The following is a 52,500-nucleotide window of genomic DNA, read 5'->3' on the forward strand; positions in this document are numbered from 1 at the left end:
AAAAGAGAGTTTGCCAATGGCGGTCGAAGATCAACACCGGATGCGTGCCCACTTGATGCGGACGCTTCTTCAAACCATGAAGCGACTCTAGTCGTCGGACATTGGAGGAATGCACGATGCGTTGTCAACGATGTGGCGAACGAGAAGCAATCGTCCGTGTCAAACTTCCACAAGAATCGGAAACCGATGAAAAATTCTTATGCTCGGTTTGTGTGCGGGAGTTAGCACGTGAATATCAAGGGACGGCGTGTCCGTCTTGCGGTATGACCCGTCAACAATTGCTTCATCTTCGTAAAGTCGGTTGCCCGACTTGTTATTCATTTTTTAAAGACGAAGTCGACGGTATGGTTCGTCAGTTCCAACACGGTCATACGCAACATTATGGCTCACGACCTGATGAGGAATCCGTTGAAAAACGATTGAACCAGCAGCTCAGTCGACTCAAAGAACAGCTCAACCGCAAAATCTTAGCAGAAGATTATGAAGAAGCAGAAGTCATAAAACAACAGATTGAGAGTGTCGAGGAGGATTTGCGTCATGTTTGAAGAGTTGCTCCAACACCCTTTAAGCGAATCGATGAATCAATCTTCTCCTTTTGACGACATCGTCGTTTCGACACGGATCCGATTGGCGCGTAATACGACACGTTACCCGTTCTCAACGATGTTGTCAGAAGCACAAGCCAATGCACTCATTGAAGAGACAGAACGCCAACTAAACGGGATGAAAGGGTTCCGGTTTGGTCGCGTCGATCAAGCAGATGTCCTGACGCGAACCGCTTTAGTAGAAAAGCATCTAATCAGTCCAGCGTTAGCGAGTCATCCGCGGACAGGACTCTTCATTAGTGAGGATGAGCAGATCAGTGTCATGGTAAACGAAGAGGATCATTTCCGAATCCAGACGTTATTACCGGGACTTCAACTTGAAGAAGCGTTTCGGATCGCAAAACAAGTCGATCGCTTGATCAGTGAACGATTTAAAATTGCTTTTGATGACACGCTCGGTTATTTAACGACGTGTCCGAGTAACGTCGGAACAGGTCTTCGTGCTTCCGTGATGTTGCACTTACCGGGACTGGTCCTGACGAATCAGATTCAAGGCTATATCAAACACTTACGACAGCTCGGATTCGCGATTCGTGGGCGTTACGGCGAGGGAAGCGATGCCTCTGGTCGCATGTTCCAACTTTCGAACCAACGGACGCTTGGGGCAAGTGAGGATATGCTGATCACGGACTATCAATTTGCCGTCGAAGCATTAATTGAAGCAGAACAGGCAGCACGAAAAGGATTATTGGAGATGTATCAAGAAGAATTAGAGGACAGACTATATCGTTCCTACGGTATCCTGACATCAGCTCGACTGATTACAGCGCGGGAAGCAACGGAACGACTATCGGATGTTCGCTTAGCAGACAGTCTGGGACTAGAGGTCAATCTTCCTCCAAATCTTTTTCATCAACTGCTCGTTTCATTACAAACAGGTTTTCTACAAAAGCATTTCGGGAAACAATTAACATCTAGAGAACGGGACATCGAACGGGCGAAACGAATCCGGACGATGTTAACCGAACAGACAAACAGGGATCACACACAAGGAGGTTTTGCATAATGATGTTTGGACGATTCACAGAACGTGCACAACGTGTATTGGCACTTGCTCAAGAAGAGGCAGTACGGTTGGGGCACCACAATATCGGAACAGAACACATTTTACTCGGACTTGTACGTGAAGGAGACGGAATCGCTGCGAAAGCCTTAACAGCACTCGGTCTCAGTTCAGATAAAATTCAGATGGAAGTCGAAGCATTAATCGGTCGCGGACAAGATGGTGCAACGACGATTCACTATACACCACGTGCGAAAAAAGTCATCGAGTTATCAATGGATGAGGCACGTAAACTAGGTCACTCTTACGTTGGAACAGAACACCTCTTGCTCGGATTGATTCGAGAAGGAGAGGGCGTTGCTGCTCGTGTCTTGAATAACTTAGGCATCAGTCTTTCAAAAGCCCGTCAGCAAGTACTCCAGTTGCTCGGGAACAGCGAAACGACAGCAAACGCGTCGCAAGCAGGTTCAGGTGTCGCAACACCAACACTTGATGGTCTTGCTCGTGATTTGACACAACAAGCGCGCGAAACACGTCTTGATCCAGTTATCGGTCGTGCGAAAGAAATTCAACGTGTCATCGAAGTCTTGAGCCGCCGGACGAAAAATAACCCGGTCTTGATCGGGGAACCAGGGGTCGGTAAAACGGCTGTCGTCGAAGGTCTCGCTCAACAAATCATCAACAATGAAGTACCGGAGACGTTACGCAATAAACGTGTTATGGTACTCGACATGGGGACACTTGTCGCTGGTACGAAATACCGTGGTGAATTCGAAGATCGTTTGAAAAAGGTCATGGATGAGATTCGTCAAGCGGGGAACATCATTCTCTTCATTGATGAGTTGCATACATTGATCGGAGCGGGTGGAGCAGAAGGTGCGATCGATGCATCGAACATCCTTAAACCATCGCTCGCACGAGGCGAACTCCAGTGTATCGGAGCAACGACTCTTGATGAGTACCGGAAATACATCGAGAAAGACGCGGCACTCGAACGTCGTTTCCAACCGATCCAAGTCGCAGAGCCAACAACGGATGAAGCAACACAAATCCTATTTGGTCTTCGCGATCGTTATGAAGCACACCACCGTGTGACGATCACAGACGAAGCGATTCAAGAAGCCGTCACATTGTCAGATCGATACATTTCGGATCGTTTCCTTCCGGATAAAGCGATCGATTTGATCGACGAAGCGGCATCGAAAGTTCGGTTGCGTTCATACACAGCACCACCGAACTTAAAAGAAGTCGAAGCGAAACTTGAAGGCATCCGCAAGGACAAGGACGAAGCGGTCCAAAGCCAAGAGTTCGAAAAAGCAGCAAGCCTCCGTGATACGGAACAAAAATTACGCGATGAGCTTGAGCGTTTGAAAGAGGAATGGCAGAATAAACAAGGCAACGAAAAACTTGAAGTCACAAAAGATGACATCGCACAAGTCGTTGCCAACTGGACAGGTGTACCGGTCACGAAGATCGCGGAAGAAGAGACGGATCGTCTCCTTCGCCTCGAAGAAATCCTTCACGATCGTGTCATCGGACAAAATGAAGCCGTTAAATCGATTTCAAAAGCCATCCGTCGCGCACGTGCTGGACTGAAAGATCCAAAACGTCCGATCGGTTCGTTTATCTTCCTCGGTCCTACTGGGGTTGGTAAAACAGAACTCGCCCGTGCGGTTGCCGAAGCGATGTTCGGAGATGAGGATGCAATCATCCGGATCGACATGTCAGAGTACATGGAGAAACATGCAACGAGCCGTCTCGTCGGTTCACCTCCAGGATATGTCGGTTACGAAGAAGGCGGTCAATTGACTGAAAAAGTTCGCCGGAAACCATACTCGGTCATCTTACTTGATGAAATCGAGAAGGCGCACCCGGAAGTCTTCAACATTCTCTTGCAAGTACTTGATGATGGACGCTTAACAGACTCGAAAGGTCGGACGGTTGATTTCCGTAACACGATCATCGTCATGACATCGAACGTCGGTGCAAGTGCCCTTAAACGTAATAAATATGTCGGATTTGCTGTTTCTGAAGATACGGATCGCGAATACAAAGACATGAAAGATAAAGTCATGGAAGAACTCAAACGGGCGTTCCGTCCAGAGTTCTTGAACCGGATTGATGAAACGATCGTCTTCCACTCACTCGAGAAACAACACATCGAAGAGATCGTGAAGTTGATGGCGAAAACCCTTGAAAAACGTTTGGCTGAACAGGAAATTCATTTCGAATTGACACCAGCTGCCCTCTCGAAGATTGCCGATATCGGATACGATCCAGAGTACGGCGCACGTCCAATCCGTCGTGCCCTTCAACGGGAAGCGGAAGACCGGTTGTCAGAAGCATTGCTCGCAGGCGATATCCAAAAAGGAGAACGTGTTGCGCTTGATGTCGAAGAGAACGAATTCATCGTTCGCCGGAATCACGTGAGTTCTGCCGCAACGGAATAAGCACTGAGCACAGGGCCAGCTTTCGCACTTTCTGAGCGAAGCTGGTTCTTTTTTTGAAATAGAAAGGATGAATCGATTGGCTAAGTTAAAAACAAAATTCGTTTGTCAAAGCTGTGGGACCGAATCCCCGAAATGGATGGGACGTTGTTCAGGATGCGGGGAATGGAACACGATGGTCGAAGAAGTCGTCGAAGAAAAAAAAGGACGGCGCGGTGCCGCTTTCGTTCATACGACGACAAAACAATTGAAGCCAGAGCGCCTCGCGAACATCGTCTCGCAAGAAGAGAGTCGCGTCTTTACCGGAAGTGGTGAATTCGACCGTGTCCTCGGAGGCGGTATCGTTCCAGGTTCGATGGTGCTTGTTGGAGGAGATCCGGGGATCGGGAAGTCGACGATCTTACTGCAGACGAGCGCACGTCTTGCACAACGTGGCGAAAAAGTGCTCTACATCTCAGGAGAAGAATCGCTCAAACAAACGAAATTACGCGCGGAACGGCTTGGCTTACCGACACAGGATTTGTTCGTCCTGAGTGAGACGGATATGAACATGATTGAACGTGTCGTCGATGAAGAACAGCCACGTTTTTTAATCATCGACTCGATTCAAACCGTCTACATCGATGAAATCCAGTCCGCACCCGGGAGCGTGACACAGGTACGTGAATGTACGGCGATGCTGATGAAAATTGCGAAGAGTCGCGGTATTGCGATCTTCATCGTCGGTCACGTCACGAAACAAGGTTCGATTGCTGGACCACGTTTACTGGAGCACATGGTGGATGCTGTCTTGTATTTCGAAGGCGAACGTCACCATACGTTCCGGATTCTGCGTGCCGTCAAAAACCGATTTGGTTCAACGAATGAGATCGGAATTTTTGAGATGCGGGAGTCTGGTCTTGAAGAGGTCTTGAATCCGTCAGAAATTTTCCTCGAGGAGCGGACGTCCGGTGTATCCGGTTCAACGATTGTTGCTTCGATGGAAGGGACACGGACGGTCCTCGTCGAACTGCAAGCACTGATTTCACCGACGTCATTCGGGAATCCTAGACGGATGGCGACCGGAATCGATCAGAACAAGGTTGCCTTATTGATGGCGGTCCTTGAGAAACGATCGGGTCTTCTCCTTCAGACACAAGATGCGTACCTTAAGGCAGCCGGGGGTGTGAAGCTGGATGAACCCGCGATTGACTTGGCGGTTTGCGTTGCGATTGCTTCCAGTTTCCGTGACAAGCCGACGCGTCCGACGGATGTCGTGATTGGTGAAGTCGGATTGACAGGTGAGGTTCGTCGTGTATCGCGGATTGAACAACGTGTAGCAGAAGCAGCCAAACTCGGTTTCACACGGGCAATCATTCCGAAAAACAACTTAGGGGGTTGGACGTATCCGGACGGGATTACGGTCGTCGGTGTCGAGAGTGTGGACGAAGCATTACGTGAAACCATTCCGTTTTAAGCTGGAATGACGCAAAAAATGGGGGAACTGTAATGGATATGTAAACAGTTTCCCCTCCTTCCGGCGTAGGTAGTTCAAATCAGTACATGTTACAATGAACTTAAAATAAGCAAAGGAGGTGAGAAGATTGAAAATCGTCATTCGGGTATTTTTTGCATTACTCGGACTTGCCCTCGGGATCTTGTTGCTTCCTCAGTTCTTCCAATTAATTGAGACGGCAACGAATACGACATTCCCTGCATGGTTGATGAGCGAATACGTAACTGGAACGATTGGTGCACTCATATTCTTATTAATTGGATTATTCATTACGGATTCGGTAATTCGACTTCTCCGATTTTTAGAAGAACGACTCGTCAAAGCCCCAGTAGCAGATCTCTTTTTTGGAACATTTGGTTTGTTGATTGGGTTGGTACTTGCCTTCCTCGTCAGTACATTGATTGATTTGGTAGGTATTCCTGTCCTCAGTAACGTCTTAACGATCTTCGTGACCGCGTTATTCGGATATCTTGGCTTTACGGTCGGGTATCGTAAACGTCATGAATTGACGAAAATCTTCTTACGTAGTAACCAAAGTGAGAAAAAGGCGACGCCAGAAGTCGTCGTCCCAGTTAAATCAAACAGCAAGGTACTCGATACGAGCGTCATCATCGACGGACGAATTACGGATATCACGAAGACCGGTTTCGTCGAAGGAAAACTGATCGTCCCGCAATTCGTCATCGGTGAGTTGCAGTACATCGCCGATTCTTCCGATACGTTGAAACGAAACCGTGGACGTCGTGGACTCGATGTCTTAAAAGAGTTACAAGAGATTCCTGGAGTCGAAGTCGAAATTTATGATGGCGATTTCGAGGATGTACCGGAAGTCGATATTAAGCTGATCAAACTCGCGGAACTCGTCAAAGGGATCGTCGTCACGAACGACTATAACTTGAATAAAGTCTGTGAAGTCCGACATGTTCCTGTCCTCAACATCAATGACCTGGCGAATGCCGTCAAACAAGTCGTCATTCCAGGAGAAGAGATGACCGTCCTTGTCATCAAGGAAGGAAAAGAACAAAAACAGGGCATTGCCTATCTCGAAGATGGGACGATGGTCGTCGTCGAAGGAGGCAAACATCTGATTTCGAAAACGATTGGCGTTGTCGTCACAAGTGTCTTGCAGACATCAGCTGGACGAATGATTTTTGCGAAACCACAAGAAAAATGAGACACTATGCCTAGAGAGACATCGAGAGGCATTCGGATAGACCCCGTAACGGATTCGATTTCATGATCGAGTCCGTTTTCGGTGTGATGGAATGGATCACGATGATCAGTGAGAGAGAAAAGAGGGAATGGGATGTCTACAGCCACATATCGCGTCGTCATCCCCGCTGCCGGTGCCGGTAAGCGGATGGGCGCAGATCGTAATAAATTGATGCTTGAACTAAGAGACCGTCCAATCATCGCTTGGACACTGGATGTCTTCGAGGCAGATTCAGCATGTACGGAAATTGTCCTTGCGATCAATCCACTAGAACAAGAATGGTTTACAAGTATTATCGCGTCTTATAAGACATCGATTAGACTTGTCGCGGGTGGTGCCGAACGTCAGGAAAGTGTTCTCCGTGGTCTTGAGGCGTTAGAAGGCGAAGGGATCGTTCTGATCCATGATGGTGCCCGACCGTTCATTTCACAAGCAGCGATTCATGCGGTCGTCCAAGCGGCAGTCCTAGACAAAGCGGCGATTCTTGCCGTGCCGATTAAAGACACGGTCAAACGGATTGAAGCGAACCACATCAGCGAGACCGTCCCGCGGGAACACCTGATGGCAGCCCAGACACCACAAGCGTTTGATCTTGCGACGATTCGTACGGTTCACGAAAAAGCGGCAACGAAATACCTAGGAACCGATGATGCAAGTTTGATAGAATGGGACGGAGGAAAAGTAACGATCGTCCACGGTCACTACGAAAATATCAAGATGACGACACCGGACGATTTGTGGTTCGGTGAAGCGATTCTAATGAAACGAGGGAAATGACGATGATTCGAATTGGACAAGGTTTTGATGTACATGCCTTTGCAGAGGATCGGAAATTGATTTTAGGCGGTATCGAGATTCCGCACACGAAAGGATTGCTCGGTCACTCGGATGCAGACGTCTTGTTACATACGATTGCCGACGCGGCACTTGGTGCAATCGCAGCAGGAGATATCGGAAAACATTTTCCGGATACGGATCCGGAATTCAAGGATGCCGATTCAGCAAAATTGCTGCAGCATGTCTACGCGCTCGTTAAACAACAAGGGTATGAGCTTGGCAACCTAGATGCGACAGTCATCGCACAGGCACCAAAGCTCCGTCCGTACATCGACACGATGCGTGCGCGGATCGCGGAATTGCTCGAAGCGGACATTGAACAAATCAATGTCAAGGCAACGACGACGGAATGGTTAGGTTTTACGGGACGAGAAGAGGGAATCGCTTGTCAAGCAGTGATTCTACTGAAACGAATCGAAGAATAAGGTATACTAGATAAGCGAATTTTAGTCGAAGGAGTGATTGGAAATGGCAGAAGTACGAGTACGTTATGCCCCAAGTCCAACAGGACACTTGCATATCGGGAATGCCCGGACTGCATTATTTAACTATCTGTTTGCGCGCCACTTAGGCGGTAAGATGGTATTACGAATCGAGGATACGGACCAAAAGCGGAACATCGCAGGCGGTGTCGAGAGTCAAATGAAGAACCTCGAGTGGCTCGGTGTCGATTGGGACGAAGGTCCAGGTCGCGGTGGTGAGTACGGTCCTTATTCACAAATGGAGCGTCTCGATATCTACCAAAAGTACACGGACGAGTTACTTGAAAAAGGACTTGCTTACCGTTGCTACATGACATCGGAAGAGCTCGAAGCAGAACGCGAAGCACAAATCGCACGCGGAGAAGCACCACGTTATTCAGGAGCGCACCGTAACCTGACAGCAGAACAAGAAGAAGCGTTCCGCGCAGAAGGTCGCACGCCGTCGATTCGGATTCGTGTACCGGAAGATGTCACGTATACATGGAATGATATCGTTAAAGACGACGTCTCATTCGAATCAAAAGACTTCGGTGACTGGGTCATCGTCAAAAAAGATGGCATTCCGACGTACAACTTTGCCGTCGTCATCGACGATCATTTAATGGCGATCAGCCATGTTCTTCGTGGGGATGATCATATTTCGAACACACCGAAACAGATGATGATCTATGATGCGTTCGGTTGGGAATACCCGACGTTCGGTCACATGACATTGATCGTCAACGAATCACACAAGAAACTTTCGAAGCGTGATCACTCGATCATTCAGTATATCGAGCAGTATAAAGAGCTCGGTTATCTCCCGGAAGCATTGCTCAACTTCATCACGCTTCTCGGTTGGTCACCAGTCGGTGAACAAGAAATCTTCACGAAAGAAGAGTTCATCGAAATCTTTGACGCGGATCGTCTGTCGAAGAGTCCAGCTGTCTTCGACCAAAACAAATTGGCTTGGATCAACAGCCAGTATATGAAACATCAATCGTTCGAAGAAGTATTCGAAGCCAGTCTTCCGTTCTTACAAGAAGCAGGTCGCGTCGAAGCGTCACCTTCAGAAGAAGAGCTCGCTTGGGCACGTGATCTCGTTGCGTTATACCGCGAACAGATGACGCATGGCGCGGAAATCGTCAAGCTTTCAGAGATGTTCTTTGAGGACGAAGTGGTGTATGATGAAGAGGCAAACACTGTCTTGAGTGGCGAGACGGTTCCGACTGTACTTGCAGAATTCGCGAACCAGTTACGCGCTCTCGAAGAGTGGACACCAGAAGCAATTAAAGCATCGATCAAAGCGACGCAAAAAGCGACTGGTCAAAAAGGAAAGAATTTATTCATGCCAATTCGTGTCGCGACGACAGGACAGACGCATGGTCCAGAACTCCCGAACACGATTCAATTACTAGGAAAAGACCGTGTGCTTGCACGGCTTGAAGCAGAATAACGAAAGCGTAGACGAGGAAAGTAACGATGCGTCTTCTTCTCCAGAGACAAGCTCGAATGGTGCGAGGGCTTGAAGAAGCGAATCATGAAATGCCCCTCTGAGTGCTGCCCGAAATCCGTGAGAGTAGGCGCAGACGTATCTCCGGCGTTAACGGACGTCGAGAGGGACGAGTCAATCGTCCAAACAGAGTGGGACCGCGCTTCGTTAGCGTCTCTGTGCAGCAATGCATAGAGGCGCTTTTTCTTATGGAGAGGAGAACGTATATGACACGGATACGAGAAGATATCCGCAATGTGTTTGAGCAAGATCCAGCTGCCCGCAGCACGTTAGAAGTCATTTTGACATACCCGGGCTTACATGCGATTTGGATGCATCGCCTGGCCCATCGACTCTGGAACGCAAAGTTTCGCTTACTCGGTCGATTAATTTCGCAGTTCAGTCGCTTTTTGACAGGCATCGAGATTCATCCAGGAGCGACGATTGGACGCCGATTCTTTATTGACCACGGGATGGGTGTCGTCATTGGTGAGACGACGATCATTGGGGATGATGTCACGTTGTTTCAAGGCGTGACACTCGGCGGAACGGGGAAAGAAACAGGAAAGCGTCATCCGACGATTGAAGACGGCGTACTTGTCTCTGCCGGTGCCCGTGTCCTTGGTGATATCACGATTGGGGCATACTCAAAAATCGGTGCTAGTTCCGTCGTCTTAAAACACGTTCCTCCCAATGCGACTGTCGTAGGCATTCCGGGACGTGTCGTCATTCAAGACGGCATGAAGGTCGAAGCACCACTTGATCATCGTTTCCCGGATCCGGTCAGCGAATGCCAAGAGCGGATTGAAATGGAACTAGAAGTATTAAAACAAGAAATTGAACGGATTAAAGGAGGGCGACGTCATGATTCAACTGTACAACAGCATGACCGGAAAAAAGGAACCATTTAAACCATTAGAAGAAGGAAAGGTCAAGATGTATGTCTGTGGCCCGACGGTTTACAACTACATTCATATCGGGAACGCGCGTCCAGCCATCGTTTTCGATACGGTCCGTCGCTACTTCACATACCGCGGATACGAAGTTAAATATGTCTCGAACTTCACGGACGTCGATGATAAGATCATCCGGACAGCGAACGAACTCGGAGAAGACTATCATGCGTTGACGAAACGTTTCATCGAGGCGTATCACGCGGATACGGGCGCCTTGAATGTCCAAAAAGCGGATATCCATCCACTCGTCACGGAAACGATGGACGATATCATCGCCTTCATCGAAGTCCTCGTCGAAAAAGGCAATGCCTACGCATCAAGCGGGGATGTCTACTTCCGGACGCGTAGTTTCAAGGATTATGGTCAATTGAGCCAACAGTCGATCGATGAATTGCGCGCAGGCGCACGAATCGAAGTCGGAGAGAAAAAAGAAGATCCGCTTGATTTCGTGCTCTGGAAAGCAGCAAAACCAGGTGAGCCGGCATGGACAAGTCCATGGGGCGAAGGACGACCAGGCTGGCACATCGAGTGCTCGGCGATGGCGAAGAAATACCTCGGGGAGACGATTGATATCCATGCTGGTGGACAAGACTTGAAATTCCCGCACCATGAGAATGAGATCGCCCAGTCTGAAGCATGCAACTCACAGAAATTCGCGAACTACTGGATGCATAACGGGTTCTTGAACATCGAAAACGAGAAGATGTCGAAGTCGCTCGGTAACTTCTTGACGGTCCATGAAGCGATCCAAGCGGTTGATCCGATGGTGTTACGTTTCTTCATGTTATCGGTTCAGTATCGTCACCCGATCAACTATAGTCGGGAACTAATCGATCAAGCAGCGAACGGTCTCGCACGGATTCGGGAATCGGTCGCAAACATCGAACACCGCCTTGACATGACGGCCGATCTCGGAACAGGTGACGAGAAGTGGTTGAATCGTCTAGCGGCGATCAAGGAACATTTCATCACATCGATGGATGATGATTTTAATACAGCGAACGCTGTGACGGATTTATTCGATCTCTCGAAAGAAGCCAACTTGTACCTCGGAGAAGCACATGTGTCGAAACAGGTGCTCGAACAGTTCCTCGCACTCTTCTCGGAATTATCAGGCGTCCTCGGTGTCACGTTGACAGTCGACAAAGGCTTACTCGATGAAGAAGTCGAACAGTTGATCGAAGAGCGGAACACAGCCCGTCAAAATCGTGACTTCGCACGAGCGGACGCAATCCGCGATCAGCTGCGTGATCAAGGCATCTTGCTGGAAGACACAGCGCAAGGGATGCGGTGGAAGCGCGGATGAAGAACTACAAACAACTGAATGCACTCGCGTTAGCGTACATGGGCGATGTCGTCTATGAGATTCGTGTGCGGGAGCGATTGCTCGAACAAGGTTATGTGAAGCCGGGCGAGTTGCATAAAGCAGCTGTCCGGTACGTTCGGGCTCAAGCACAAGCGACGGTCGTGACGCACTGGTTGAACACGGATGCGCTGACGGAAGAAGAAGCAGCGGTCGTTCGGCGCGGAAAGAACGCGAAATCCGGTTCTGTCCCGAAGAGCACGGACGTCCACACGTATCGCTACGCGACAGCATTTGAAGCATTGCTCGGTTATATTTATCTTTCAGAAGGAGGGGATCGCCTTGAAGAACTCATCGGACAAGCGTTCGAACTACTCGAAGCCGAAAAAACAGACGAATCCTAAGGCTACCGGTGCGAAGCCGAAAACGAAGGCACAGCGCCCAGCACAAGAGAAACGAAAAGCCACTCCAGTCAAGGAACAGCCCGTCGTGATCGAACCGCTTGAAGAAGGACAAGATTTCTTGTCAGGTCGTAATCCGGTCCTAGAGGCATTGCGGAGTGGACGAGAGATGAACAAGCTGTTCTTGCAGGAAGGACAACAAAAAGGACCGCTTGCCGTCATCCATGCGATGGCGCAGGAAGCGGGCATCCAAATCCAGCTCGTACCACGTTCACGGTTAACTGGTTTAGCTGGAACGGAAAATCACCAAGGTGTCGTCGCAGCGGTTGCTGCGTATGAGTATGCCGAGATGGAAGATATCTTCGAGCTTGCACGTCAAAAGGATGAAACACCGCTCTTGATCATGCTTGATGAGCTCGAAGATCCACACAATCTCGGATCAATCTTGCGGACGGCAGATGCTGTCGGGGCACACGGGATCATTATTCCGAAGCGTCGCTCAGTCGGGTTGACACAAGTCGTTGCGAAAGCATCAACAGGCGCGATTGAACATATCCCGGTCGTTCGCGTGACGAACCTCGCGCGGACGATGGAGGATCTAAAGAAACAAGGCATCTGGTTCGTGGGAACGGATGCACGTGAAAGTGACGACTACCGGACACTCGATGGGACGATGCCGCTCGGAATCGTCATTGGAAGTGAAGGAAAAGGAATGAGCCGGCTCGTCCGTGAGAAATGTGACTTCCTCGTCCACCTCCCGATGGCAGGACATGTCACGTCGCTCAACGCATCGGTGGCGGCTTCGCTATTATTATATGAAGTCTACCGGACTAGAAAGCCGTATGCGCGATGAAATATGATCGTCTCATCGTAGATGGCTACAATATCATTGGCGCATGGCCAGAATTTAGGACGTTGCGGGAGCAAGACTTTGAATTAGCACGGGAACGGTTGATTCATGCGATGGCGGAGTACCAAGCCGTCACAGGGATCAGCGTTACGATCGTCTTTGATGCCTATCTGCAACCGGGTCGTGAGTCTCGGATGCAAAAAAGTGGAATCGAGATCGTCTATACACGGGAGAACGAAACGGCAGATGAATGGATTGAAAAGACAGCTGCTGATTGGTTACAGGATATTCGGGTCAAGCTAACAGTAGCGACGAATGATTACACGGAGCAGTGGGTCATCTTCACGCTTGGCGCACTCCGTATATCAGCGCAGGAACTCCGGCGTGAATGGAAAGCGGCAGTTGCCGTCATCAAACAACAGACGACGTCCGCGAAGACAGCGGCTCAACCGCGCTCGAAGATTGATTTACCGGAAGACGTCCTCGCACGTCTCGAAGCGATTCGTCGCCGAAAGAATTCAGATACATGATATGAACCATTCGCATGAGCGATCCACCGTTCTCCTTTATTCGGAAGAACGGTGGTTTTTTATAGAAAAGATACATTTTGGATACAACAAAAGAGGTCATGCCAATTTTCATTGTCGTGCGACAGGTAATTATTGTATAATTAAAAACAATTGAACTATTCGTCAATGATGCTTGGAGGGATACAGGATGAGTTTGGTTTCGTTCGACCAGTTTGAGTGCATGACCGATGAAGCGCTTGTAGAACAAGCGAAAGAGTTCGATAACAGCGATGCGCTCGAATTTTTGATCGAGCGGTATCGAAATTTCGTACGCGCCAAAGCCCGTTCTTATTTTTTGATTGGGGCAGACCGAGAAGATATCATTCAAGAAGGAATGATTGGTCTCTATAAAGCGGTACGAGATTACCGAACGGATAAGCTCGCCTCGTTTAAAGGATTTGCCGAATTATGCATCACGCGACAGATGATCACTGCGATTAAGACAGCAACACGTCAGAAACATATCCCATTAAACTCGTACATCTCGCTCGATAAACCGATCTATGACGATGAATCAGAGCGGACGTTACTGGATATCATCACGTCGACAGCACCTTCTGATCCACAAATCTTGATCGTCAACCGGGAAGAATACGCAGACATCGAATCAAAGATGGAGGAGATTCTGAGTGATCTCGAACGAAAAGTCCTCGCGCTCTATCTTGACGGACGGACGTATCAGGAAATCTCCGACGACCTTGATCGTCATGTCAAATCGATCGATAATGCCTTGCAACGCGTCAAGCGGAAGCTTGAACGTTACCTCGAAGCACGAAAGATGACGGTCTAACAGAGAGGTAGATTGACCGTAATCCCTTCCTATGCTACTGTATAACTAGCGCCTTACTAGCGAGACGCCGCTCATAGGCGTTTTTTTTTACGCTCTTTTTTGGGAAGGAAAGTAACACAACAGAAGAGAAGAGTGGCAAAGAAGGAGGGCTTTGAGATGGCGAAGAAAGTAGGCCTTGCTTGTGATAATTGCGGTGCCCGCGACTATACGACGATGAAAAAAGAGGACGTCACTGTCCGCTTGGAATTGAAGAAATTCTGCCGTCGTTGTAACGCGCATACGATTCATAAAGAAGCGAAATAAGGCTTCATCTGTCCCGATTTATTACATCCTGGAGGGAAAGTACGATGAAATTTTTGCGTGACGTATGGAATGAATTGAAAAAGACGAGCTGGCCAAAACGGAAAGAGCTGACGAAATACACATTGACGGTCATCGGTATGGTGATCTTCATGGGTGTCTTCATCTTCGGCGTCGATTCAGGGCTTAGCGCATTGATGAGCTGGTTGATTAAGTAAAAAGAAGAGGTGGCCTACCATGGAGAAACAATGGTTTGTCGTCCAAACGTATTCCGGATTCGAAAACAACGTCAAGGCGAACCTTGAACGTCGGATTGAATCCATGAACATGGACGAAAAAATCTTCCGTGTACTCGTTCCGATTGAAACAGTACAAGAAGAAGTAACGAACAAAAAGGGAGAAACGAAAATCAAGGAACGTGAAGTCAAGATCTTCCCGGGGTATGTCCTCGTCGAGATGGTCATGACGGATGATTCTTGGTATGTCGTCCGGAATACTCCGAACGTCACGGGCTTCCTCGGATCAGTCGGCGGCGGTTCAAAACCGACACCACTCCTTCCGGAAGAAGCAGAAAACATCCTTGGATCAATGGGTCTCGTCGATCTGAAGAGCCGTTACGACTTCTCACTCGGACAAATCGTCCGAATCAAAGAAGGAGCTTTCGAAAATCTCGAAGGTACGATCGAGGAGCTTGATACAGATGCTGAGAAAATGAAAGTCTCTGTTGATATGTTCGGTCGCGAAACGAAGGTCGAGCTTGATTTCGCACAGGTCGATAAAATCGATTAAGTTTCCTATTGCGAATGTTTTGTTTTAATGATACAATTTTTCGTGTTTGATGTTGTGCTTATTTCGATAAATAACTCGTCGAATAGAATGAGTGGGAGGACGCGCAACGTCCAATTAAACCACATTAAAGAATTAAGGAGGTGTGTCTCGTGGCGAAGAAGGTTATGAAACTCGTAAAACTTCAAATTCCTGCGGGCAAAGCAAACCCAGCTCCACCAGTTGGACCGGCACTCGGTCAAGCAGGTGTGAACATCATGGGCTTCTGTAAAGAGTTCAACGCTCGTACACAAGACCAAGCCGGCTTGATTATCCCTGTAGTCATCACGGTTTTTGAAGATCGTTCATTCACATTCATCACTAAAACTCCTCCAGCAGCAGTTCTCTTGAAGAAAGCAGCTGGAATCGAGAGTGGTTCAGGTGAACCGAACCGTAAGAAAGTAGCGACTGTCAAACGTGACAAAGTTCGTGAAATCGCTGAAACAAAAATGCCAGACCTTAACGCATCATCTGTTGAAACAGCAATGTTGATGGTTGAAGGTACTGCACGTTCTATGGGTATCGTAATCGAAGACTAATGTCTTTTTGATTACCATGAACAACGATGAGGGTCGCAGGCGGATAGTTTCTTGAAGCCTGCTACCCTTTCATTATGTGGGAGGATTTTCCGCACAACCACAAAGGAGGAACCTAAAATGGGTAAGAAGTACAAAGAAGCTGCTAAGCTTATCGATCGTACGGTTTCATACGAACTCGCAGAAGCTGTAGATTTGACTAAAAAATCTGCAACTGCGAAATTCGATGAGACTATCGAATTGGCTGTTCGTCTCGGAGTAGATCCGAAGAAAGCAGACCAACAAATCCGTGGAGCAGTCGTATTGCCGCACGGTACTGGTAAAACACAAAAAGTTCTCGTCTTCGCGAAAGGTGAGAAATTAAAAGAAGCGGAAGCTGCTGGAGCAGATTACGCTGGTGATGCTGAGTACATCAACAAAATCCAACAAGGATGGTTCGACTTCGACGTTATCGTCGCGACACCAGACATGATGGGTGAAGTTGGTAAACTTGGTCGCGTTCTCGGACCAAAAGGCCTCATGCCAAACCCGAAAACAGGTACAGTTACATTTGACGTCACAAAAGCAATCAACGATATCAAAGCTGGTAAAGTTGAGTACCGTGTCGACAAATCAGGTAACATCCACGTTCCTGTCGGTAAAAAATCATTCGATAACGAGAAACTCGTTGAGAACATCAACACAGTTATCGAAACTCTCGTAAAAGTTAAGCCTGCTACTGCTAAAGGTGTATACCTTAAGAACATCGCGATCGCTTCTACAATGGGTCCTGGTGTAAAAGTATCTTCAGCTGACTTCGCGAAATAATTTCGTCTAAAACGAACTTGACAACGTTCTAAGAACGCTGTTACAGTATAAAACGTTGATATATTTCGACATACCGTAGACAGAAGGTGCTCACATGGGCATAAATCCTTCCGAGGTGTTCTTGCTCAGAGAGCCTGTTTGTTCAGGTATCCTTTTTGACGATTACGCCTCCTCTGCTCTGCAGACGGAGGCTTTTTATTTGAAATCGAGCAGCCCCTCGCACCGGTACATTTCATCTACCAGGAGGTGCAACAGAAATGGCAAACGAAAAAGTTATCGCTGTCAAAGCGGATCTCGTATCTGAGATCGCTGAGAAACTCCAAGCGAGCGCAGGAACAGTTGTCGTCGACTACCGTGGTCTCACAGTAGAAGAAGTCACTGAACTTCGTAAACAACTCCGCGAAGCGGGCGTTGAATTCAAAGTTTACAAAAACGGTCTCCTCCGCCGCGCGGCAGTTCAAAGCAACCTCGAAGGTCTTGATGAAGTCTTCACAGGTCCTAGTGCGATCGCCTTCAGCAATGAAGACGTTATCGCGCCAGCTAAGATCTTGAACGACTTCGCTAAAACGCACAAGGCTCTCGAACTTAAAGGTGGTATCATCGAAGGCAAAGTCACTTCAGTAGAAGATGTCAAAGCCCTTGCGGAACTTCCATCACGCGAAGGTCTCCTTTCGATGCTCCTCAGCGTGCTTCAAGCGCCAATCCGTGGACTCGCGGTGGCAACGAACGCAATCGCAGAGCAAAAAGAAGAACAATCTGCTTAATTTCTGCTTAGCGGGATAGGCAACCAACACAATTTTCACACCCCAACGTGGGCTAAATCAAAGGAGGAAAACCATAATGGCTTTCAACAAAGAGCAATTTATCGAAGACCTCAAGGGCATGACTGTTCTTGAACTTAACGAACTCGTAAAAACAATCGAAGAAGAATTCGGCGTATCAGCAGCAGCTCCAGTAGCAGTTGCAGGTGCTGGCGCAGGCGCAGCAGCTGAAGAGCAAACTGAATTCGACGTTATCCTTACTAACGCTGGATCTGGTAAAATCAACGTCATCAAAGCAGTTCGCGAATTGACTGGTCTCGGTCTTAAAGAAGCGAAAGCTCTCGTAGACGGAACTCCAGCACCAGTTAAAGAAGGCGTTTCGAAAGAAGACGCTGAAGCAATGAAAGCTAAGCTTGAAGAAGCTGGCGCTACTGTAGAAGTTAAGTAATTTTCTTCTTCCGTAGAAACAAGAGAAGCTCGCATTGCGAGCTTCTTTTGTTTTCATCTTTTACATGAGAGGGGAAGGAAACATGGCGGATCATTATTATACGAATGACCCTTCATCGAAACGAGATCCGAAGACGTGGGAATATGTTCTGCGTGGTCAGACGCTCCGCTTTACATCGGACCATGGTGTCTTTTCGAAGAACGGAATCGATTTTGGTTCCCGTCTGTTGATCGAGGCATTCACGGAACCGGCTGTAGCGGGAGACATCTTGGATGTCGGTTGCGGATACGGACCGATGGGCATCGCGCTTTCGAAGTCGACGGGTCGTCCGGCACACTTGATCGATGTCAATGAACGGGCGCTCGAACTAGCGGCAGACAATGCGCGCGCGAACGGTGTTTCCGTGACGACCGGTGTGAGTGACGGGTATGATGGGGTAGGCGAATCGACATTCGCAGCGATCGTGACGAATCCACCGATTCGGGCGGGAAAAACGGTCGTTCATCGTATTCTCCGGGAAGCATATGATCACCTTGTCGTCGGCGGCGAGCTTTGGATCGTCATTCAAAAGAAACAAGGTGGACCATCAGCGAAGAAATTGATGGAAGACGTATTCGGTATGTGTGAGACAGTTACCCGCGATAAAGGGTACTCAATATTTAAATCAATTCGGTCTTGACAAATCGAAGGATTTGTCGTTGACCGCATGTTGTGTCTATGATAGTATTATAAAATGCCATTGGAGTGATTTTTGGATAAGATGTTTGAAAGCAGCTGGCGTTCTCGACTACAGATGATTGAGTAGACAAGACGTCGCTTTTTTGCGCTTATCAATCAAAAAATGGCTTCAATGTTCGATATTACACCCGTCCTTCTCTATAAGAAGAAGTGGGTCTGAGAGGTGAATCAGTTGACTGGTCAACTTGTTCAGTACGGTCGTCACCGTCAGAGAAGAAGCTATGCACGTATCAGCGAAGTATTGGAACTTCCAAACTTAATCGAGATTCAAACGAATTCGTATGAGTGGTTCCTGCGGGAAGGTCTTCGTGAGATGTTTCATGACATTTCGCCGATTTCCGATTTCACAGGGAATCTCGTATTAGAATTCATCGACTACTCGCTCGGAGAGCCGAAGTATTCGATCGATGAATCGAAAGAGCGCGACGTGACCTATTCGGCACCACTACGCGTTAAAGTCCGTCTTCAAAATAAAGAGACGGGTGAATTGAAAGAACAAGAAGTCTTCATGGGTGACTTCCCGCTTATGACGGAGTCGGGAACATTCATCATCAATGGAGCGGAGCGCGTAATCGTTTCGCAGCTTGTTCGTTCGCCAAGTGTTTATTACAACAATAAGTTAGATAAGAACGGTAAGCGTGGATTCTCCGCGACAGTCATCCCAAACCGTGGTGCATGGCTCGAGCTTGAGACAGACGCGAAAGACATCGTTTATGTTCGCATTGATCGCACGCGTAAGATTCCAGTAACGGTTCTTTTACGTGCTCTTGGTTTCGGTACGGATCAGGAAATCATCGATCTTCTCGGTGATGATGAGTACCTCCGGAATTCACTTGAAAAAGATAATACGGAATCAACGGAAAAAGCCCTCATCGAGATTTATGAGCGTCTACGTCCGGGAGAGCCGCCGACAGTCGAAAACGCAAAAGCGTTGCTCGTGTCGCGCTTCTTTGACCCGAAACGTTATGATTTGGCAAACGTTGGTCGTTATAAAATCAATAAAAAGCTTCATCTTAAGAACCGTCTCTTCGGTCAAAAACTTGCGGAAACGCTTGTTGATCCTGAGACAGGTGAAGTCATCGCGGAAGCAGGAACGGTCCTTGATCGTCGTATGCTCGATAAAGTCCTTCCATTCCTTGAAGGATCCGTTGGTTACATCGAAGCGACGCCTACAGGCGGCGTGACGCAGGGTGAGGCTTTCAACTTACAGTCAATCAAGGTGTTCGCACCGGACGATGCTGAAGGTGAACGCATCATCAATATCATCGGTAACGGTAACATCGATCGTGACATCAAGCACATCACGCCTGCTGACATGATTGCTGCCATCAACTACTTCTTCAACTTGTTGCATGAAGTCGGTACGACAGACGATATCGACCACCTTGGTAACCGTCGTCTTCGTTCAGTCGGTGAGCTGCTCCAGAACCAATTCCGGATCGGTCTCTCACGGATGGAACGTGTCGTTAAGGAACGGATGTCGATTCAGGATCAGAATGCGATCACGCCACAGGCATTGATCAACATTCGTCCAGTTATCGCATCGATTAAAGAGTTCTTCGGTAGCTCGCAGTTGTCTCAGTTCATGGATCAAACGAACCCGCTTGCGGAATTGACGCACAAACGTCGTCTTTCAGCACTCGGACCTGGTGGTTTGACACGTGAGCGCGCTGGTTTCGAAGTTCGTGACGTACACTACTCGCACTATTCCCGTATGTGTCCGATCGAAACGCCAGAGGGACCAAACATCGGTTTGATCAACTCGTTGTCTTCGTACGCGAAGGTCAATGAGTACGGCTTCATCGAAGCGCCATATCGTCGTGTCGATCCAGAAACGGGCGTCGTCACGGATGAAATCCACTACATGACTGCTGACGAAGAGGATCTCTACGTCGTCGCACAGGCAAACATGTTGTTGACGGAAGAGAAGACGTTCCAAGATTCACACGTCCTTTCACGTTTCCGTGGACAAAACTTGTCTGTCGAACCAGCACGTGTCGATTACATGGACGTTTCGCCGAAGCAGGTTGTATCTGCCGCAACGGCTTGTATCCCGTTCCTTGAGAACGATGACTCGAACCGTGCCCTCATGGGAGCGAACATGCAACGTCAGGCCGTCCCACTTCTGAACCCGGAATCTCCGATTGTCGGTACAGGAATGGAGTACGTGTCTGCGAAAGACTCAGGAGCCGCTGTCGTTGCGAAGCACGCAGGGATCGCTGAGCGTGTCACGGCGCGTGAAATCCTTGTCCGTCGTACGACGGAAGTCGATGGCAACATCGTTGAAGGTGAACTCGACCGTTACAAGATTCAAAAATTCATCCGTTCTAACCAAGGAACGTGTTATAACCAAAAACCAATCATCAAAGCAGGCGACCCAGTCGATAAAGGCGAGATCCTTGCAGATGGTCCATCGATGGACGGTGGGGAACTTGCGCTTGGTCGCAACGTACTCGTCGGTTTCATGACATGGGATGGTTACAACTATGAGGATGCTGTCATCATGAGTGAGCGTCTTGTCAAAGATGACGTCTACACATCGATCCACATCGAAGAATACGAATGTGAGTCGCGTGATACGAAACTCGGACCGGAAGAAATCACACGTGATATTCCGAACGTCGGTGATGATGCCTTGAAAAACCTCGACGATCGCGGAATCATCCGCGTCGGTGCGGAAGTCAAGGACGGCGATATCCTCGTCGGTAAAGTTACGCCGAAGGGTGTAACGGAATTGACAGCGGAAGAACGTCTTCTTCATGCAATCTTCGGTGAAAAAGCACGTGAAGTCCGTGATACATCTCTCCGTGTACCACACGGTGGTGATGGAATCATCCTCGACGTCAAAATCTTCGACCGCGATAATGGGGACGAGCTCTCACCTGGTGTCAACCAGTTGATCCGTGCTTACATCGTTCAGAAGCGTAAGATTCACGAGGGTGACAAAATGGCGGGTCGTCACGGTAACAAAGGTGTTATCTCGCGTATCCTTCCAGAAGAAGACATGCCGTACATGCCAGACGGTACGCCAATTGACATCATGTTGAACCCACTTGGGGTTCCATCACGGATGAACATCGGGCAGTTGCTCGAGCTTCACCTCGGGATGGCAGCACGTCAACTCGGCATCAAAGTCGCATCACCGGTATTCGATGGTGCGCGTGAGGAAGATGTTTGGGCAACGATTGAAGAAGCAGGTATGGATCGCGACGCGAAGACTGTCCTTTATGATGGTCGTTCGGGTGAAGCGTTCGATAACCGCATCTCTGTCGGTGTCATGTATATGATTAAACTTGCTCACATGGTCGATGATAAACTTCACGCACGTTCGACAGGACCATACTCACTCGTTACACAACAACCGCTCGGTGGTAAAGCCCAGTTCGGTGGTCAGCGTTTCGGTGAGATGGAAGTATGGGCACTTGAAGCATACGGCGCAGCCTACACGCTCCAAGAGATCCTTACAATCAAGTCGGATGACACGATCGGTCGTGTTAAAGCGTACGAAGCAATCGTTAAAGGTGAGAATGTACCACAACCGGGCGTACCGGAATCGTTCCGAGTCCTCATTAAAGAGCTTCAATCCCTCGGTATGGACGTCAAGATGATGTCTGCTGATGATGAAGAGATCGAAATGCGCGACGAAGACGAGGACAATATCCCGAACGCGACTCCAGCACTCGAAGAAGTTCAAGCGCCTGTCGCACCAGTTGTTACTGAAGAGGAATAAGCGAAAGGGAGGTCCACCCCTTGGTAGATGTTAATAGATTTGAATATATGCAAATCGGCCTCGCTTCCCCCGAAAAGATCCGTTCATGGTCTTTCGGGGAAGTGAAAAAGCCGGAGACGATCAACTATCGTACACTCAAACCGGAGAAAGACGGTTTGTTCTGTGAACGTATCTTTGGTCCAACAAAAGACTGGGAATGTTACTGTGGTAAATACAAACGGATCCGCTATAAAGGAATCATTTGTGACCGCTGTGGCGTTGAAGTCACGAAGTCGAAAGTCCGTCGTGAGCGCATGGGTCACATCGAGCTCGCAGCACCGGTTTCGCACATCTGGTACTTCAAAGGAATTCCTAGCCGTATGGGACTCGTCCTCGACATGTCACCGCGTGCGTTAGAAGAGATCATCTACTTCGCGTCGTACGTCGTCACAGATCCAGGCGAATCGACACTTGAGAAGAAACAACTCCTTTCAGAGAAAGAATACCGTGCATATCGTGAGAAGTTCGGTCGTTCGTTCACTGCTGAAATGGGTGCGGAAGCAGTTCGTAAATTGCTCCGTGACGTAGAACTCGATAAAGAAGTCGCTGCATTACGTGAAGAGCTTCGTATGATTCAAGGACAACGTCGTACGCGTGCGATCAAACGTCTTGAAGTCCTCGATGCGTTCCGTAACTCAGGCAACAATCCAGAATGGATGGTGCTTGAAGTACTTCCAGTCATCCCACCGGAACTTCGTCCGATGGTTCAACTCGATGGCGGACGTTTCGCGACGTCTGACTTGAACGACTTGTACCGCCGCGTCATCAACCGTAACAACCGTCTCAAGCGTCTTCTTGACCTTGGCGCTCCGAACATCATCGTTCAGAATGAAAAACGGATGCTTCAAGAAGCAGTTGATGCTTTGATCGATAACGGTCGTCGTGGTCGTCCAGTCACTGGACCAGGTAACCGTCCACTTAAATCACTTTCACACATGTTGAAAGGGAAACAAGGACGTTTCCGTCAAAACTTGCTCGGTAAACGTGTCGACTACTCTGGTCGTTCGGTTATCGTCGTTGGTCCAAACCTGAAGATGTATCAATGTGGTCTTCCAAAAGAAATGGCCCTTGAACTCTTCAAACCGTTCGTCATGAAAGAACTCGTCTCTCGTGGCATCGCACCGAACATCAAGAGTGCGAAACGGAAAATCGAGCGCGTTCAACCTGAAATCTGGGATGTCCTCGAAGAAGTCATCCGTGAGCATCCGGTTCTCTTGAACCGTGCACCGACACTTCACCGTCTCGGTATCCAGGCGTTCGAACCAACGCTCGTCGAAGGACGCGCGATTCGCCTTCACCCACTCGTATGTACGGCATACAACGCCGATTTCGATGGTGACCAAATGGCGGTTCACGTACCACTTTCGGCAGAAGCACAAGCAGAAGCACGTCTTCTCATGCTCGCTGCACAAAACATCTTGAACCCGAAAGACGGTAAACCTGTTGTTACACCATCGCAGGATATGGTCCTCGGTAACTACTACCTCACGCTCGAACGCGAAAACGCGATCGGCGAAGGTAAAATCTTCTCGACAGTGAACGAAGCGCTCATCGCTTACCAAAACGGTTATGCGCACTTCCATACACGTGTTGCGATTCCAGCCGGCGTTCTCAAGAACCCGACATTCACGGAAGAGCAAAACGAGAAATTATTGATTACAACAGTCGGTAAGTTGATCTTCAACGAGATCCTCCCAACGACGTTCCCTTACTTGAACGAACCAACGATGACGAACCTTCAAGAAGCGACGCCAGACAAGTACTTCCTTGAAAAAGGAACAGATGTCGCGGCAGAACTGAAGAACCGTCCGATCATCGACCCGTTCAAAAAAGGATTCCTTGGAAATGTCATCGCGGAAGTCTTCAAACGGTTTGAGACGACAGAAACAAGCCGCATGCTCGACCGCATGAAAAACCTTGGATTCAAACACTCGACTCGTGCCGGTATCACGGTAGGGATCGCGGACATCATCGTTCTTCCGGACAAACAAGAGATTCTTGTTGAAGCGCAGGACAATGTCGACCGCGTCATGAAATCGTACCGTCGTGGTCTCATCACAGAAGACGAGCGCTATGAGCGCGTCGTTAAATCGTGGAATGATGCGAAGGATGAAATTCAGTCTCGTCTGATGAAATCCCTCAACCGTCTCAACCCGATCTTCATGATGAGTGACTCCGGTGCCCGTGGTAACGCGTCGAACTTCACGCAGCTCGCTGGTATGCGTGGACTCATGGCCGCTCCAAGTGGACGGATCATCGAGCTCCCGATCAAATCATCGTTCCGTGAGGGTCTAACGGTACAGGAATACTTCATCTCGACACACGGTGCACGTAAAGGTCTTGCCGATACAGCCTTGAAAACGGCTGACTCAGGTTACCTGACTCGTCGTCTCGTTGACGTTGCTCAAGACGTCATCATCCGTGAAGATGATTGTGGAACGGATCGTGGTATCCGCGTCACAGCACTCCGTGAAGGAACGGAAGAGATTGAAAGCCTCTACGACCGCCTCGTCGGCCGTACTGCATTCGAAAACGTCGTTCACCCTGAAACAGGAGAAGTCCTCGTTTCAACGAACGAACTCATCGATGAAGACCTCGCGCGTGCCATCACGGACGCTGGTGTCGACAACGTTGAGATCCGTACTGCCTTCACATGTAACACAAGCCATGGTGTCTGTAAGAAATGTTACGGACGCAACTTGGCAACAGGCAACGACGTCGAAGTCGGCGAAGCTGTCGGTATCATCGCGGCACAATCAATCGGTGAGCCAGGAACGCAGCTTACGATGCGTACCTTCCACACAGGTGGGGTTGCCGGGGACGATATCACACAAGGTCTTCCGCGTATCCAAGAGTTGTTCGAAGCGCGTAACCCGAAAGGTCAAGCGGTCATCTCGGAAATCGATGGTCAAGTCATCGACTTCACGGAATCGCGTGACAAACGTGAATTGACGGTCCAAGGACTCAGCGAAACACGCACATACACGATCCCATTCGGTTCGCGTCTACGTGTTCAGCTCGGGGACGAGGTCAAAGCCGGTCAAGTCTTCACGGAAGGTTCGATCGATCCGAAAGAACTCTTGAACGTTAAAGGTGTATCCGGCGTTCAGAACTACTTGCTCCAAGAAGTTCAAAAAGTATACCGGATGCAAGGGGTTGAGATCGGTGACAAACACGTCGAGGTCATGGTTCGCCAAATGATCCGTCGCGTACGTGTCATCGAGTCTGGTGAGACTTCACTCTTACCAGGTTCGCTCGTCGATATCAGCACGTTCAAGGAAGCTTGTAAAGAAGCGCTCCGTAACGGGAAAGCTCTCGCTTCGGCGAAACCAGTTCTTCTCGGTATCACGAAAGCGTCACTTGAAACAGATTCATTCCTATCGGCTGCGTCGTTCCAAGAAACGACTCGTGTCCTTACGGATGCAGCGATTAAAGGGAAGAGCGACTACCTTCGCGGCTTGAAAGAGAACGTCATCATCGGTAAGTTGGTTCCAGCTGGTACTGGGATGTCACGTTACCGTCAGATCGATCTCGAAGTAGCTGGCGAAGCACCTGTAGAAGCCGATTCTCCGGTAGAATAAAACGCCTTGACACGCCGGTATGGCGGTGCTACTATGATATAGTGTTGCCAACCGGCTGTGTTATTTTGGAGGATATCTTCATGTCTTACAAAAAAGTAGTCGGCGCAGATTTGAAGTTTGTCGGTCAAAAGCAAACGCTCAAAGCATTGCGATCTGGCAAGGCGTCGGAAGTGATCATTGCGGATGACGCAGATGAACACGTAAAACAAGCATTGCTCGATGCGGCGAAACAAGCTAACGTTCCAGTCGTGAATGTTCCTTCTAAGCAAGAGCTTGGAAAAGCTTGTGGAATCGATGTCGCAGCAACCGCTGTTGCCATTAAGAAAGTTTGATAATGCGTTTTGTGTGGCGATGGAATGCCTGAGCCACGCAAAACGTTTCATTATGACTTTCGATGAACCACCCGGCTCGGTGGTTTTGAAATTTGTCATGAATTCAGGAAGGGAGGATCTCAAAGATGCCTACTATCAACCAATTAGTCCGTAAAGGACGTCAATCAAAAGTTGTGAAATCAGATTCGCCAGCGCTGAACAAAGGGTACAACAGCTTCATTAAAGCTCGTACTGACATCAGCTCACCACAAAAACGTGGTGTTTGTACTCGTGTAGGTACAATGACTCCGAAGAAACCGAACTCGGCTCTTCGTAAATACGCACGTGTACGTTTGACGAACACAATGGAAGTAACAGCTTACATCCCAGGTATCGGCCACAACCTTCAAGAGCACAGTGTTGTTCTTATCCGCGGCGGCCGTGTAAAAGACTTACCAGGGGTACGTTACCACATCGTTCGTGGTGCGCTTGATACAGCTGGTGTTGACGGCCGTATGCAAGGTCGTTCGAAATACGGTACTAAACGTCCTAAAGTTAAAAAATAATCTAGATATCTTAAGATATCACCTCACTATATGAAAGGAGGGACTCGGAATGCCACGTAAAGGTCAAGCAGAACGTCGTGATGTAATGGCTGATCCGATCTACAACTCTAAACTCGTTACCCGCCTTATCAACCGTCTTATGTTAGATGGTAAAAAAGGTACTGCTCAACAAATCTTATACAAAGCTTTCGAAACTATCGCTGAACGTTCAGGTCGCGATGCAATGGAAGTCTTTGAAGAAGCGATGAACAACATCATGCCAGTTCTTGAAGTTAAAGCACGCCGTGTAGGTGGAGCTAACTATCAAGTTCCTGTCGAAGTTCGCCCAGAGCGTCGTACGACACTCGCACTTCGTTACCTCGTGAACTACTCACGTCTCCGTAACGAAAAAACTATGGATGCGCGCCTTGCTAACGAAATCATGGACGCTGCAAACAACACTGGTGCTTCTGTTAAGAAGCGCGAAGATATGCACAAAATGGCGGAAGCGAACAAAGCGTTTGCTCACTACCGCTGGTAATTCCGAAAATCACCACCTCATGCATGCCATTTTTTATGGAATTATGAGGTGGCTTTCGGGTATAGTCATGACGTGTGGCAACACACGACCACTAAACTAAAATGCGAAAGGAGAATGTTTAAAGATGGCAAGAGAATTCTCCCTTAAGAACACTCGTAACATCGGGATCATGGCTCACATCGATGCTGGTAAAACAACAACGACTGAGCGTATCCTGTATTACACGGGTCGTATCCACAAGATTGGTGAAACGCACGAAGGTGCTTCACAAATGGACTGGATGGAGCAAGAGCAAGAGCGTGGAATCACGATTACATCGGCAGCAACAACTGCTCAATGGAAAGGTAACCGCGTAAACATCATCGATACACCTGGACACGTAGACTTCACAGTTGAGGTTGAACGTTCACTTCGCGTACTTGATGGTGCGGTAGCAGTACTTGACGCTCAGTCTGGTGTTGAGCCACAAACTGAGACAGTATGGCGCCAAGCTACAACTTACGGCGTACCACGTATCGTTTTCGTTAACAAAATGGATAAAATCGGTGCAGACTTCTTGTACTCGGTTGGAACGCTTCGCGAACGCCTCCAAGCGAACGCACACGCGATCCAACTTCCAATCGGTGCGGAAGATGAATTCAAAGGAATCATCGACCTCGTCGAACAGAAAACATACATGTACGGCAACGATCTCGGAACTGACATCGAAGTGACTGACGGTTTCCCAGCTGATCTCGCTGATCAAGCTGAAGAACTCCGTGGATCATTGATCGAAGCAGTTGCGGATTACGAAGAAGAATTGATGATGAAATACCTCGAGGGTGAAGAAATCACAATCGACGAGTTGAAAGCGGCTATCCGTAAAGCAACTCTGACAGTTGACTTCTATCCTGTACTCGTAGGTTCGGCATTCAAGAACAAAGGTGTTCAGCTTATGCTTGACGCAGTTCTCGATTACCTCCCATCACCAATCGACGTTAAAGCGATCTCAGGTATCGACATGGATACGGATGAAGAAATCGTGCGTGAGTCTTCGGACGAAGCACCATTCTCTGCACTCGCGTTCAAAGTCATGACTGACCCTTACGTCGGTAAATTGACATTCTTCCGTGTGTACTCTGGTACAGCTTCGGCAGGATCGTACGTTAAAAACTCAACAAAAGGCAAACGTGAGCGTCTTGGACGTATCCTTCAAATGCACGCAAACAGCCGTGAAGAGATCCCGATGGTATACGCGGGTGACATCGCTGCAGCTGTAGGTTTGAAAGATACGACTACTGGAGATACGCTTTGTGCAGAGAAAGACAACGTCGTTCTCGAATCAATGACATTCCCAGAACCAGTTATCTCGGTCGCTATCGAACCAAAAACGAAAGCTGACCAAGATAAAATGGGTCAAGCCCTCGCTAAGCTTGCTGAAGAGGATCCAACGTTCCGCACTGAAACAAACCCAGAGACTGGTCAAACGATCATTTCAGGTATGGGTGAGCTTCACCTCGACATCATCGTTGACCGTATGCGTCGCGAGTTCAAAGTCGAAGCAAACGTTGGTGCTCCACAAGTAGCTTACCGTGAAACGATCCGCCAAGCGGCGAAGATCGATTCGAAGTTCGCTCGTCAATCTGGTGGTCGTGGTCAGTATGGTCACGTCGTCGTAGAATTCGAGCCGAACGAAGAAGGCGCTGGCTTCGAGTTCAACAACAAAATCGTCGGTGGTGTTGTTCCACGTGAATACATCCCAGCGGTTGAGAACGGAATCGAAGAAGCACTTCAAAACGGTATCCTTGCTGGTTACCCGGTCGTTGACGTAAAAGCTTCACTCGTCTTCGGATCGTACCACGATGTCGACTCAAACGAGATGGCATTTAAAGTTGCGGCTTCAATGGCAGTCAAACAACTCAAAGATAAGAGCGGCGCTGTTATCCTTGAGCCAATGATGAAAGTTGAAATCGTCATCCCAGACGAATACATGGGAGACATCATGGGTGATGTTACATCACGCCGTGGTCGCGTAGAAGGTATGGAAGCACGCGGTAACGCTCAAGTTGTCCGTTCAATGATTCCACTTTCTGAAATGTTCGGATACGCTACTGGTCTTCGTTCACGCACACAAGGTCGCGGAACGTACTCGATGCACTTCGATCACTACGAAGAAGTACCGAAATCAGTTGCGGAAGAAATCATCAAAAAAGCGAACGGCTAATCCTTCACAGGTTGTCACGCTTTTATGATTAGTGTAAGCTAAGGAAGGTGTACGTTATCTTACGACTCACCTTCCTAGTTATAAAAAATTATTAGACACATAGAGGAGGAATTCAGAATGGGTAAGGAAAAATTCGACCGTTCTAAACCGCACGTTAACGTTGGTACAATCGGCCACGTCGACCACGGTAAAACAACTTTAACAGCAGCTATCTCAGCTGTACTTGCAAAAGCACAAGGTAAAGCTGCAACTAAGTTTGACCAAATCGATGGTGCTCCAGAAGAGCGCGAGCGCGGTATCACAATCGCAACAGCTCACATCGAGTACGAAACAGAAAAACGCCACTATGCACACGTTGACTGCCCAGGTCACGCTGACTATGTTAAAAACATGATCACTGGTGCTGCACAAATGGACGGCGCGATCCTCGTTGTTTCTGCAACAGATGGTCCAATGCCACAAACACGTGAGCACATCTTGCTTTCACGTCAAGTAGGTGTTCCTTTCATCGTAGTATTCATGAACAAAGTTGACATGGTTGACGACGAAGAGCTTCTTGAGCTCGTCGAAATGGAAATCCGTGAGCTTCTTTCTGAGTACGACTTCCCAGGTGATGACCTCCCAGTTATCCAAGGTTCTGCTCTTGGCGCGCTTAACGGCGAAGCTAAATGGGAAGAAAAAATCATGGAACTCATGGCAGCTGTCGATGAGTACATCCCAGAACCAACTCGTGACACTGAAAAAGACTTCATGATGCCAGTTGAGGATGTCTTCTCAATCACTGGTCGTGGTACAGTTGCTACTGGCCGCGTTGAGCGTGGAGTTCTTAAAGTCAACGACGAGATCGAAATCGTTGGTCTTCACGAAGAAACTAAAAAATCAGTATGTACTGGTGTAGAGATGTTCCGTAAGCTTCTTGACTATGCTGAAGCTGGCGACAACATCGGTGCTCTTCTCCGTGGTGTATCACGTGACGACATCGAGCGTGGACAAGTTCTCGCGAAACCAAACACAATCACACCACACAAAAAGTTCAAAGCGCAAGTTTACGTTCTTTCTAAAGAAGAGGGTGGCCGTCACACGCCATTCTTCGCGAACTACCGCCCGCAGTTCTACTTCCGTACAACTGACGTAACTGGTATGGTTCAACTTCCAGAAGGTACTGAAATGGTTATGCCTGGGGACAACATCGAAATGACTGTTGAACTCATCGCACCAATCGCTCTTGAAAAAGAAACTCGTTTCTCAATCCGTGAAGGTGGCCGTACAGTAGGCGCTGGATCAGTTACAGAAATCGTTGAGTAATTTTTAAGACAAAGGTCTTCCGTCTCCCGTGGCGGAAGACCTTTTTTCATTTCTTTGAAAACAGTCTTGCAACATGGTCTGACATCTTATATACTGAGGAAAGTGTTTGTGCGAGTGGTGAGAGACTTGAATACATATTCTATTTTATTAGTGCTTGCATTCTTGCTGGTGATTCAGTATGATAGAATATGTTGGTCACAAACACAACGCGATGAAGCGGGAGGTTATGACACACCAGGCGGCATTGCCATGGCTAGTGTGGAAATTTCCGCGGAGAATGTCTATTTACGAAATAGGCGAAAAGGAGGGAAATAACATGGCAAATGAAAAAATTCGGATCCGTTTGAAAGCATACGATCACCGCGTGCTTGATCAATCGGCTGAGAAGATTGTCGACACAGCAAAACGTTCAGGTGCTACTGTATCTGGTCCGATCCCACTCCCAACGGAGAAAGCGGTCTACACAGTACTTCGTGCCGTTCACAAGTACAAAGATGCTCGTGAGCAGTTCGAAATGCGTACACACAAACGTTTGATCGACATCGTTAACCCAACACCGAAAACTGTTGATGCGCTTATGCGTCTCGAACTTCCATCGGGCGTTGACATCGAAATCAAACTTTAATTTTTCTTCTATAGATAGTTGATACTAGCCAGAAGATCAAAATCATTCAATATTAGGAGGTGTATCTCATGGCTAAAGGAATCTTAGGAACTAAACTCGGTATGACACAAATCTTCAACGAGTCAGGCGAAGTCGTCCCTGTTACTGTCGTTTCAGTCGAAGGTAACGTTGTTCTTCAATTGAAAACAACGGAAGTTGACGGTTACGAAGCAGTTCAACTCGGCTTTGGTGATATCAAAGAAGGTCGTCAAAACAAACCGCAAAAAGGTCACGCTGCGAAAGCAAACGCGACACCTAAGCGCTTCATTAAAGAAATCCGTACATCAGTAGCAGATTTCGAAATCGGTCAAGAGATTAAAGCAGATACTTTCGCTGCAGGCGAAATGGTTGATGTAACAGGTACGTCGAAAGGTAAAGGTTTCGCTGGTGCAATCAAGCGTCACAACCAATCACGTGGTCCAATGGCTCACGGTTCGCGTTACCACCGTCGCCCAGGTTCAATGGGTCCTGTTGCTCCTAACCGTGTATTCAAAGGGAAATTGCTCCCTGGACGCATGGGTGGAGAGCAAATCACTGTTCAAAACCTTGAAATCGTAAAAGTTGATGCAGAACGCGGCTTACTCCTCGTCAAGGGTGCTATCCCAGGCGCACGTAAGAGCCAAGTTGTCATCAAAACTGCGGTTAAAGGCAACTAATCCGTTTGCAAGGAAAGGAGGAATAACGAATGCCTAAAGTAGCTTTGCTTAACCAAACAGGTACACAAGTTGGAGACATCGAGCTCGCAGATGCCGTTTTCGGAATCGAGCCAAATGAAGCAGTCGTATACGATGCAATCGTCATGCAACAAGCTTCACGTCGCCAAGGTACACATGATACAAAAGGTCGCTCGGAAGTTCGCGGTGGCGGCCGTAAACCATGGAAACAAAAAGGTACTGGTCGTGCACGCCAAGGTTCGATCCGTTCGCCACAATGGGTTGGCGGTGGAACAGTCTTCGGTCCAACACCACGTTCGTACGCTTACAAACTTCCTAAAAAGGTTCGTCGTCTCGCACTTCGTTCAGCACTTTCTTCGAAAGTCGCTAACAACGAGTTCATCGTTCTTGAAGGATTGACAATCGATGCTCCTAAAACTAAGGACATGATCGCAGTATTCGCTGCTCTTTCAATCGAACGTAAAGTTCTCGTCGTTACTGCTGATTACAACGAGTCAGTCGTTCTTTCAACACGCAACATCCCAGGTGTCACAGTCGTTGACGCTGCAGGTGTAAACGTCCTTGATCTTGTCGCTCATGACAAAGTCATCATTACGAAGGACGCTGTTGCGAGAGTAGAGGAGGTGCTTGCATAATGGCACACACACACGACATTATCAAACGTCCTGTCATTACTGAACGTTCAGTAAACCAAATGGCTGAGAAAAAGTACACATTCGAAGTAGACGTGAAGGCATCTAAGACTCAAATCAAAGATGCAGTTGAAGCGATCTTCGGAGTGAAAGTTGACAAAGTCAACACATTGATCTCAAAACCAAAAGCAAAACGCGTAGGTCGTCACGCTGGTTACACAGCACGCCGCAAAAAAGCGGTCGTCACGCTTACTGCAGATAGCAAAGAACTCGATTACCTCGGTTAATCGGAACTCTGTAGAAAAGGAGGGAACTCTCGATGGGAATTAAAAAGTTTAAACCGACCACTAACGGTCGTCGTAATATGACTGCACTTGACTTTGCTGAGATTACGGCTTCACGTCCTGAAAAATCGTTAACTGAAAAGCTTTCGAAAAAGGGCGGACGTAACAACCAAGGTCGCTTGACAGTACGTCACCAAGGTGGCGGACACAAACGTAAATATCGTATCATCGACTTCAAACGGAACAAGGATGGCATCGCTGGTCGTGTCGCTACAATTGAGTACGATCCAAACCGCTCTGCTAACATCGCATTGATCCACTACATCGATGGTGAAAAACGCTACATCCTCGCACCGAAAGGCTTGAAAGTAGACATGCAAGTCATGGCTGGACCAGAAGCTGACATTAAAGTCGGTAATGCTCTTCCACTTTCAAACATCCCAGTCGGTACGTTGATCCACAACATCGAACTTAAGCCAGGTAAAGGTGGTCAGCTCGTTCGCGCAGCTGGTACTTCTGCTCAGCTTCTCGGTAAAGATGGTAAATACGCGATCGTTCGTCTTCAATCAGGCGAAACTCGTATGATCCTTGCTACTTGCCGTGCAACAGTCGGCGCTGTCGGTAATGAAGAGCACGAGCTCGTCAATATCGGTAAAGCTGGTCGTTCACGCTGGCTCGGAAAACGTCCTACAGTTCGTGGTTCTGTCATGAACCCAGTCGATCACCCACACGGTGGTGGTGAAGGACGTGCTCCAATCGGTCGTTCGGGCCCACTTACTCCTTGGGGTAAACCGGCACTCGGATACAAAACTCGTAAGAAAAACAAAGCGAGCGATAAATATATCGTCCGTCGTTCTAAAAAATAATTACATGATTTCTGGACGGTTCGTAGGAACCGTTCCTAAATCATGCCAAAGGGAGGTACAACTATGGGTCGCAGCTTGAAAAAAGGTCCATTCGCAGATCACCATCTGCTCGCTAAGGTTGATAAAGCCAACGAAGCTGGTGACAAACATGTCATCAAAACTTGGTCACGCCGCTCGACAATCTTCCCAGAGTTCATCGGTCACACGATCGCTGTCTACGATGGTCGTAAACACGTACCGGTTTACGTGACAGAAGATATGGTCGGTCACAAACTTGGTGAATTCGCTCCAACACGTTCTTACAAAGGACATGCTGGAAACGATAAGAAAACGAAACGTTAATCTGAGGGGAGGTACTCATTATGCAATCAAAAGCATCGGCTAATATGGTTCGCATTGCTCCTCGTAAGGCACGTCTCGTAGTAGACTTAATCCGCGGGAAGCAAATCGGCGAAGCACTTTCGATTCTTGCTTACACGAACAAGGCAGCAACGCCAATCGTTGAGAAAGTATTGAAATCGGCAATCGCGAACGCTGAGCACAACTTCGACATGAACATCGAAAACCTCGTAGTCACTGAGGCTTACGTAAACGAAGGTCCAACGCTCAAACGTTTCCGCCCACGTGCAATGGGTCGCGCAAGCCGCATCAACAAACGTACGAGCCACGTTCACATCGTGGTATCTGAAAAATAAGGAGGGATTACCGTGGGTCAGAAGATTAACCCAACTGGTCTTCGCGTAGGTATCATCAAAGACTGGGAATCACGTTGGTTCGCAGATAAAGACTATGCTGATCTCCTTCATGAAGACTACGTAGTTCGTGAATATATCGAAAAACGTCTTAAAGACGCTAGTGTCTCTAAAGTAGAAATCGAGCGCGCAGCTAACCGCTTGAACATCTCACTTCACACTGCTAAGCCTGGTATGGTTATCGGTAAAGGCGGTTCTGAAATCGAAACACTTCGTAAAGACATCACTAACCTTGCAAAAGGCAAACGCGTTCACGTTAACGTCGTTGAAGTGAAAAACCCGGATGCAGTTGCTAAGCTCGTCGCTGAGAACATCGCTCGCCAACTTGAAGGTCGCGTATCGTTCCGTCGTGCTATGAAGCAATCAATCCAACGCTCAATGCGTTCTGGTATCAAAGGAATCAAGACTGAAGTTTCTGGTCGTCTTGGTGGCGCTGATATCGCTCGTTCTGAGAAGTATTCGGAAGGAACAGTTCCACTTCATACACTCCGTGCAGACATCGATTACGGTACTGCAGAAGCTGATACAACTTACGGCAAAATTGGCGTAAAAGTATGGCTCCACCACGGTGAAGTGCTTCCTACGAAAAAAGCAGCAGCAAACGAAGAATAATCCACATCCGTCTAGGGAAGGAGGCAACACAACATGTTGTTACCAAAACGTGTAAAATATCGTCGTGTTCACCGCGGCAACATGCGTGGTAAAGCGAAACGTGGTACTACAGTACACTTCGGCGAGTTCGGTATCCAAGCTCAAGAAGCTAGCTGGATCACTAGCCGTCAAATCGAATCAGCGCGTATCGCGATGACTCGTTATATGAAACGTGGTGGTAAAGTGTGGATCAAGATCTTCCCACACAAGCCATACACTAAAAAACCTCTTGAAGTCCGAATGGGTTCAGGTAAAGGTGCTCCGGAGGGCTGGGTAGCAGTCGTCAAACCGGGTAAAGTAATGTTCGAAATCGCAGGAGTATCGGAAGAGATCGCACGCGAAGCTCTCCGTCTTGCATCACACAAACTTCCAGTAAAATGTAAGTTCGTAAAACGTGAAGAAAATGGTGGTGATACGAATGAAAGCAACTGATCTCCGTCAGCAAACAACTGAAGAGCTTAACGGTAAAGTCGGTTCGTGGAAAGAAGAGTTGTTCAACCTTCGTTTCCAACTCGCGACTGGTCAGCTTGAGAACCCTGCTCGTATCCGTGAAGTGCGCAAGTCGATTGCACGCGCGAAAACCGTTCTTCGTGAACGCGAACTCGGCATCAACAACGCATAATTCACTCGGATTCTGAGAGGAGGAACACTCAATGGAACGCACTAACAACCGCAAAGTGTTAACTGGACGCGTCGTTTCTGACAAAATGGACAAAACGATCGTAGTTACAGTTGAAACAAAAGTAAAGCACAAGCTTTACGGCAAACGCGTAAACTACTCTAAAAAGTACAAAGCGCATGATGAAAACAACACAGCTAAAATCGGTGATGTTGTACGCATTCAAGAAACACGTCCATTATCTAAGGACAAACGTTTCCGTCTCGTAGAAGTCATTGAAGAAGCAGTAATCATCTAAACTCTAATTAGTTCGGGTGAATAAACATCCGGAGGGAGGTACAATCGTATGATTCAACAAGAATCTCGCTTAAAAGTAGCAGACAACTCAGGAGCTCGTGAAGTCTTGACGATCAAAGTCCTCGGTGGTTCTGGTCGTAAAACTGCTAACATCGGTGACGTTATTGTTTGTACAGTAAAACAAGCAACACCAGGTGGCGTTGTCAAAAAAGGTGAAGTTGTACGCGCAGTAGTCGTTCGTACTAAACGTGGCGTTCGTCGTAAAGACGGTTCGTACATCCGTTTTGACGAAAACGCAGCAGTCATCATCAAAGATGACAAAAGCCCACGTGGCACACGTATCTTCGGACCAGTCGCACGCGAACTTCGTGAAAAAGACTTCATGAAGATCGTCTCGTTGGCACCGGAAGTACTTTAATTCCAAAGAATTCCTACAAGGAGGTGCTCTAACGATGCATGTCAAAAAAGGTGATAAAGTTCAGGTTATGACTGGTAAAGACAAAGGCAAACAAGGCGTTGTCCTTACAGCTATGCCTAAAAAAGATCGCGTAATCGTCGAAGGCGTTAACATGATCAAAAAACACTCAAAGCCTTCTCAACTCAACCCGCAAGGCGGAATTGTCGAGAAAGAAGCACCGATTCACGTATCGAACGTTATGCTCATCGACCCTAAGACAGGTAACCCAACACGCGTTGGTTTCACTGTGGTTGACGGCAAGAAAGTACGTATCGCTAAAAAATCGGGCGAAGCTTTAGATAAATAAGAAGATTTAAAGAAAGGAGGTCCACTTTCTGATGAACCGTTTAAAAGCGAAATACCAAGACGAAATCGTCAAAGTAATGATGGAGAAATTCAACTACAGTTCTGTAATGCAAGCGCCGAAAGTCGATAAAATCGTAATCAACATGGGTGTTGGTGACGCTGTTACGAACTCTAAGGCACTTGACATGGCAGTCGAAGAGCTTCAGCTCCTCACTGGTCAGAAGCCACTCATCACGAAAGCTAAGAAATCAATCGCTGGTTTCAAACTTCGTGAAGGTATGCCAATCGGTGCGAAGGTTACACTTCGTGGCGAGCGCATGTACGAATTCCTCGACAAGTTGATCAACGTGTCACTTCCACGTGTACGTGACTTCCGTGGCGTATCGAAAAAATCTTTCGATGGCCGTGGTAACTACACGCTAGGCGTGAAGGAACAATTGATCTTCCCAGAGATCGACTACGATCGCGTATCGAAAGTCCGTGGTATGGACATCGTTATCGTAACTACTGCTAACACGGATGAAGAGTCACGTGAGCTTCTCACAGCACTCGGCATGCCATTCCAAAAATAAGGGAGGTCGACAACATGGCTAAGAAATCAATGATCGCACGTGAAGTAAAACGTCAAGCACTCGTTGAGCGCTACGCTGAAAAACGCGCAGAATTGAAAGCACAAGGCGACTACATCGGCTTGAGCAAACTCCCACGTAACTCTTCAGCGGTTCGTTTACACAACCGTTGTAGTATCACTGGCCGTCCACACGGTTACATTGGTAAATTCGGTATCAGCCGTATTAAGTTCCGTGATCTTGCTCATAAAGGTCAAATCCCTGGTGTTAAAAAAGCAAGCTGGTAATTCATTAAAGTTGTGAAAGGAGGTACATCGCATGGTTATGACAGATCCGATTGCAGATATGCTTACACGCATTCGTAATGCAAACATGGTTCGCCATGAGAAGTTGGAAATGCCAGCTTCTACAATCAAACGTGAAGTCGCTGAAATCCTCAAACGTGAAGGTTTCATCCGCGATGTTGAATATCTCGAGGACAGCAAACAAGGTACGCTCCGCGTATTCCTTAAATACGGCGCAAGCAACGAGCGCGTTATCACTGGACTCAAACGTATCTCGAAACCAGGTCTTCGCGTTTACGCGAAAGCTGATGAAATCCCGAAAGTACTCGGTGGTCTCGGAATCGCTATCGTTTCAACATCTAAAGGTGTAATGACTGACAAAGAAGCTCGCCAACAAAAAGTCGGCGGCGAAGTGATCGCATACATCTGGTAATACACGCATAAAAAGAACGGAGGTGTCTTAAATGTCACGTATTGGTAAAAAGCCAGTCGTCATCCCAGCAGGCGTTACAGTAACAGTTGAAAACAACACGGTTACGGTAAAAGGTCCTAAAGGGGAACTCTCACGCGAGTTCAGCCCAGCTATGGCGATCAACGTAGAAGGTAATGAATTGACTGTCACTCGTCCGAACGACGAGAAAGCAAGCCGTACGATCCACGGAACGACTCGTGCGCTTATCGCGAACATGGTCGAAGGTGTTAGCAACGGTTTCGCTAAGACACTTGATATCCAAGGTGTTGGTTACCGTGCACAAAAGCAAGGTAACAAAATCGTACTCAACCTCGGTTACTCACACCCAATCGAGTACACTCCGGAACAAGGCATCGAAGTCGAAGTTCCTACGAATACGCAACTCATCGTTCGCGGAATCAGCAAAGAACGTGTTGGTCACGTCGCTGCATTGATCCGTTCGTACCGTCAACCTGAGCCGTACAAAGGTAAAGGTATTCGTTACAGTGATGAAGTCGTTCGTCGTAAAGAAGGTAAAACAGGTAAGTAATTCGCGAATGCGAATTGACCGGAAAGGAGTGGCATAAATGATCTCAAAGGCAGATAAAAACGCTACGCGTAAAAAACGTCATGGTCGTGTCCGTCGTACAATCATCGGGACTGCAACACGTCCACGTATGAACGTATTCCGTTCGAACAAGAACATTTACGTACAAGTCATTGACGATGCAACACATGCAACACTCGCATCTGCATCATCACTCGACCTTGAAAAAGGCAACACGACTGACGCTGCGGCAGCAGTTGGTAAGCTCGCAGCTGAGCGCGCTCTTGAAAAAGGTATCGAAACAGTCGTTTTCGACCGTGGAGGATATCTCTATCATGGACGTATCAAAGCTGTAGCTGAAGCAGCTCGTGAAGCTGGTCTCAAATTCTAATAGAAAAGGAGGGAACCTCTACATGCGCCAGTTAGAAATTAACATGGATCAACTCGAAGAACGCGTTGTTACCGTAAACCGCGTCGCGAAAGTAGTAAAAGGTGGCCGTCGCTTCCGTTTTGCTGCCCTCGTCGTCGTTGGTGACAAGAATGGTCACGTAGGTTTCGGTACGGGTAAAGCTCAGGAAGTGCCTGAAGCGATCCGTAAAGCAATCGAAGATGCTAAGAAAAACATGGTTAACGTTCCAATCGTTAACACAACAATTCCACACGAAGTCAACGGTGTATTCGGTGCAGGTCACGTCTTCTTGAAGCCTGCTTCTGAAGGTACTGGAGTCATCGCTGGTGGTCCAGTTCGTGCGGTTCTCGAATTAGCGGGAATCAACGACATTCTTTCAAAATCACTTGGATCAAGCACTCCAATCAACATGGTTCGTGCGACTGTCGAAGGTCTCACATCACTCAAACGTGCTGAAGAAGTTGCGAAACTCCGCGGTAAAACCGTCGAAGAACTTCGCGGTTAAGAAAGGGAGGGAAAACAGATGGCGAAACTCGCAGTTACCCTCACACGCAGCATGATCGGTCGTCCGGAGAACCAACGCGTTACTACTCGTACGCTTGGTCTCCGTAAGATGCACCAGACTGTTGTCGTACCTGACAACGCTGCTATGCGTGGGATGATTAACCACGTGTCACACTTAGTGACAGTAAAAGAAATTCAAGAGTAATAGTTCGATATAATTTTATGAGGAGGTGCCCCACTATGAAACTCCATGAATTGAAACCAGCTGCTGGTTCACGTTCAGAACGCAACCGTGTAGGTCGCGGTATGTCTTCTGGTAACGGTAAGACTTCTGGCCGTGGTCACAAAGGTCAAAAAGCTCGTTCAGGCGGTGGTGTTCGTCCAGGTTTCGAAGGTGGACAAAACCCACTTTACCGTCGTTTACCAAAACGCGGCTTCAACAACCCAACTCGTAAAGAGTTCGCGGTCATTAACCTTGACACACTCAACCGTTTTGAAGAAGGAACTGAAGTCACTCCAGAACTTCTTGTCGAGACTCGTGCAGTCAAAGGCATGAAAGACGGCGTGAAAATTCTTTCTAACGGTAAGATCGAAAAGAAACTAACAGTCAAAGCTCATAAGTTCTCCGACGCTGCGAAGCAAGCAATCGAAGCTGCCGGCGGTACGGTTGAGGTGATCTAATGTTTCAAGCGATCTCCAATATGTGGCGCGTAGCTGACATTCGTCGGCGCATTCTCTTTACCTTGGCATTGGTTATCGTGTTCCGGATTGGAGCACATATCCCGGTGCCGATGGTAAACACGGAAGTGTTCAAGATTGACCAGAATGGTATTCTTGGTTTCTTGAACTCGTTCGGCGGGAATGCTTTGCAGAATTTCTCACTCTTTGCGATGGGAATCATGCCGTATATCACGGCCTCGATCGTTGTCCAACTCTTACAGATGGACGTTGTTCCAAAGTTTGCCGAATGGGCAAAACAAGGAGAGGCGGGCCGTAAGAAGTTAGCAACGGTAACGCGCTATGGAACGATCGTACTCGGCTTAGTCCAAGCGTTTGGAATCGCGCTTGGATTTAACCGTATCTACCCAGGTCTTGTCGACGAACAGTTCGGCACCTGGACATACGTTATGATTGCACTCGTATTGACAGCGGGAACAGCATTCTTGATGTTCATCGGTGAACTCATCACGGAGAAGGGCATTGGTAACGGGATATCAATGATCATCTTCGCTGGGATCGTCGCGGGCTTCCCGAATGCATTCCGCCAGATTTACGAAACGAAGCTCCAAAATGCAGGGGATGCTTTGTTTGTAAACGTGCTTTATATCGTACTCTTGCTTTTAATCATCATCGCGGTCATCGTCGGAGTCATCTATGTACAGCAAGCTGCACGTAAGATTCCGATTCAGTACGCTAAGCGTACGGTGAACCGGACACCAGTTGGCGGTCAATCGGCACACTTACCGATCAAATTGAACGCTGCCGGTGTTATTCCAGTCATCTTCGCGGTGTCGTTCATGGTGACGCCACCAACGATTGCGAGTTTCTTTGCAAGTCCGGAAACGGCAACGAAGATCCGTGACATTTTCGACTACACGAGTCCAATCGGTATGTCGATCTATGTGGCACTGATCATCGCGTTCTCGTACTTCTACACATTCGTTCAGGTTAACCCGGAACAAATGGCAGAGAACCTTCAAAAACAAGGCGGATACATTCCTGGTATTCGTCCTGGTAAGCAAACGGAGCAGTATATCACGAAGATTCTATATCGTCTGACATTCTTCGGTTCACTCTTCCTAGCTGTCATCGCGGTGACGCCGACATTCTTTATTAAGTTTGCTGGCTTACCGAACTCGGTGCAGATTGGTGGAACGAGCTTGTTGATCGTCATCGGTGTAGGACTAGAGACGATGAAACAGATTGAAAGTCAATTGGTTAAACGACACTACAAAGGCTTTATCCGATAAGGCGGGAGGAAGGGGACCATCCCTTTCCTTTCTGTTGTGTCTATAGAGCTATAGAAGTGGAGGCTACCGACATGAATCTAGTATTGATGGGTTTGCCGGGTGCTGGTAAAGGAACGCAGGCTGCGAAAATCATCGAAGACTATGCGATCCCCCACATCTCGACAGGCGACATGTTCCGCGCGGCGATCAAAGATTCAACGCCACTCGGACAAGAAGCGAAATCATACATGGATAAAGGGGAACTCGTTCCGGACAAAGTCACAATCGGCATCGTACGTGAGCGTCTCGCCAAAGAAGACTGTGCAAATGGTTTTCTCCTTGACGGTTTCCCACGCACAGTGAAACAAGCAGATGCTCTTGAAGCATTACTTGAAGATCTGGGCAAACAAATTGATCACGTCATCCACATCGGTGTAGACCCGGAGAAACTTGTCCCTCGTTTGACAGGTCGCCGGATTTGCCCAACTTGCGGAGCAACGTATCATGTTCTCTACAACCCACCAAAAGTGGAGGGGATCTGTGATATCGACGGATCAGCACTTGTACAACGTGAAGATGACCAAGAGGAGACAGTACGTCGTCGCTTGGAAGTCAACGTCGCTCAAGCGCAACCTTTGATTGACTTTTACGCAGAAAAAGGGTATCTTCGTAATTTGGACGGTGATCGTCCAATCAACGATGTATATTCCGATGTTCAGGCACTCCTTGGTGATCAGTAATGATCATCACGAAAGCGCCGCGTGAAATCGACATCATGCGTAAAGCAGGACAAATCGTCGCCCGGACGCATAAGGAGCTTCAAGCTCACATTCGCCCAGGTATCACGACGGGGCAACTCGACGCGATCGCTGAACGCTATATTCGAAGTCAAGGGGCAACACCATCGTTTAAAGGGTATAATGGTTTCACGGGTAGCATCTGTGCTTCCGTGAACGAAGAGCTTGTCCATGGTATTCCGGGAGATCGTGTACTTCAGGACGGTGACATCATCTCGATTGACATCGGAGCAGAGTACAATGGGTATCACGGAGATTCAGCCTGGACATATCCGGTAGGTACAATCTCTGAAGAGACGAAGCGGTTACTTGACGTAACTGAAGAATCTCTGTATAAAGGATTGGAGCGCGCCAAAGCTGGCGTGCACCTGACAGATATTTCGCATGCGATTCAGTCACATGTTGAAGCTGCGAATTTTTCTGTAGTCCGCGAATATGTGGGCCACGGCGTGGGACAAAATTTGCATGAAGATCCGCAAATTCCACATTATGGACCACCGGGGAAAGGGCCGCGCCTGAAAACCGGCATGACACTGGCAATTGAGCCAATGGTCAATGTCGGGAAACGCTATGTTCGCACACTATCCGACAATTGGACGGTAGTGACGGTGGACGGTAGCATGTGCGCCCACTTTGAGCACACCATCGCCATCACAGACGACGGCTACGAGATCTTAACGGTCGATGCAGAGTGAGCTGTGCGCGTTATTGGTGTCACCTTTCTATAAGCCAGTATCCACTCGTGTTTGTGACCGATGATCTCTCAATGGCTCTTGTAGAAAGCCCCTAGCGCTACAAATCGTCTGGGCTCCCAATCAACTTTATAGAGAAAGGGGTATAATTGATGGCGAAACAAGATGTAATCGAAGTGGAAGGTACGGTTATCGAGCCGCTTCCAAACGCGATGTTTAAGGTGGAGTTAGAAAACGGCCACACGGTCCTCGCGCACGTCTCAGGAAAAATTCGGATGCACTTCATTCGGATCTTGCCAGGAGATAAAGTAACGGTTGAGTTGTCACCATACGACTTGACTCGCGGACGGATCACATACCGTTTCAAATAAAAACTCCGATTTTTTCAGGAGGAGGTATTCACAATGAAAGTAAGACCTTCGGTTAAACCGATCTGTGAAAAATGTAAAGTTATCCGCCGTAAAGGCAAAGTAATGGTTATTTGCGAAAACCCTAAGCATAAACAAAAACAAGGGTAATTAAACAAGGAGGTGCACACATGGCACGTATTGCTGGTGTAGATATTCCACGTGAGAAACGCATCGTCATCTCACTCACTTACATCTATGGTGTTGGTAAAACGACTGCTCAAAAAGTCTTGAAAGAAACTGGTATCTCTGAAGATACTCGTACTCGCGACTTGACTGAGGAACAATTGAACCAACTTCGTGATGGTTTAGACAAAATCAAAGTTGAGGGTGACCTTCGTCGTGAAATCTCACTCAACATCAAACGTTTGATCGAAATCGGTTGCTACCGTGGTGTTCGTCACCGTCGTGGTCTTCCAGTTCGTGGTCAAAACACTAAAAACAACTCGCGTACTCGTAAAGGCCCACGCCGTACAGTAGCGAACAAGAAGAAGTAAGGGAGGGTAAACTAAGATGGCAAAACGCAAACAGAACGTTCGTAGTAAACGTAAAGTCAAAAAGAATATTGAATCTGGTATCGTGCATATCCGTTCAACATTCAACAACACGATCGTTACGATCACTGATATGCAAGGGAATGCAATCTCTTGGGCAACTGCAGGTAACATGGGCTTCAAAGGCTCACGTAAATCGACTCCTTTCGCTGCACAAATGGCATCTGAAACAGCTGCTAAAACAGCAATGGATAACGGTATGCGTACTGTAGAAGTTAACGTTAAAGGTCCTGGTGCAGGTCGTGAAGCAGCTATCCGTGCTCTTCAAGCGATCGGTCTCGAAGTTACTGCAATCCGTGACGTTACTCCAGTACCACACAACGGTTGCCGCCCTCCAAAACGTCGTCGCGTGTAACCCGTCTTGTACTGCAGAGCGGGGATTCGAGTAGACTTTTGTTGATCGTTTGACCAAGCAAGGCAGTAGAAACGTGCACAAGGCGGTTGGCGATTGAACGCGATGGCCAACATGACGATATTCAAGGAGGGGTTCAGATGATCGAAATCGAAAAACCGAAGATTGAAACGATCGAGTTAAGCGAGAATGCTACGTTTGGTAAATTCGTAGTTGAGCCGCTTGAGCGTGGATTCGGTACAACGCTTGGTAACTCATTGCGTCGTATCCTATTGTCTTCACTTCCGGGTGCTGCAGTCACTGCAGTCCAAATCGATGGCGTTCTTCATGAGTTCTCGACGATTGATGGCGTTGTAGAAGACGTTACCCAAATCATCTTGAACCTTAAGAAACTCGCCCTCAAAGTGTACTCGGAAGAAGAGAAAACGCTTGAGATCGATATTCAAGGCGCTGGTGTTGTCACTGCTGCGAACATTACGCATGACAGCGACGTCGAAATCCTCAACCCAGAACTTCACATCGCAACGCTTGCAGAAGGTGCATCACTTCATATGCGTCTGACAGCACGCCGTGGTCGTGGGTATGTTCAGGCTGAAGATAACAAACGGGACGATATGCCAATCGGTGTAATCCCAATCGACTCGATTTACACGCCAATTCAACGTGTAAATTATCAAGTTGAAAAAACACGTGTCGGTCAAGATGCGAGCTTCGATAAGTTGACGCTTGATGTTTGGACGGACGGTTCAATCCGCCCTGAAGAAGCAGTGTCACTCGGTGCGAAAATCATGACAGAACACTTAAACATCTTTGTTGGTCTTACGGACGAAGCGCTCCATGCTGAAATCATGGTCGAAAAGGAAGAAGATCAAAAAGAAAAAGTACTCGAAATGACGATCGAAGAACTCGATCTCTCAGTTCGTTCGTACAACTGTTTGAAACGCGCTGGTATCAACACGGTTCAAGAACTCGCGAACAAGAGCGAAGACGAGATGATGAAAGTCCGTAACCTCGGACGTAAATCACTCGAGGAAGTTCAAGCGAAACTCGACGAACTCGGACTAGGCTTGCGCAAAGAAGACTAATACTATTAATTGCACGAAGGAGGGAATCCATCCATGGCATACTCGAAATTAGGCCGTACAAGCTCACAACGTAAGGCACTTTTGCGTGACCTTGCGACTGATCTCATCATCAATGAGCGTATCCAAACTACAGAACAAAAAGCGAAGGAACTTCGTCCAGTCGTAGAGAAACTCATCACTTTAGGTAAACGCGGTGATCTCCACGCTCGTCGTCAAGTTGCATCGTTCGTTCGCCGTGAAGCTGCTGGTCAAAACGCAGAGGGCAAAGCACAAGACGCGATCCAAAAATTATTCGCTGATGTGGCTCCACGTTTTGCTGAGCGTCAAGGTGGTTACACACGCATCATGAAAATGGGACCACGTCGTGGTGACGGCGCAGAAATGGTCATCATCGAACTCGTTTAATCCTCATTAAATGATTCGCCATAAAAGGGCAGTGCGTATCCCGCTTCTGCCCTTTTGCTACAAAATGAAAGTATTGATTTGATGAAGGAGGAGAGATCATGGACAAGCTGATTGAACTGGAACAGGTCACCTATCGGTATCCGGAACAGGAGCAAGCAGCCCTACAAGAAGTCTCTCTGACGATTCGTTCGGGTGAATGGGTCGCCATCGTTGGTCACAACGGCTCTGGAAAATCAACGCTGACGAAATTGTTTAATGGACTGTTGTTACCGGAGACAGGGACCGTTACGGTTGCTGAGCGCTTTTCAAGTGCGAATCCGGAACAACTGTGGGAGATGCGTCGAGCAATCGGCATCGTCTTCCAAAATCCAGACAATCAATTCGTTGGCACGACCGTGCGCGACGACGTGGCATTTGCTCTAGAAAACTGGGGTATGCCACGCGAGGAAATGGTTCGTCGTATCGACGACAGTCTAGCGCGCGTTGGCCTTACGGATTTTGTTGATCGGGAACCCCATCAACTATCCGGCGGACAGAAGCAGCGTGTCGCAATCGCTTCGGCGCTTGCGATGCGCCCTGATGTTCTCGTGCTCGATGAAGCTACATCGATGCTTGATCCATTAGCACGACAAGAGGTCATGTCGACCGTTCAGGAACTCCATGCGACCCACCCAATGGCGGTCATCGCGATTACACACGAATTAGACGAAGTATTACGGGCTAGTCGTGTCATCGTCATGGATGCCGGGAAAATCGTATTAGAAGGATCCCCTCAGGAAGTCTTTCGTCATGCATCGTTCTTAGAAGACATCGGACTCGATGTTCCATTCGTTGTTCGGGTACAAGAACGTTTACGGGCGCAAGGTCTCTCACTCGAGGAGACGATACTAGATGAAAGAGAATTGGTGAACCGTTTATGCCAATCTTAATCCAGGAATTAAATTATACGTATCAACTCAATAGTCCGTTCGAACGAGTCGCGCTGCGTGATGTGAATCTTGAGATTCCGTCAGGGGCGCTTGTTGCGTTTGTAGGGCACACCGGATCCGGGAAATCGACGCTCGTGCAGCACATCAATGGGTTGCTCAAGCCGACAGCGGGGAAGGTACAAGTCGATGACATCATCGTCGAACCGAAGAAAAAACAGGACCTCAAGCCATTAAGACGTCGCGTCGGGCTTGTTTTTCAATATCCGGAATATCAATTGTTCGAAGAGACGGTCTTAAAGGATGTTATGTTCGGTCCGATGAACTTCGGTCATGACGCCGCGACCGCTGAGCAATTAGCGAAAGAGGCATTACGGACTGTCGGACTCGATGAAGTCTTTTGGAGTCGTTCGCCGTTTGACCTGTCTGGTGGGCAAATGAGGCGTGTTGCAATTGCCGGCGTACTCGCTAGTCAACCAGACGTGTTGATCGTCGATGAGCCGACGGCAGGACTCGATCCGCAAGGGCGCAAGCATATGCTGAGTCTGTTTGCCCGGCTCCATGCAGAGACCGGTATGACGTTGCTCCTGATCACGCACGACATGGATCAGGTGCTTGAGTATGCCGAGCGTGTCATCGTCATGGAAAACGCTCAGGTGGCGTTTGACGGGCTACCACTTGATCTGTTTAAAGAAGAGACATTGCTCGAGCAATTCCACCTCGATCTCCCACACGTCTTATCACTTGCTTGGCCAGTCGCTGATCGGCGTGGATTGCAACGACCGGATATCCGGACGGAGACCGAATTGATCGAGTGGTTGATGACGAAAGGGGTGAGCGAATGATCGTCGGACAACATATTCCCGGTCAGTCGTACTTGCACCGGTCGTCGGCACTCGCGAAGATCATCTTTGCTTTCTGCTTCATTCCGCTCGTCTTTCTTGCGAACAACGCAGCAACGAATATTTTTTACTTGTCTTTACGTTCTTAGCACTCATGAGTAGTCGCTTACCGCTTCGTTATGTTCTAAAGGGACTGCGACCGATTCTTTTCCTGATTGTCTTTACGTTCGTCATCCAGCTATTCTTCACACGCGAAGGGGCTGTCCTCTTTGAGTTCGGCTGGCTCCGGATCTATGAAGAAGGACTGCGACTCGCGATCATCGTCTCATTACGCTTCTTCTATCTCGTCTCGATCACGACACTCGTCACGCTGACGACCTCACCGATCGAACTGACGGATGCGATTGAATTGTTGTTGAAGCCGTTCAAGGTCGTTCGTGTCCCGACGCATGAGATTGCGCTCATGTTATCGATTTCGCTTCGGTTCTTACCAACTTTAGCGGAGGAGACGGAGAAAATCATGAAGGCACAGCAAGCACGTGGTGTTGATTTATCGGCAGGACCGATTAAGGAACGTTTACGGGCGATCATTCCGTTATTGATTCCATTGTTCATCTCCGCCTTTAAGCGGGCAGAGGATCTTGCGATAGCGATGGAAGCGCGGGGGTACCGTGGAGGAGAGGGACGGACACGTCTACGGGAGTCCAAGTGGACGATGCGGGATACAGGTCTGATCATCTTGCTTGTCCTCCTGACGATCAGTTTAGTAGGATTGCGAGGGATCGGGTAATGCGTCGTTTAAAATGTACGATTCAATATGACGGAACCGGCTACGCCGGGTATCAGGTGCAACCAAACGGATTGACGATTCAAGAAGTGATTGAAACGACACTTGCGCGGATGCACAAACATCCCGTCAAGGTCATCGGGTCGGGACGGACGGATGCGAGAGTGCATGCCTACGGACAAGTCATTCATTTTGATACGGAACTAGCGATTCCCCCGGAGAACGTCGTTAAGGCACTGAATACGCTCTTACCAGCGGATATTCGTGTCCGGAGCTGCGAGGAGGTCGAACCGACCTTTGAAGCACGTTACGATGTCGTAGGGAAGGAATACCGCTATTTCGTCCGCCGCGAAGAAAATGCGTTTCGTCGAAATCTGTCGGTTCATATCCCGTATCCGCTCGATCTCGAGCGCATCCGTCAAGGGATGGCACATCTCGTCGGTACGCACGACTTCAGTTCGTTCTGTGTCGCGAAGACGGAAACGGATAACCGGGTTCGGACGATTTACGAGGCAGAGTTGATGACGATCGATGACGAACTCGTCTTTCGGTTCCAGGGCAGTGGTTTTCTCTATAATCAAATCCGGATCATGGTCGGGACGTTACTTGACGTCGGACGCGGTCGTTTTGCACCAGAGGACATTAAAAAAATGTTGCTGGCAAAGGACCGGAACGTCGCAGGCGTGACAGCGCCTCCCCATGGACTCTATCTATGGGAAGTTTTCTATCCGGAGTGAAAAAAGGCAATTGACATTGGCTATTAAAAAACATACAATGTTTATTGGCATTTCATTTATTATGAAACCACAATCTTAGCCCCGTACACCTAAGATTATGATAGATTCACCTAGTGAATAAATGAAAAATCAAAAACAGAACTTTTAATTCCTTAGGAGGTATTTTACATGCGCACAACTTTCATGGCGAAAGCTACTGATGTAGAACGCAAATGGCTCCTTATCGACGCTGAAGGTAAAACACTCGGTCGCCTTGCGAGCGAAGTTTCATCACTTCTCCGTGGTAAGCACAAGCCTACGTTCACACCACACGTTGACTGTGGGGATAACGTTATCCTCATCAACGTTGAGAAAATCGTTTTAACTGGTAACAAACTCGACAAAAAAGTCTACTACCGTCACTCTGGTCATCCAGGCGGCTTAAAGCAGACTGTTGCACGCGATATGCTTGCTAACAAACCTGAGCGCATGCTTGAACTCGCGATCAAAGGGATGCTTCCAAAAGGTAGCCTCGGTCGTCAAATGTTCAACAAACTCCACGTCTACGCTGGAGCTGCACACAAGCACGAAGCACAACAACCAGAAGTTTACGAACTTCGCGGTTAATACGAATTTAGGAGGAACTACACGATGGCAGATGTACGTTACTACGGCACTGGTCGCCGGAAACACGCGGCAGCGCGCGTTTTCCTCGTTGCTGGAGACGGTAAAGTCACAGTTAACGGTCGCGATATCAGCGAATACTTCGGTTATGAGACATTGATCATGACTGCAAAAGAACCACTCGTAATCACAGAAACAGAAGGCAAGTACGATGTAATCGTAACGGTCAAAGGCGGCGGCTTCACTGGTCAAGCAGGCGCTATCCGTCACGGTATCTCACGTGCTCTTCTTCAAGCGGATCCAGAATTCCGCGGCGCACTCAAAGCGAAAGGCTTCTTGACTCGTGATGCTCGTATGAAAGAGCGTAAAAAATACGGTCTTAAAGCAGCTCGTCGTGCACCACAATTCTCGAAACGTTAATTCTTTTCGAATCCCTCTCACCCTTGTGGTGGGAGGTTTTTTTGTGCATTGAAAAACCGCTCTCCTGACGAAGTGTCAGAACAGCGATTCAAGTCAAGACGACGGAGTGGAGCGTAATCGGTGCAATATCGTCAGAAGAAGATAGAGGATGACGATCGTCAGCGGGATGCTCCAAACAAAGAGAGATTGTATGAATTGGATAGGTGTATGTGTCGTCGCTTGACCGACATGTCCCGTAAAAGAGGTTTCTTCACTCAAGACGGTTGCATTGTCCGGTAACTCCGTCTCGGTAGCGACAGTCGGTTGCAGCGTCAGATACAGGACGAAGCTAAGATGTAAGAGACAGGTGACGCCAAGTGTCCAAATGATGCGTTTTTTCATAGGATGCTCCTTTTGATATGAGTTAAAATCATTCTGCATTCCATAAGTATAGCGGATTTTGTTTTCGGGAACAGGAGACAAAGGGAGTGAGCATAGATGGCATTATCGATCAACTGGTTACTCGAGCGAGCGAATCGGAAGTTGAATGCTTCGGGACTGTCGCGAGAAGTCGCCAAACGGACGCAAGAGGTCATCCGGGAGATGCATGCGCAAGGGATTTATGTAGGCGTCGCACAAGGGTACCGATCCATCGCAGAACAGAATCGGTTGTACGCACAGGGACGGACACTACCGGGACCAATCGTAACGAATGCACGCGGGGGACAATCGAATCATAACCGCGGCATTGCCGTCGACCTCTTTCAATATTCCAAAGACGGTACACAAGCGCTGTTTCGAAACGACCAAAGCTTTCAAAAGATTGTTGCTGCGATGAAACGACGTGGCTTTTCTTGGGGTGGGGACTGGACGAGCTTTAAGGACTATCCACACTTTGAATTACTAGGAGTGTCTGAAGAAACGCCGAATCGCTCTCGTGATATCGTTCCGTATCCAGGTCGTCCGTTGTATCAAGGTGCAGCCAATATGAATCCGCGGGATATCGAACGGATCCAACGTGCAGTCAAAGCAACCGTGACTCGGCGCTTTGATGCAGAGACGGCTCAGAAGGTGCGTGCCTATCAAACACGTCAAGGACTTGATGTCGATGGTGTCGTGGGTCCTCGTACATGGAACCGAATGTTCTAAAACGAGTGAATGATCGAGAGAAATGATGAAAACCGACACTGGACATGGAAAAGTCATCCTTTCCGGTGTCGAAATGTGCAAGCGCTCTCTTATTTTTGTTATACTAATAAGGATTAAATCGAACGTTTTCAGGGGGAAGGCACTATGTTGAATGAACAAGAAATTCGCGAGGTAGTCGGAACGCTCGTCGATCCGACGATTGACCGCCCGCTTGCAGATACGAACGGCATTCGTGACGTCCGGATTAAAGGTGATTATGTCAGTCTGAAAATTGCTTTAGCACAATCCGGTTCTGGGGAGCAACTTGTGCTCCAACAGCAAATCGTCAAGGAACTAAAAGAAAAAGGATTCAAGACGGTGGGACTCCGTTTTGAGGCACTCGGTGATCACGGGATTCAAGCAGCGACGACACCGTCGATCCTCAAACCAGAATCCGGTACGACGTTCATCGCGATCGCTTCTGGTAAAGGTGGCGTCGGAAAATCAACGGTTTCTGTTAACCTAGCAGTCGCCCTCGCACGAGCAGGGAAGAAAGTCGGGTTGATTGATGCCGATATCTACGGCTTTAGTGTTCCAGACATGATGGGAATCGAAACACGTCCGACTGTCGTCAACGACCGAATCGTTCCACCAGAACGCTTTGGCGTCAAGGTCATCTCAATGGGCTTCTTCGTCGAAGATAATGCACCAGTCATCTGGCGGGGACCAATGCTCGGGAAGATGCTCAATAACTTCTTCGCAGACGTCGAATGGGGCGA

Annotated in this window: 67 protein-coding genes, 1 pseudogene and 2 other annotated features (1 of these 70 only partly in view); of the genes and pseudogenes, 67 read left to right on the forward strand and 1 reads right to left on the reverse strand. The window is 48.2% G+C overall.

Translation table 11 applies throughout. From position 1 onward, the window contains the following. The first annotated feature begins 116 nt into the window (after positions 1-116). The 65 genes and pseudogenes from EXW93_RS00205 (at position 117) to rpsI (ending at position 50,614) form a co-directional block, all read left to right on the forward strand. Positions 117-545 carry a hypothetical protein gene (locus tag EXW93_RS00205; RefSeq protein ID WP_023466580.1) on the forward strand — a complete coding sequence of 143 codons (429 nt, stop codon included), beginning with the start codon at positions 117-119 and terminating at the stop codon, positions 543-545. Further along, positions 538-1,611: an ATP--guanido phosphotransferase gene (locus EXW93_RS00210; RefSeq protein ID WP_023466586.1), complete on the forward strand. Its 1,074-nt coding sequence runs from the start codon at positions 538-540 to the stop codon at positions 1,609-1,611. Before EXW93_RS00205 ends, EXW93_RS00210 begins: the two co-directional genes overlap by 8 nt. After that, positions 1,611-4,058 carry an ATP-dependent protease ATP-binding subunit ClpC gene (clpC, locus tag EXW93_RS00215; protein WP_023466588.1) on the forward strand — a complete coding sequence of 816 codons (2,448 nt, stop codon included), beginning with the start codon at positions 1,611-1,613 and terminating at the stop codon, positions 4,056-4,058. Before EXW93_RS00210 ends, clpC begins: the two co-directional genes overlap by 1 nt. A 76-nt stretch (positions 4,059-4,134) precedes the next feature. Beyond that, positions 4,135-5,511, forward strand: coding sequence for a DNA repair protein RadA (gene radA, locus EXW93_RS00220; protein ID WP_029343076.1), 1,377 nt, complete (start codon positions 4,135-4,137; stop codon positions 5,509-5,511). A 127-nt stretch (positions 5,512-5,638) separates the two neighbouring features. Further along, positions 5,639-6,724 (forward strand): PIN/TRAM domain-containing protein, encoded by a 1,086-nt coding sequence (locus tag EXW93_RS00225; protein ID WP_023466590.1) that lies wholly within the window; start codon positions 5,639-5,641, stop codon positions 6,722-6,724. A gap of 132 nt (positions 6,725-6,856) precedes the next feature. Then, complete coding sequence (gene ispD / locus EXW93_RS00230) at positions 6,857-7,540, forward strand: 2-C-methyl-D-erythritol 4-phosphate cytidylyltransferase (protein ID WP_174315874.1); 684 nt, start codon at positions 6,857-6,859, stop codon at positions 7,538-7,540. Positions 7,541-7,542: 2 nt separating this feature from the next. Continuing rightward, a complete protein-coding gene (gene ispF, locus EXW93_RS00235; protein ID WP_029343079.1) occupies positions 7,543-8,025 on the forward strand; it encodes a 2-C-methyl-D-erythritol 2,4-cyclodiphosphate synthase in 483 nt (160 codons plus the stop codon). A gap of 43 nt (positions 8,026-8,068) precedes the next feature. Next, positions 8,069-9,517: a glutamate--tRNA ligase gene (gene gltX / locus EXW93_RS00240; RefSeq protein ID WP_023466595.1), complete on the forward strand. Its 1,449-nt coding sequence runs from the start codon at positions 8,069-8,071 to the stop codon at positions 9,515-9,517. After that, positions 9,517-9,735, forward strand: a binding site (T-box leader). It overlaps the preceding gene by 1 nt. A gap of 9 nt (positions 9,736-9,744) precedes the next feature. Beyond that, positions 9,745-10,464, forward strand: coding sequence for a serine O-acetyltransferase EpsC (gene epsC / locus EXW93_RS00245; protein WP_255343794.1), 720 nt, complete (start codon positions 9,745-9,747; stop codon positions 10,462-10,464). Beyond that, positions 10,418-11,815 carry a cysteine--tRNA ligase gene (cysS, locus tag EXW93_RS00250; protein ID WP_035413137.1) on the forward strand — a complete coding sequence of 466 codons (1,398 nt, stop codon included), beginning with the start codon at positions 10,418-10,420 and terminating at the stop codon, positions 11,813-11,815. The genes epsC and cysS overlap by 47 nt, the downstream gene beginning before the upstream one ends. Then, positions 11,812-12,216 (forward strand): Mini-ribonuclease 3, encoded by a 405-nt coding sequence (locus tag EXW93_RS00255; RefSeq protein WP_023466600.1) that lies wholly within the window; start codon positions 11,812-11,814, stop codon positions 12,214-12,216. The genes cysS and EXW93_RS00255 overlap by 4 nt, the downstream gene beginning before the upstream one ends. 85 nt (positions 12,217-12,301) lie before the next feature. Then, the gene (rlmB, locus tag EXW93_RS00260; RefSeq protein ID WP_035399377.1) at positions 12,302-13,066 is read left to right on the forward strand and encodes a 23S rRNA (guanosine(2251)-2'-O)-methyltransferase RlmB; all 765 of its coding nucleotides are present in this window, start codon (positions 12,302-12,304) and stop codon (positions 13,064-13,066) included. Beyond that, positions 13,063-13,593: an NYN domain-containing protein gene (locus tag EXW93_RS00265; RefSeq protein ID WP_035399363.1), complete on the forward strand. Its 531-nt coding sequence runs from the start codon at positions 13,063-13,065 to the stop codon at positions 13,591-13,593. Before rlmB ends, EXW93_RS00265 begins: the two co-directional genes overlap by 4 nt. Positions 13,594-13,780: 187 nt before the next feature. Further along, complete coding sequence (gene sigH, locus EXW93_RS00270; RefSeq protein WP_023469884.1) at positions 13,781-14,422, forward strand: RNA polymerase sporulation sigma factor SigH; 642 nt, start codon at positions 13,781-13,783, stop codon at positions 14,420-14,422. 156 nt (positions 14,423-14,578) lie between these two features. Beyond that, the gene (gene rpmG, locus EXW93_RS00275; RefSeq protein ID WP_023466603.1) at positions 14,579-14,725 is read left to right on the forward strand and encodes a 50S ribosomal protein L33; all 147 of its coding nucleotides are present in this window, start codon (positions 14,579-14,581) and stop codon (positions 14,723-14,725) included. A gap of 44 nt (positions 14,726-14,769) precedes the next feature. After that, complete coding sequence (secE, locus tag EXW93_RS00280) at positions 14,770-14,940, forward strand: preprotein translocase subunit SecE (RefSeq protein ID WP_023466605.1); 171 nt, start codon at positions 14,770-14,772, stop codon at positions 14,938-14,940. A 19-nt stretch (positions 14,941-14,959) separates the two neighbouring features. After that, positions 14,960-15,511 carry a transcription termination/antitermination protein NusG gene (gene nusG / locus EXW93_RS00285; protein ID WP_023466607.1) on the forward strand — a complete coding sequence of 184 codons (552 nt, stop codon included), beginning with the start codon at positions 14,960-14,962 and terminating at the stop codon, positions 15,509-15,511. A gap of 149 nt (positions 15,512-15,660) precedes the next feature. Further along, positions 15,661-16,086 (forward strand): 50S ribosomal protein L11, encoded by a 426-nt coding sequence (rplK, locus tag EXW93_RS00290; protein ID WP_023466609.1) that lies wholly within the window; start codon positions 15,661-15,663, stop codon positions 16,084-16,086. A gap of 117 nt (positions 16,087-16,203) precedes the next feature. Further along, positions 16,204-16,890: a 50S ribosomal protein L1 gene (rplA, locus tag EXW93_RS00295; RefSeq protein ID WP_023466610.1), complete on the forward strand. Its 687-nt coding sequence runs from the start codon at positions 16,204-16,206 to the stop codon at positions 16,888-16,890. A gap of 55 nt (positions 16,891-16,945) precedes the next feature. Continuing rightward, positions 16,946-17,097: a sequence feature (ribosomal protein L10 leader region), on the forward strand. A gap of 50 nt (positions 17,098-17,147) precedes the next feature. Continuing rightward, a complete protein-coding gene (gene rplJ, locus EXW93_RS00300; RefSeq protein WP_023466611.1) occupies positions 17,148-17,654 on the forward strand; it encodes a 50S ribosomal protein L10 in 507 nt (168 codons plus the stop codon). A 76-nt stretch (positions 17,655-17,730) separates the two neighbouring features. Then, on the forward strand, positions 17,731-18,099 hold the full coding sequence (gene rplL, locus EXW93_RS00305) for a 50S ribosomal protein L7/L12 (protein WP_023466613.1): 369 nt from the start codon (positions 17,731-17,733) through the stop codon (positions 18,097-18,099). A gap of 82 nt (positions 18,100-18,181) precedes the next feature. After that, positions 18,182-18,778, forward strand: a complete 597-nt coding sequence (locus tag EXW93_RS00310; protein WP_174315875.1) for a class I SAM-dependent methyltransferase — start codon at positions 18,182-18,184, stop codon at positions 18,776-18,778. 231 nt (positions 18,779-19,009) lie between these two features. Further along, entirely contained in the window at positions 19,010-22,567 is a 3,558-nt protein-coding gene (rpoB, locus tag EXW93_RS00315) for a DNA-directed RNA polymerase subunit beta (protein ID WP_035399374.1), read from the forward strand. Positions 22,568-22,587: 20 nt separating this feature from the next. Further along, a complete protein-coding gene (gene rpoC / locus EXW93_RS00320; protein ID WP_023466618.1) occupies positions 22,588-26,187 on the forward strand; it encodes a DNA-directed RNA polymerase subunit beta' in 3,600 nt (1,199 codons plus the stop codon). 80 nt (positions 26,188-26,267) lie between these two features. After that, the gene (locus EXW93_RS00325) at positions 26,268-26,519 is read left to right on the forward strand and encodes a ribosomal L7Ae/L30e/S12e/Gadd45 family protein (protein ID WP_023466620.1); all 252 of its coding nucleotides are present in this window, start codon (positions 26,268-26,270) and stop codon (positions 26,517-26,519) included. A 125-nt stretch (positions 26,520-26,644) separates the two neighbouring features. Further along, positions 26,645-27,064 (forward strand): 30S ribosomal protein S12, encoded by a 420-nt coding sequence (gene rpsL / locus EXW93_RS00330; protein ID WP_023466621.1) that lies wholly within the window; start codon positions 26,645-26,647, stop codon positions 27,062-27,064. A gap of 49 nt (positions 27,065-27,113) precedes the next feature. Beyond that, positions 27,114-27,584, forward strand: a complete 471-nt coding sequence (rpsG, locus tag EXW93_RS00335) for a 30S ribosomal protein S7 (protein WP_023466623.1) — start codon at positions 27,114-27,116, stop codon at positions 27,582-27,584. A gap of 124 nt (positions 27,585-27,708) precedes the next feature. Continuing rightward, positions 27,709-29,787 carry an elongation factor G gene (gene fusA / locus EXW93_RS00340; protein WP_023466625.1) on the forward strand — a complete coding sequence of 693 codons (2,079 nt, stop codon included), beginning with the start codon at positions 27,709-27,711 and terminating at the stop codon, positions 29,785-29,787. A 117-nt stretch (positions 29,788-29,904) separates the two neighbouring features. Continuing rightward, entirely contained in the window at positions 29,905-31,092 is a 1,188-nt protein-coding gene (gene tuf, locus EXW93_RS00345; RefSeq protein WP_023466627.1) for an elongation factor Tu, read from the forward strand. A 316-nt stretch (positions 31,093-31,408) separates the two neighbouring features. Next, positions 31,409-31,717 carry a 30S ribosomal protein S10 gene (rpsJ, locus tag EXW93_RS00350; RefSeq protein WP_029343090.1) on the forward strand — a complete coding sequence of 103 codons (309 nt, stop codon included), beginning with the start codon at positions 31,409-31,411 and terminating at the stop codon, positions 31,715-31,717. Between the two features lie 68 nt (positions 31,718-31,785). Continuing rightward, positions 31,786-32,412, forward strand: a complete 627-nt coding sequence (gene rplC, locus EXW93_RS00355; RefSeq protein WP_023466629.1) for a 50S ribosomal protein L3 — start codon at positions 31,786-31,788, stop codon at positions 32,410-32,412. 29 nt (positions 32,413-32,441) lie between these two features. After that, the gene (rplD, locus tag EXW93_RS00360; protein WP_023466630.1) at positions 32,442-33,065 is read left to right on the forward strand and encodes a 50S ribosomal protein L4; all 624 of its coding nucleotides are present in this window, start codon (positions 32,442-32,444) and stop codon (positions 33,063-33,065) included. Then, positions 33,065-33,349, forward strand: a complete 285-nt coding sequence (gene rplW, locus EXW93_RS00365; RefSeq protein WP_023466631.1) for a 50S ribosomal protein L23 — start codon at positions 33,065-33,067, stop codon at positions 33,347-33,349. Before rplD ends, rplW begins: the two co-directional genes overlap by 1 nt. A gap of 32 nt (positions 33,350-33,381) precedes the next feature. After that, positions 33,382-34,212, forward strand: a complete 831-nt coding sequence (rplB, locus tag EXW93_RS00370) for a 50S ribosomal protein L2 (RefSeq protein WP_023466632.1) — start codon at positions 33,382-33,384, stop codon at positions 34,210-34,212. Between the two features lie 63 nt (positions 34,213-34,275). Then, on the forward strand, positions 34,276-34,554 hold the full coding sequence (gene rpsS / locus EXW93_RS00375) for a 30S ribosomal protein S19 (protein WP_012369013.1): 279 nt from the start codon (positions 34,276-34,278) through the stop codon (positions 34,552-34,554). A gap of 20 nt (positions 34,555-34,574) precedes the next feature. Beyond that, complete coding sequence (gene rplV, locus EXW93_RS00380) at positions 34,575-34,907, forward strand: 50S ribosomal protein L22 (RefSeq protein ID WP_012369014.1); 333 nt, start codon at positions 34,575-34,577, stop codon at positions 34,905-34,907. Positions 34,908-34,919: 12 nt separating this feature from the next. Beyond that, the gene (gene rpsC / locus EXW93_RS00385; RefSeq protein ID WP_023466633.1) at positions 34,920-35,576 is read left to right on the forward strand and encodes a 30S ribosomal protein S3; all 657 of its coding nucleotides are present in this window, start codon (positions 34,920-34,922) and stop codon (positions 35,574-35,576) included. A 33-nt stretch (positions 35,577-35,609) separates the two neighbouring features. After that, on the forward strand, positions 35,610-36,047 hold the full coding sequence (rplP, locus tag EXW93_RS00390) for a 50S ribosomal protein L16 (protein WP_012369016.1): 438 nt from the start codon (positions 35,610-35,612) through the stop codon (positions 36,045-36,047). Further along, the gene (gene rpmC / locus EXW93_RS00395) at positions 36,034-36,237 is read left to right on the forward strand and encodes a 50S ribosomal protein L29 (RefSeq protein ID WP_012369017.1); all 204 of its coding nucleotides are present in this window, start codon (positions 36,034-36,036) and stop codon (positions 36,235-36,237) included. Before rplP ends, rpmC begins: the two co-directional genes overlap by 14 nt. 31 nt (positions 36,238-36,268) lie before the next feature. Further along, the gene (gene rpsQ, locus EXW93_RS00400) at positions 36,269-36,532 is read left to right on the forward strand and encodes a 30S ribosomal protein S17 (RefSeq protein ID WP_023466634.1); all 264 of its coding nucleotides are present in this window, start codon (positions 36,269-36,271) and stop codon (positions 36,530-36,532) included. Positions 36,533-36,580: 48 nt separating this feature from the next. Next, positions 36,581-36,949 carry a 50S ribosomal protein L14 gene (gene rplN / locus EXW93_RS00405; protein ID WP_012369019.1) on the forward strand — a complete coding sequence of 123 codons (369 nt, stop codon included), beginning with the start codon at positions 36,581-36,583 and terminating at the stop codon, positions 36,947-36,949. A 34-nt stretch (positions 36,950-36,983) separates the two neighbouring features. After that, positions 36,984-37,295, forward strand: a complete 312-nt coding sequence (gene rplX / locus EXW93_RS00410; protein WP_012369020.1) for a 50S ribosomal protein L24 — start codon at positions 36,984-36,986, stop codon at positions 37,293-37,295. Positions 37,296-37,326: 31 nt separating this feature from the next. Next, a complete protein-coding gene (gene rplE, locus EXW93_RS00415) occupies positions 37,327-37,866 on the forward strand; it encodes a 50S ribosomal protein L5 (protein ID WP_023466635.1) in 540 nt (179 codons plus the stop codon). Positions 37,867-37,880: 14 nt separating this feature from the next. Further along, entirely contained in the window at positions 37,881-38,150 is a 270-nt protein-coding gene (gene rpsN, locus EXW93_RS00420; protein ID WP_023466636.1) for a 30S ribosomal protein S14, read from the forward strand. A 31-nt stretch (positions 38,151-38,181) separates the two neighbouring features. Beyond that, the gene (gene rpsH / locus EXW93_RS00425; RefSeq protein WP_012369023.1) at positions 38,182-38,580 is read left to right on the forward strand and encodes a 30S ribosomal protein S8; all 399 of its coding nucleotides are present in this window, start codon (positions 38,182-38,184) and stop codon (positions 38,578-38,580) included. Positions 38,581-38,611: 31 nt separating this feature from the next. Next, a complete protein-coding gene (rplF, locus tag EXW93_RS00430; protein ID WP_023466637.1) occupies positions 38,612-39,148 on the forward strand; it encodes a 50S ribosomal protein L6 in 537 nt (178 codons plus the stop codon). 37 nt (positions 39,149-39,185) lie between these two features. Further along, positions 39,186-39,536, forward strand: a complete 351-nt coding sequence (gene rplR, locus EXW93_RS00435; RefSeq protein WP_023466638.1) for a 50S ribosomal protein L18 — start codon at positions 39,186-39,188, stop codon at positions 39,534-39,536. A 22-nt stretch (positions 39,537-39,558) separates the two neighbouring features. Further along, positions 39,559-40,059: a 30S ribosomal protein S5 gene (rpsE, locus tag EXW93_RS00440; RefSeq protein ID WP_023466639.1), complete on the forward strand. Its 501-nt coding sequence runs from the start codon at positions 39,559-39,561 to the stop codon at positions 40,057-40,059. 18 nt (positions 40,060-40,077) lie between these two features. Further along, positions 40,078-40,263 carry a 50S ribosomal protein L30 gene (rpmD, locus tag EXW93_RS00445; RefSeq protein ID WP_023466640.1) on the forward strand — a complete coding sequence of 62 codons (186 nt, stop codon included), beginning with the start codon at positions 40,078-40,080 and terminating at the stop codon, positions 40,261-40,263. A gap of 35 nt (positions 40,264-40,298) precedes the next feature. Then, a complete protein-coding gene (gene rplO / locus EXW93_RS00450; protein WP_035399353.1) occupies positions 40,299-40,739 on the forward strand; it encodes a 50S ribosomal protein L15 in 441 nt (146 codons plus the stop codon). Then, on the forward strand, positions 40,739-42,028 hold the full coding sequence (secY, locus tag EXW93_RS00455; protein ID WP_023466642.1) for a preprotein translocase subunit SecY: 1,290 nt from the start codon (positions 40,739-40,741) through the stop codon (positions 42,026-42,028). The genes rplO and secY overlap by 1 nt, the downstream gene beginning before the upstream one ends. Before the next feature lie 71 nt (positions 42,029-42,099). Further along, complete coding sequence (locus EXW93_RS00460; protein WP_174315876.1) at positions 42,100-42,747, forward strand: adenylate kinase; 648 nt, start codon at positions 42,100-42,102, stop codon at positions 42,745-42,747. Beyond that, a complete protein-coding gene (map, locus tag EXW93_RS00465) occupies positions 42,747-43,499 on the forward strand; it encodes a type I methionyl aminopeptidase (RefSeq protein ID WP_023466644.1) in 753 nt (250 codons plus the stop codon). The genes EXW93_RS00460 and map overlap by 1 nt, the downstream gene beginning before the upstream one ends. Positions 43,500-43,648: 149 nt before the next feature. Next, positions 43,649-43,867 carry a translation initiation factor IF-1 gene (gene infA / locus EXW93_RS00470; RefSeq protein ID WP_012369032.1) on the forward strand — a complete coding sequence of 73 codons (219 nt, stop codon included), beginning with the start codon at positions 43,649-43,651 and terminating at the stop codon, positions 43,865-43,867. A gap of 33 nt (positions 43,868-43,900) precedes the next feature. Next, positions 43,901-44,014: a 50S ribosomal protein L36 gene (gene rpmJ / locus EXW93_RS00475; RefSeq protein WP_003156543.1), complete on the forward strand. Its 114-nt coding sequence runs from the start codon at positions 43,901-43,903 to the stop codon at positions 44,012-44,014. Between the two features lie 20 nt (positions 44,015-44,034). After that, entirely contained in the window at positions 44,035-44,400 is a 366-nt protein-coding gene (gene rpsM / locus EXW93_RS00480) for a 30S ribosomal protein S13 (RefSeq protein ID WP_023466646.1), read from the forward strand. Positions 44,401-44,416: 16 nt separating this feature from the next. Next, complete coding sequence (rpsK, locus tag EXW93_RS00485; RefSeq protein ID WP_023466647.1) at positions 44,417-44,812, forward strand: 30S ribosomal protein S11; 396 nt, start codon at positions 44,417-44,419, stop codon at positions 44,810-44,812. A gap of 137 nt (positions 44,813-44,949) precedes the next feature. Next, positions 44,950-45,894 carry a DNA-directed RNA polymerase subunit alpha gene (locus EXW93_RS00490; protein WP_023466648.1) on the forward strand — a complete coding sequence of 315 codons (945 nt, stop codon included), beginning with the start codon at positions 44,950-44,952 and terminating at the stop codon, positions 45,892-45,894. A 33-nt stretch (positions 45,895-45,927) separates the two neighbouring features. Further along, positions 45,928-46,299: a 50S ribosomal protein L17 gene (rplQ, locus tag EXW93_RS00495; protein WP_023466649.1), complete on the forward strand. Its 372-nt coding sequence runs from the start codon at positions 45,928-45,930 to the stop codon at positions 46,297-46,299. Between the two features lie 98 nt (positions 46,300-46,397). Further along, complete coding sequence (locus tag EXW93_RS00500) at positions 46,398-47,228, forward strand: energy-coupling factor ABC transporter ATP-binding protein (RefSeq protein ID WP_174315877.1); 831 nt, start codon at positions 46,398-46,400, stop codon at positions 47,226-47,228. Then, positions 47,216-48,070 carry an energy-coupling factor transporter ATPase gene (locus EXW93_RS00505; RefSeq protein ID WP_174315878.1) on the forward strand — a complete coding sequence of 285 codons (855 nt, stop codon included), beginning with the start codon at positions 47,216-47,218 and terminating at the stop codon, positions 48,068-48,070. The genes EXW93_RS00500 and EXW93_RS00505 overlap by 13 nt, the downstream gene beginning before the upstream one ends. Next, a pseudogene (locus EXW93_RS00510) lies at positions 48,067-48,857 on the forward strand (energy-coupling factor transporter transmembrane component T family protein). The gene EXW93_RS00505 and the pseudogene EXW93_RS00510 overlap by 4 nt, the downstream one beginning before the upstream one ends. Next, a complete protein-coding gene (truA, locus tag EXW93_RS00515) occupies positions 48,857-49,591 on the forward strand; it encodes a tRNA pseudouridine(38-40) synthase TruA (RefSeq protein WP_174315879.1) in 735 nt (244 codons plus the stop codon). Before EXW93_RS00510 ends, truA begins: the two are co-directional and overlap by 1 nt. 168 nt (positions 49,592-49,759) lie before the next feature. Next, positions 49,760-50,197, forward strand: a complete 438-nt coding sequence (gene rplM / locus EXW93_RS00520; RefSeq protein ID WP_023466654.1) for a 50S ribosomal protein L13 — start codon at positions 49,760-49,762, stop codon at positions 50,195-50,197. A 24-nt stretch (positions 50,198-50,221) separates the two neighbouring features. Further along, on the forward strand, positions 50,222-50,614 hold the full coding sequence (gene rpsI, locus EXW93_RS00525; RefSeq protein ID WP_023466655.1) for a 30S ribosomal protein S9: 393 nt from the start codon (positions 50,222-50,224) through the stop codon (positions 50,612-50,614). A gap of 93 nt (positions 50,615-50,707) precedes the next feature. Here the strand turns inward: rpsI and EXW93_RS00530 are convergent, their stop codons facing one another. Next, on the reverse strand, positions 50,708-50,995 hold the full coding sequence (locus tag EXW93_RS00530) for a hypothetical protein (RefSeq protein WP_174315880.1): 288 nt from the start codon (positions 50,993-50,995) through the stop codon (positions 50,708-50,710). Positions 50,996-51,091: 96 nt separating this feature from the next. On the opposite strand from EXW93_RS00530, the gene EXW93_RS00535 reads away from it, so the two are divergent. Then, positions 51,092-51,742 carry a M15 family metallopeptidase gene (locus tag EXW93_RS00535; protein ID WP_055966774.1) on the forward strand — a complete coding sequence of 217 codons (651 nt, stop codon included), beginning with the start codon at positions 51,092-51,094 and terminating at the stop codon, positions 51,740-51,742. Positions 51,743-51,886: 144 nt separating this feature from the next. Further along, positions 51,887-52,500, forward strand: the 5' portion of a protein-coding gene (locus EXW93_RS00540) for an Mrp/NBP35 family ATP-binding protein (RefSeq protein WP_023466657.1). Its footprint extends 418 nt past the window's final position; only the first 614 of its 1,032 coding nucleotides appear in the window; the start codon lies at positions 51,887-51,889; its stop codon lies beyond the right edge, outside the window.

It is taken from the genome of Exiguobacterium sp. JMULE1 (assembly GCF_013337175.1).
GTDB lineage: Bacteria > Bacillota > Bacilli > Exiguobacteriales > Exiguobacteriaceae > Exiguobacterium_A > Exiguobacterium_A indicum.

Bases quoted from the DNA above. Each gene is read 5' to 3' on its own strand.
- clpC (WP_023466588.1), top strand. From the start codon at position 1,611: ATGATGTTTGGACGATTCACAGAACGTGCACAACGTGTATTGGCACTT.
- EXW93_RS00490 (WP_023466648.1), top strand. From the start codon at position 44,950: ATGATCGAAATCGAAAAACCGAAGATTGAAACGATCGAGTTAAGCGAG.
- EXW93_RS00210 (WP_023466586.1), top strand. From the start codon at position 538: ATGTTTGAAGAGTTGCTCCAACACCCTTTAAGCGAATCGATGAATCAA.
- rpsG (WP_023466623.1), top strand. From the start codon at position 27,114: ATGCCACGTAAAGGTCAAGCAGAACGTCGTGATGTAATGGCTGATCCG.
- EXW93_RS00310 (WP_174315875.1), top strand. From the start codon at position 18,182: ATGGCGGATCATTATTATACGAATGACCCTTCATCGAAACGAGATCCG.
- infA (WP_012369032.1), top strand. From the start codon at position 43,649: ATGGCGAAACAAGATGTAATCGAAGTGGAAGGTACGGTTATCGAGCCG.
- rplB (WP_023466632.1), top strand. From the start codon at position 33,382: ATGGGAATTAAAAAGTTTAAACCGACCACTAACGGTCGTCGTAATATG.
- rplA (WP_023466610.1), top strand. From the start codon at position 16,204: ATGGGTAAGAAGTACAAAGAAGCTGCTAAGCTTATCGATCGTACGGTT.
- EXW93_RS00255 (WP_023466600.1), top strand. From the start codon at position 11,812: ATGAAGAACTACAAACAACTGAATGCACTCGCGTTAGCGTACATGGGC.
- rplN (WP_012369019.1), top strand. From the start codon at position 36,581: ATGATTCAACAAGAATCTCGCTTAAAAGTAGCAGACAACTCAGGAGCT.
- rplC (WP_023466629.1), top strand. From the start codon at position 31,786: ATGGCTAAAGGAATCTTAGGAACTAAACTCGGTATGACACAAATCTTC.
- EXW93_RS00325 (WP_023466620.1), top strand. From the start codon at position 26,268: ATGTCTTACAAAAAAGTAGTCGGCGCAGATTTGAAGTTTGTCGGTCAA.
- secY (WP_023466642.1), top strand. From the start codon at position 40,739: ATGTTTCAAGCGATCTCCAATATGTGGCGCGTAGCTGACATTCGTCGG.
- map (WP_023466644.1), top strand. From the start codon at position 42,747: ATGATCATCACGAAAGCGCCGCGTGAAATCGACATCATGCGTAAAGCA.
- rplQ (WP_023466649.1), top strand. From the start codon at position 45,928: ATGGCATACTCGAAATTAGGCCGTACAAGCTCACAACGTAAGGCACTT.
- rplO (WP_035399353.1), top strand. From the start codon at position 40,299: ATGAAACTCCATGAATTGAAACCAGCTGCTGGTTCACGTTCAGAACGC.
- rplV (WP_012369014.1), top strand. From the start codon at position 34,575: ATGCAATCAAAAGCATCGGCTAATATGGTTCGCATTGCTCCTCGTAAG.
- rplF (WP_023466637.1), top strand. From the start codon at position 38,612: ATGTCACGTATTGGTAAAAAGCCAGTCGTCATCCCAGCAGGCGTTACA.
- rplJ (WP_023466611.1), top strand. From the start codon at position 17,148: ATGGCAAACGAAAAAGTTATCGCTGTCAAAGCGGATCTCGTATCTGAG.
- rpsM (WP_023466646.1), top strand. From the start codon at position 44,035: ATGGCACGTATTGCTGGTGTAGATATTCCACGTGAGAAACGCATCGTC.
- rpmG (WP_023466603.1), top strand. From the start codon at position 14,579: ATGGCGAAGAAAGTAGGCCTTGCTTGTGATAATTGCGGTGCCCGCGAC.
- rpmC (WP_012369017.1), top strand. From the start codon at position 36,034: ATGAAAGCAACTGATCTCCGTCAGCAAACAACTGAAGAGCTTAACGGT.
- cysS (WP_035413137.1), top strand. From the start codon at position 10,418: ATGATTCAACTGTACAACAGCATGACCGGAAAAAAGGAACCATTTAAA.
- gltX (WP_023466595.1), top strand. From the start codon at position 8,069: ATGGCAGAAGTACGAGTACGTTATGCCCCAAGTCCAACAGGACACTTG.
- ispD (WP_174315874.1), top strand. From the start codon at position 6,857: ATGTCTACAGCCACATATCGCGTCGTCATCCCCGCTGCCGGTGCCGGT.
- EXW93_RS00205 (WP_023466580.1), top strand. From the start codon at position 117: ATGCGTTGTCAACGATGTGGCGAACGAGAAGCAATCGTCCGTGTCAAA.
- nusG (WP_023466607.1), top strand. From the start codon at position 14,960: ATGGAGAAACAATGGTTTGTCGTCCAAACGTATTCCGGATTCGAAAAC.
- rpsI (WP_023466655.1), top strand. From the start codon at position 50,222: ATGGCAGATGTACGTTACTACGGCACTGGTCGCCGGAAACACGCGGCA.
- rpsN (WP_023466636.1), top strand. From the start codon at position 37,881: ATGGCTAAGAAATCAATGATCGCACGTGAAGTAAAACGTCAAGCACTC.
- EXW93_RS00535 (WP_055966774.1), top strand. From the start codon at position 51,092: ATGGCATTATCGATCAACTGGTTACTCGAGCGAGCGAATCGGAAGTTG.
- rplE (WP_023466635.1), top strand. From the start codon at position 37,327: ATGAACCGTTTAAAAGCGAAATACCAAGACGAAATCGTCAAAGTAATG.
- secE (WP_023466605.1), top strand. From the start codon at position 14,770: ATGAAATTTTTGCGTGACGTATGGAATGAATTGAAAAAGACGAGCTGG.
- rpsL (WP_023466621.1), top strand. From the start codon at position 26,645: ATGCCTACTATCAACCAATTAGTCCGTAAAGGACGTCAATCAAAAGTT.
- rpmD (WP_023466640.1), top strand. From the start codon at position 40,078: ATGGCGAAACTCGCAGTTACCCTCACACGCAGCATGATCGGTCGTCCG.
- truA (WP_174315879.1), top strand. From the start codon at position 48,857: ATGCGTCGTTTAAAATGTACGATTCAATATGACGGAACCGGCTACGCC.
- rplW (WP_023466631.1), top strand. From the start codon at position 33,065: ATGGCACACACACACGACATTATCAAACGTCCTGTCATTACTGAACGT.
- tuf (WP_023466627.1), top strand. From the start codon at position 29,905: ATGGGTAAGGAAAAATTCGACCGTTCTAAACCGCACGTTAACGTTGGT.
- rplX (WP_012369020.1), top strand. From the start codon at position 36,984: ATGCATGTCAAAAAAGGTGATAAAGTTCAGGTTATGACTGGTAAAGAC.
- EXW93_RS00500 (WP_174315877.1), top strand. From the start codon at position 46,398: ATGGACAAGCTGATTGAACTGGAACAGGTCACCTATCGGTATCCGGAA.
- rplR (WP_023466638.1), top strand. From the start codon at position 39,186: ATGATCTCAAAGGCAGATAAAAACGCTACGCGTAAAAAACGTCATGGT.
- rplL (WP_023466613.1), top strand. From the start codon at position 17,731: ATGGCTTTCAACAAAGAGCAATTTATCGAAGACCTCAAGGGCATGACT.
- rplP (WP_012369016.1), top strand. From the start codon at position 35,610: ATGTTGTTACCAAAACGTGTAAAATATCGTCGTGTTCACCGCGGCAAC.
- rplD (WP_023466630.1), top strand. From the start codon at position 32,442: ATGCCTAAAGTAGCTTTGCTTAACCAAACAGGTACACAAGTTGGAGAC.
- rpsK (WP_023466647.1), top strand. From the start codon at position 44,417: ATGGCAAAACGCAAACAGAACGTTCGTAGTAAACGTAAAGTCAAAAAG.
- rpsS (WP_012369013.1), top strand. From the start codon at position 34,276: ATGGGTCGCAGCTTGAAAAAAGGTCCATTCGCAGATCACCATCTGCTC.
- sigH (WP_023469884.1), top strand. From the start codon at position 13,781: ATGAGTTTGGTTTCGTTCGACCAGTTTGAGTGCATGACCGATGAAGCG.
- EXW93_RS00530 (WP_174315880.1), bottom strand. From the start codon at position 50,995: ATGAAAAAACGCATCATTTGGACACTTGGCGTCACCTGTCTCTTACAT.
- rpsJ (WP_029343090.1), top strand. From the start codon at position 31,409: ATGGCAAATGAAAAAATTCGGATCCGTTTGAAAGCATACGATCACCGC.
- EXW93_RS00505 (WP_174315878.1), top strand. From the start codon at position 47,216: ATGCCAATCTTAATCCAGGAATTAAATTATACGTATCAACTCAATAGT.
- rpsH (WP_012369023.1), top strand. From the start codon at position 38,182: ATGGTTATGACAGATCCGATTGCAGATATGCTTACACGCATTCGTAAT.
- EXW93_RS00265 (WP_035399363.1), top strand. From the start codon at position 13,063: ATGAAATATGATCGTCTCATCGTAGATGGCTACAATATCATTGGCGCA.
- rpsQ (WP_023466634.1), top strand. From the start codon at position 36,269: ATGGAACGCACTAACAACCGCAAAGTGTTAACTGGACGCGTCGTTTCT.
- fusA (WP_023466625.1), top strand. From the start codon at position 27,709: ATGGCAAGAGAATTCTCCCTTAAGAACACTCGTAACATCGGGATCATG.
- rplM (WP_023466654.1), top strand. From the start codon at position 49,760: ATGCGCACAACTTTCATGGCGAAAGCTACTGATGTAGAACGCAAATGG.
- ispF (WP_029343079.1), top strand. From the start codon at position 7,543: ATGATTCGAATTGGACAAGGTTTTGATGTACATGCCTTTGCAGAGGAT.
- EXW93_RS00460 (WP_174315876.1), top strand. From the start codon at position 42,100: ATGAATCTAGTATTGATGGGTTTGCCGGGTGCTGGTAAAGGAACGCAG.
- rpmJ (WP_003156543.1), top strand. From the start codon at position 43,901: ATGAAAGTAAGACCTTCGGTTAAACCGATCTGTGAAAAATGTAAAGTT.
- rpsE (WP_023466639.1), top strand. From the start codon at position 39,559: ATGCGCCAGTTAGAAATTAACATGGATCAACTCGAAGAACGCGTTGTT.